Raw genomic sequence first — 56837 nt, 5'->3', positions numbered from 1 at the left:
CGTCGCGCATGATCAGCATGCTCCACGCATCGCCCACGAGCGCCAGGCTGCGGGCAATCAGGCACGGTTGGTCCGAAAGATTCTTCATGTCGATATCTTTTTAGTAGTGACTCGCTATCGATTTGATAGTAACAGAATGCGAAACCATGTTCCACGACAAAAATGAAGGCAGACGTCGATGAGAAAGACAGAACGCGGCATTGCCCTGGTCACAGGTGCGTCCTCCGGCATCGGGCTGGTAACGGCACAAGCGCTGCAGCGCGATGGCTATCGTGTCTTCGGCACCAGCCGAAAGCCGATGCCCGACACTGCGGATGGGATCACGATGCTCATCTGCGACGTGACCAACGATGCAGCCGTAGAGAGCGTTGTCGACGAGGTTCTAAGCCGCGCTGGGAGGATCGATCTTCTCATCAACAATGCCGGGATCGGATTGCTGGGCGGTGCTGAGGAATCCACGACGGAACAGGCCAAGGCCGTATTCGATGTGAACGTATTCGGCACCATACGCATGACAAATGGGGTGCTGCCAGTGATGAGACGACAGCGTCAAGGTCGTATCGTCAACCTCAGTTCAATACTCGGGCTGATCCCCGCCCCCTACAACGCTCTTTACGCATCGACCAAGCACGCCATCGAAGGCTATTCGGAGTCTCTCGACCATGAAGTGCGAACGCAGGGCATCCGCATCGTGCTTGTCGAGCCGGGCGTCACACGCACCTCCTTCGAAGAGAACATCACGCGACCGGATCGGCCACTTGGCGTCTACGATACGGTTCGCGCCGGCGCAGAGAGGTTGATGCGCGAGATTGTCGCGAAGGGCGATGCACCCGAGGTGGTGGCCGAAGCCGTCGTAAGGGCCGCCAATGCGGCATCGCCCAAACGCCGCTACACGGCTGGAAAGGCTGCGCGACAGGTCCGCTTCATACGGCGCTTCCTGCCCGAGGCCTTCGTCGACAAGAACCTTCGGAAATTCAACAGACTTCCCGATTGAGTGTTGTCGCTGCACTCCGGGCGCTGCCGGCTCACCACAGAAACGAAAGGTAATCTGATGAAATCATTCCTGATCGATCGCTATAAGAAGGGCGGCGTTTTGCGGCTCGGCGAAAGTCCGGTGCCTGAGTTACGTGAGAACGACGTCATGGTCGAGATTCATGCCGCCGGCGTGAACGTCCTGGACAGCAAGATCCGGGACGGGGAGTTCAAGCTCATCCTGCCCTACCGGCTTCCACTGGTGCTGGGCAACGATGTCGCCGGCGTCGTTGTCCGGGTCGGGACCAAGGTGCGGCATTTCAAGCCCGGTGACGAGGTCTATGCACGTCCGGCCCAAGATCGCATCGGGACATTCGCAGAGTATATCGCCATCGATGAGGCCGATGTGGCAATGAAGCCGAGCAATCTGACGATGGAAGAGGCCGCATCCGTTCCGCTTGTCGCCCTCACAGCATGGCAGGTGCTGGTCGAGCGGGCAAACTTGCGGAAGGGGCAGAAGGTGATGATCCATGCCGGTTCGGGCGGTGTGGGCACGATCGCAATCCAGCTTGCCAAGCATCTCGGAGCGTATGTGGCCACAACCACGAGCACGGCCAATATCGCTCTTGTGAAAAGCCTCGGGGCAGACGTGGTGATCGACTACAAGAAGGATGACTTCGAGGAAGTGCTGCAGGGCTATGACGTCGTGCTGAACAGCCTTGGGAAGGATACGCTGGAGAAATCCCTTTCTGTGCTGAAACCCGGCGGAAAGCTGATCTCGATTTCCGGTCCGCCTGATCCGGACTTCGCGAGGCAAAACGGCTCCGGCTGGCTGCTTCAACAGGTCATGCGCGTCCTCAGCTTCGGAATCAGGAGAAAATCGAAACGCCAGGCGATCAACTATTCGTTTCTGTTCATGACAGCGAATGGTGGGCAGCTTGGTCGGATTACCTCCCTGATCGAGGCCGGTGTCATCCGACCGGTCGTGGATCGGGTCTTCCCGTTCGAGCGGACCGACGAGGCGCTCGGCTATGTCGAGACGGGTCGTGCGAAGGGGAAGGTCGTCGTCGCTGTGAAGTGACGTCTGGGGCCTATAGAAGCCCGCGGCATTTGCCACTTGCAGCCATCTCGAGGGAAATCGAATTGCAGTGCAAGGAGGCACTGCAATGCGTGATTTAATGCTGTGATCCCAAGCGCACATGCGCCGACTAAAAGACTTTCCATTGTCCCGCGGCATTCCGCGTGTGGATGACCGTAAGATCATAAGCGGCACTGTCTTCGTCATTCGCAACGGATTGCGCTGGCGTGACCCGCCAATGGAATACGGTCCTCACAAGAACTCATGCACTGGCGTCGCATTCACGCCCCGATATGACCGCTGCGCGCGCACCTTCTGCTCAAGCGTAAGCATCGCGGCAACCGTGATCTTCTGGCTCTGATGAGTAATCCTGAGTCTTGTCGCCGCCTTCCGGCTCTCCATTGTCCTTTCGGAACCATTACTTCCAAAATGCGTTCCATTTTCCACCGCAGATACGATTGTTCTAACTGGAGGACTCGAAAATGGGTCGTGGCATTCTTCTCTGGCTCTTAGGCGTTCCGATTCCGATCATCATCCTTCTCGCTCTGTTCGTACGATAGGAGCCGACATGTCCCCGTCCGAAGTCCAGGTCGGCGAGTTAACTCCTGTCGAATCTTCAAGGTCCGCCATCTCGTGGGGGCCGATCATAGGAGGCGCCATCGCCGCCACGGGCGTGACTCTCATTCTCCTTCTGCTCGGTTCCGCCGTGGGCCTGACAATGGTCTCTCCTTGGTCGGCGCAGAGTAGCTCCGCCGCCACGGTCGGTGTGACCGCGGCGATCTGGCTTGTCCTCGTACAGTGGCTGTCCTCTGCGCTTGGCGGATATCTGACGGGTCGCCTTCGAACCAAATGGGCTGCGGTCCATACCGACGAAGTATTCTTCCGCGATACCGCTCATGGCTTCCTGAGTTGGGCCTTGGCGACCGTCTTCGTCGCTGGATTTTTAGCATCATCACTAACGTCGCTGGCTGGGGCCGGTGCCAGTGCAGCCGGAACGGTTGCCACGGCAGCGGGCGCTGCGGGCACTGCGGCCGCCTCGTCGTCAACGACTGGTCCCGATCTTTCCACGTCCTACTTCGCTGATGCGCTTCTCCGTCCGGAGCAAGTGAGCGAGCGCGCGCCAGACGATGCTGGCGCGGCAACGGCCGAGGTGTCGCGCATCCTTCTGCAAGGCGCTGTGAACGGTCAGGTGCCAGATGGAGACAAAGCTTACATTGCACGCATAGTGTCAGCCCGGACGGGTCTCTCCGATACCGACGCCCGCAAAAGGGTCGACACCGTTCTGAAGCAGGTCGACGACCAAAGTGGCTGCCCAACAGGTCGCAGACAAGGCTCGCAAAGCTGCCGCGACGACGGCCCTGATCGGATCGCTCTCTTTGCTGATCGGCGCCTTCATCGCCTCAGCCGCAGCCGCGCTCGGTGGCAGGCAGCGTGACGATGAAGAGGATCTTCTGGTCACGGGCCGTGCGCCACTTGTCTAACCGATCTTGGGGCGCTCGGCACAGGGCCCCATTTCAGCATCATGGCGGTCACTTTCCGACGCCCTGGTCTGCCGATCGACGAAATCAAACGATGCGACCAAGGCCAACAGCGTTGGACATTCCCTGGAGAGCAAAGCAGATTGAAGACGCGACGGCGCAACCGGAGTTTGAGCGCCGGGGCCGAAACAGAGGTGCCATACCACAGCACAAGGGACCTCATAGTCAGCGGGACCCATGAGGCCCCCTTTGCTGCCCGAACCCTGGCTATCCCCTTCCAACCAAGGCTCATTGCCACCACAAGGGTGGATGGCAATTGAGTGAACTATAGCTTTCCCCGATACCGCCCGCATCGGACTTTGGTCCCGCGACGTGTGGTTATCGGACATCTGCCGTCAGCGGCTGTCACGGCGGCTGCATGAGGCGCATAAATTCGCCCCGTCCACTCACGCATTTGCATGATCTTGACAACGAATGGGCATCTGAGGTCCAGGCTGCAACGTGCCCGACCTTTGCTGCGGCATACAACGCTCCGCTTGGCCACAAGAGCGCCCTCAATCCCAGAGTTGGAGTGGAGGACGAAAGGCCCATTCGCTGGAGTTCGGTCCGTCGAAGAAGATAGTCGACACCGCCCACCCGGAACCATTTGCACGCGAAGCCCTCCAAACAAAGACAAGTGGTTTCCCTCCTTGTCCGCCTTGCAATTGACGTCCGGTTTGCGCTAACGCCCGGACCCCTCCTAACTCGCAAGGCGCTTCATGAAGGGTCACTGACACACTATGGTGAGATCTCCGTTTCTCTCCTGGAACTGTGTCACCACATCTTCGTTTTTCGAATGGCCCTGCAAGCTTTCTTGCCATTCAGGCTTGCGCGAGCAGGCAGAGTTTAGAACGGCTCATCGGGCGAATACGATGAATGACGGTGAGATGGATCGGTTCAAGCATGGCCTGGCGTCATTTTTGATGAGGCGACCCGACCTCCGTCCATATTTATGCAAGGCCAACCAAATGCATGACCTGTTTGTGTCCTACAGTCAGGCTCTCCAACAGCGGGATCGGCTTCGGCAGCGAACGTTCGCGAGCCTCGATTCGATCGTCGACAGTGAGGAGTTTTGTCGTGGCCTGGAAGACGAGATAGCTTGCCTTCTTCCGCATTATTCTGGCCCCCGTATGATCCACTAACGGTCAGCAACGCATGGCGGTATCAACGGCCAGGCGTGCAAGATCAATTTGCGTCATCGTCACCTCCGGTGCCTCGGGTCGAAGGACGGAGACCTGCCGTCGGCACGCTTTCAGCCGTCTCCGACGAAACCCGCACCTGACTTACACTTCGTGTTGCCAATGGACCGTTCGGTCAAATTCTGACGAAATCAGTAGCTTACGTCCGATGGGCACCGTGAGGTTACTTCGCGTATAGCGCTCTCGACCGCTCGAGATGTTTAAGGAGTGCCATCTCCGACCCATCCACATCATTCGCAGCCAAGCGGTCCACAATCTCCTCGTGTTCGGCCAACGTGAACTTTTCCTTACCGGTCCAGATGAGCATCTCGGTATGGTATTCCTTCAGCCATGCGAGCATCGCTTCACTGACGGCGACGTAGATCGGATTGCCAGAAATCTGCGCGATGCGGGTGTGAAACTCCATATCCGCATCGATGAACTCTTCGGCTCGCCCAAGTGACATGCGCTGGCGCTCGATGATCTCCCGCAGATCATCGATGTCATTTGCGGATGCGCGCTGGGCGGCCTCGCGCGCCATGCCGCGCTCGAAGAAGATGCGCGCACTTTTGAGATGCTCCAGCGAGTCGGCCGATTGTGACAACATGATCTTCGCGGTCAGATCGACCTGGCGAAAGATTGACTTCGCCGTCAACCTGAGAACCTTCGCCCGCTCACCGTGCGAAATACTGACAAGCCCTTTGTTCGCGAGAGACTGCATAGCCTCTCTGATGGCCGGCCGCCCAACGCCGAAGCGTTCCATGAGCACGCGCTCAGATGGCATTTCATCGCCTGGCTGAAGCTCGCCTGACGTGATCATTCGCTCGAGTCGATCAAACACTTCGTCGGACAGTTTCCGACGCACGATTTGTTCGAGGGGTTGGGTCATGACATCTCGCTGGCTCAAAATGTCTCCTCCTAGCATTTTCCATGTTGAGAACAAAGCTCGCGATGAAAATTCGCGCATCCAAACATTTTGCTTTTCATCAGTTGGAATACTCATTATACCAGATCATGAGTTGACGCCATGACAATCTTTCGTGGCGAGAGGAGCAACCTGCAATTCATGATGATTACCCTGACCTACCGCATCGAGACGCCTGGGAGCGTCGAGGCGATGGCGGACAAAATCGCAAGCGACCAGTCGACCGGAACCTTCGTGCCCGTTCCTGGTGAGACTGAAGAATTGAAATCACGTGTCGCTGCACGCGTGCTGGCGATCCGCCCGCTCGAAGGTACGAGCTATCCGACTTGGCCGGAGGTCGCTGCCGGCACACCGCTCCATCGCGCCGATGTCGACATCGCCTTTCCGCTGGACGCGATCGGTACCGATCTTTCCGCATTGATGACCATCGCGATCGGCGGCGTCTATTCCATCAAGGGCATGACCGGCATCCGCATCGTCGACATGAAGCTGCCCGACGCCTTCAAGGGCGCGCATCCGGGACCACAGTTCGGCATTCCCGGCAGCCGCCGTTTGACCGGCGTTGCGGGGCGCCCGATCATCGGAACGATCGTCAAGCCGGCCCTCGGGCTGCGGCCACACGAAACAGCAGAGCTCGTCGGAGAGCTGATTGAGTCCGGCGTGGACTTCATCAAGGACGACGAGAAGCTGATGAGCCCGGCTTATTCGCCGCTCAAGGAGCGCGTCGCAGCGATCATGCCGCGCATTCTCGATCACGAGCAGAAGACCGGCAGGAAGGTGATGTATGCCTTCGGCATCTCGCATGCCGATCCCGACGAAATGATGCGCAACCACGACATTGTTGCCAATGCTGGCGGTAACTGCGCTGTCGTCAACATCAACTCCATTGGCTTCGGCGGCATGAGCTTTGTTCGCAAGCGCTCCAATCTGGTGTTGCACGCGCATCGAAACGGTTGGGACGTGCTGACGCGCGATCCAGGCGCCGGCATGGACTTCAAGGTCTATCAGCAATTCTGGCGGCTGCTCGGGGTTGACCAGTTTCAGATCAACGGCATCAGGATCAAGTATTGGGAGCCGGACGAAAGCTTTGTCTCGTCCTTCAAGGCGGTCAGCGCGCCGCTATTTGATGCCTCCGATTGTCCGCTTCCGGTTGCCGGTTCCGGCCAGTGGGGAGGACAGGCCCCGGAGACCTATCGACGGACCGGCCGTACCATCGATCTTCTCTATCTGTGTGGCGGGGGCATTGTCAGCCACCCTGGTGGCCCGGCGGCCGGCGTTCGGGCCGTGCAGCAGGCCTGGCAGGCCGCAGTCGCAGACATCCCGTTGGAAATCTACGCGAAGGATCATCCGGAGCTCGCCGCCTCCATTGCAAAATTCGGCGACGGCAAAGGCGCGTGACGGTTATGGATCGACTTCTCGTCAGCTATTACGGGGACGACTTTACCGGATCCACCGATGTCATGGAGGCCTTGGCATCGAACGGTGTTGCGACGGTGCTCTACCTCGACGTTCCCACGCCCGAAATGCTGGCGCGCTTCAAGGATTGTCGCGCAATCGGCATTGCGGGGACAAGCCGCAGCGAGACGCCCGCCTGGATGCAACAGCACCTGTCGCCTGCTTTCGAATGGCTGAAGTCGCTTGATGCAACCATCTGTCACTACAAGGTCTGCTCGACCTTCGATTCCGGTCCGGAGATTGGCAGTATCGGCAAGGCGATCGAGATAGGCCGCGCGACCTTCGGGCAATCAATCGTGCCCGTCATCGTCGGGGCGCCGCAATTGAAGCGCTACACGGCATTCGGCACGCTCTTTGCCGCCTACCAGGGCCGTATCTTTCGCATCGATCGCCATCCGGTGATGAGCCGCCATCCGGTGACACCGATGGACGAGGCCGATCTTGCAATCCACCTGGCGAAGCAGACTCGCGTTCCTATCATGGTCGCGGATCTTGTCGCGATCACCTCGACCGACGCCGATGCCAGGATCGACGAACTGGTATTGAATGCGTCCGGAATTCTGCTCATCGATGTCGATTCTGCGGCGACACAAGAGGCTGCAGGCCAACAATTACTCCGCCTCACGAGCAGATCCGGGAGCTTTGTTGCTGGTTCATCGGGGGTCGAATATGCCCTTCTCCGTGCATGGCGCCATAACGGCGTCATCAGCCAAAGCAGCGTCGAGTTTCCGGACGTCGGCGGCGTCGACCGCCTTGCCGTCGTGTCAGGCAGCGTATCGCCGACGACCGAGCGGCAAATCCGAAGTGCAGTCGATGACGGCTTCGAGAGCATCGCTCTCGATCCGCTAGCACTGATCTCGCAGGATGGCGGCCGCGGCGTGGATCGAGCGGTACAGGCTGCCATCCACAAGCTCAAGGAAGGCAAGAGCGTCATCATCCACACCGCTCTCGGGCCATCTGCGGACATCGGCGCCGACATCGACAAGCTTCCGGGCGCCCGTCACGAGCTCGGACGTGCACTTGGCACGGTCTTGCGCCGCCTGATCGAGAGCGAAGGGCTTTCTCGAGCGGTCATTGCCGGTGGCGACACGTCCAGTCACGCACTCAGGCAGTTGAAGATCGACGCATTGACGACCCTTCTTCCGCTTCCCCAGACGCCGGGGTCGCCGCTTTGCCTCGCGCACGGCGACTATCAGCCGACCAACGGCCTGCAGATCGCTCTTAAAGGCGGCCAGGTCGGAACAGACGGTTATTTCGCGCAGATACGCGATGGAAGGAAGAGTTGAGATGGTTTTCTGGGTCGGCACCAGCTTCAAGATGAACAAGACCGTTGAGGAAGCGCTCGCCTTCGCGCGCCGCCTCGCCGAGACAGACGACGAACGAGACGTTCGCGTACAGCGGTTTGTCATTCCTTCGTTTACCGCTGTCGGCGAGGTCAAACGCGCGCTTGCCGATACTTCGGTGAAGGTCGGCGCTCAAAACATGCACTGGGAGGATGCTGGTGCCTGGACGGGGGAGATTTCTCCCTTGATGCTGAAGGACTGTGAGCTCGACATCGTCGAGTTGGGTCATTCCGAACGACGCGAGCATTTCGGGGAGACCGACGAAACCGTCGGCCTCAAGGTTTCGGCCGCTATCCGTCACGGTCTCATTCCCTTGATCTGCATCGGCGAGACATTGCAGGAACGCCAGCAAGGCCAAGCCGATGCTGTCCTGCGGCGGCAGGTCGAGAAAGCTTTGGCGGGCGTGGGCAGCGCAGCCGACCACGCTCCGATCCTGCTCGCCTACGAACCCGTCTGGGCGATCGGCGTCAATGGTATTCCGGCAAAAGCCGACTACGCCTCGGAGCGGCACGGAAAGATCGCCGAATTGGCCAGATCCATTCTCGGACGCTTGGTGCCGGTCCTCTACGGCGGAAGCGTCAATCCGCAAAACTGCGAGGAACTGATCAGCCAGGCGCACATCGACGGGCTGTTCATCGGCCGCTCGGCTTGGTCCGTCGACGGTTACCTCGACATTCTTGGCCGCGTTACTGCGGCGATCGAACGCTGATTTCCATGCCTGAAGGCGAGTGAAGGAACCTGTTATGAAGATCGCAATTGGCGCAGATAGCGCTGGGAAACCACTCTTGGATGTCATTGCTGCCCATCTTGGGAGCAAGGCCGACCTGGAAGTCCATGATCTTAGCCAATCCGGCTTCTACGCCGACCTTTCCCAGCGTCTCGCCCAGACGATTGTCAACGGCGAACATCAACGCGGCATCCTGATTTGCGGCACCGGCATCGGCGTCTGTATTTCTGCAAACAAGGTGCCAGGCATTCGCGCTGCTCTCACGCACGATACCTATTCCGCAGAGCGTGCGGCAAAATCGAATAACGCACAAATCATTACGATGGGCGCACGTGTCATCGGGCCAGAACTGGCGAAATCGATCGTCGATGTCTGGCTTGCTTCCGAATTCGACCCGCAGGGTCCGTCGGCTGGAAATGTGCAGGCGATCGACCGGCTCGACGCTGAAAAGCCCGCAATATAACAATTAAGTGGTGATATGGTGATTGACTCATCATACCAGTATATGATCCTATCCAAAACTCAAAAGGTGAGGAAACATGACTAAGATTGCCCTCTTCGGCGCTGGCGGGAAAATGGGATACCGGCTTGCAAAAAATCTCAAGGGTTCGCGTTTCGACGTGCGCCACGTTGAGGTTAGCGACGCAGGTAAGGCCCGTTTGAAGAATGATCTTGGCCTCGATTGCTTACCGGTCGATGCTGCCCTCGATGGCGCGGAAGTGGTTATCCTTGCCGTACCGGACACCGCGATCGGGAAAGTCGCCGTAAGCGTCGTCGACAAGCTGAAGCCCGGCACCATTGTTGTCGCGCTGGATGCTGCGGCCCCCTTTGCCGGTCACCTGCCAAAGCGCGACGATCTCACCTATTTCGTCACCCATCCCTGTCATCCGCCAATCTTCAACGACGAGACGGACATGCAGGCGAAGAAGGACCACTTCGGCGGCCTGTTCGCCAAGCAGCACATTGTCTCGGCGCTGATGCAGGGACCAGAAAGCGCCTACGCGCTTGGTGAGGAAATCGCCAAGGTCATCTGGGCCCCGGTGATGCGCTCGCACCGGGTGACGGTCGACCAGCTTGCCATGCTCGAACCTGGGCTGTCGGAAACGGTGTGCGCATCGCTGCTCGTCGTCATGCGACAGGCCATGGATGAATGCGTTGCACGCGGCGTGCCTGAAGAAGCTGCCCGCGACTTCCTGCTCGGCCATATGAACGTGCTCGGCGCGGTCATCTTTAAGGAAGTCGACGGCGTGTTCTCAGATGCCTGCAACAAGGCGATCGAGTTCGGCATTCCAGCCCTGATGCGCGACGACTGGAAAAAGGTATTCGAACCACAGGAGATCGCCGAAAGCATCCGGCGCATCACCTGAACCGGCTTGGGGAAGGCCAAGCCTTCCCCTCAACCGCCCCAAGGGAGACGGGGTTTTGTTCACACTCGGGAGGAAAAAATGAAACTAACGCGTAGACTGACACTTGCAGCCTTTGCCGGCGCACTGGCGCTCGGGACGGCCATTCCGGCCTATTCGGCCGATCTCATCGCCATCATCACGCCGGCGCATGACAATCCCTTCTTTAAGGCAGAAGCCGTCGGCGCCGAAGCAAAGGCGAAGGAACTTGGCTACGAAGCCCTCGTCATGACGCATGGCGACGACGCCAACAAGCAGTCCGAAATGATCGACACCGCGATCGGACGCGGCGCCAAGGCGATCATTCTCGACAACGCTGGAGCAGACGCGTCTGTCGCGGCCGTCAAGAAGGCAAAGGATGCGGGCATCCCCTCCTTCCTGATCGATCGCGAGATCAACGCAACCGGCGTGGCTGTCGCCCAGATCGTCTCCAACAACTACCAGGGCGCCCAGCTCGGCGCGCAGGAATTCGTCAAGCTGATGGGCGAGAAAGGCAACTACGTCGAGCTGGTCGGCAAGGAGTCTGACACCAATGCCGGCATCCGCTCGCAAGGCTATCACGACGTCATTGACGACTATCCGGACTTGAAGTCTGTCGCCAAACAGTCGGCGAACTGGAGCCAGACGGAAGCCTACTCGAAGATGGAAACCATCCTGCAGGCAAATCCAAACATCAAGGGTGTCATCTCCGGCAACGACACCATGGCCATGGGCGCGATCGCAGCACTGCAGGCCGCCGGGCGCAAGGATGTGATCGTCGTCGGCTTCGACGGCTCCAACGACGTGCGCGACTCCATCAAGTCTGGCGGCGTCAAGGCGACCGTTCTGCAGCCCGCCTATGCACAGGCTCAGTTGGCTGTCGAGCAGGCAGACGCCTACATCAAGAACAAGACCTCGCCCAAGGAAGAGAAGCAGTTGATGGATTGCGTTCTCATCAACGCAGACAATGTTGAAAAGCTCGAGACCTTCGCTCTGACGAACTAATCAGCCGCGGATTGCAGAGGGGCAGCGCTGCGCCCTCTGCAATTCTTTTCGTATGACGTCGAGGTTCACTGCATGTTGAGAATGAAGGGCGCCCTACTCGCTGCTGTCGTGGCGGCGATCTTGCCCGGTTGCAAGATCATCAAGACGCCAACCGCAGAAGAAAAGGCGGCGGCAGCCGCCAAGACTGCCTTCGACCCGAACGCAAAGGTCGAGGCGATCTGGCAGTCCGAGGTCATACCCTATTTCGAGAAGCGCTCCGGCGAGCTCAAAGACGTCGTGCAACTGGCCACCTCCAGCCCCGATCAGGCGGGCGAGAAATACGGCAATCCGCGCAAGCAGAGCAGCTCGCCGTGGACGTATGCGGTAAAGATCACCGGCAAGGTCATTGCTGCCGATACGGCCTCGCGCGCGGCAACGCTCGATGTCGACGCCGATGGCGATGGTAAGGCCGATGCGAAGGTACAGATCGGGCCGGCGCTGCGAGGCACGGCGCTGCGTGACACGCTGGACTTTGTCAATTTCAACGAATTCAAGAACCAGATCGAGTGGGCGCAATTTGGCAAGGCATTCAACGAAAAGGCCAATACTGCCTTCCTGTCCGCCGTCCCGCGCGAAGGCCTGGTCGGCAAGGCAGTAACGGCGATTGGCGCCTTTCCGCTCCCCAACGGCGGCCAGCTTCCACTCGTCACCCCCTCCGAACTGACGGTGGGATCATGACCGCAAACGAGACATCGACGGACGGCATCATCCTGCGACTCGACGATGTGTCGAAGGTCTATTCGGGTATCGTCGCAGTAAAACGCGCCCATCTCGAACTGCGCCAGGGCGCGGTAAACGTCCTGGTTGGCGAAAATGGCGCAGGCAAGTCGACACTGATGAAGATCATCGCCGGCGTCGAGCGCCCGACGCACGGCCGCATCATTCTTGACGGCGAGCCGGTATCCTTCAACAGCCCGGCTGATGCGCAGGCGCACGGCATCGGCATGATCTTTCAGGAGCTCAACCTCTTCGCCAACATGTCGGTCGCAGAAAACATCTTCGTCACGCGCGAGATGACGCGCGGCCTCTTCGGTATCGATCACAAGGCGCAGGTCCAAAAAGCCAATGCATTTTTGAAGCGTCTGGATGCCGGAATTGACGGGGAGACGATGGTTGAGGATTTGCCTATCGGCCAGCAGCAGCTCGTCGAGATCGCCAAGGCGATGTCGTTGAATGCGCGTATCCTGATCATGGACGAGCCAACCTCGGCGCTTTCGGCCGCCGAAGTCGAAATCCTGTTTAAGGTGATTGCCGAACTCAAAGCCCAGGGCGTCGCGATCGTCTACATCTCGCACCGACTGGAAGAGCTGATGCGGATCGGTGACTACATCACGGTGCTACGCGACGGCCAAATCACCGGTCAGGCAATGGTCCGCGATATCGACACGCGCTGGATCGTGCGTTCCATGATCGGCTCGGACGCCAAGGATTTTGCAAAGTCCGTGGACCACGCCGTCGGCAGCGAGGTCTTTCGCGCCGAAAACATCAGCCTGCCGCGAGCCACGGGTGGGCTTGCGGTCAACAACGTCTCCTTATCGGTCAAGGCCGGTGAAATACTCGGCATTTATGGCCTCATGGGCGCGGGGCGCAGCGAGTTCTTCGAATGCGTGATCGGACGTCACATGCACTCGACCGGCAAGATCTTCATCGACGGCAAGGAAGTTCGCGCCCGCGACACCACGAGGCGTATCCGACGCGGGCTTGCCCTGATTCCGGAAGACCGGCAGCGGGAAGGCCTGGTGCAGGTCCTTTCCATCGCCTCCAACCTGACCCTTGCGAGCCTTGGTCGCTTCACTCGCCTCTTCCATATCAACAGCGGCGCAGAGAAGAACGCCATTCGCGATGCGATCCGCGATCTTTCAATCAAGGCGCCCAACCCGGACTTCGAAGTGACCTCGATGTCGGGCGGCAATCAGCAGAAGGTGGTCATCGGCAAGGCGCTGATGACCAATCCAAAGGTGCTTTTGATGGACGAGCCAAGCCGCGGCATCGATGTGGGCGCCAAGGCCGACGTCTTTCGCACCATGCGCCGGCTTGCGGCAAACGGGCTCGCCATTTTGTTTTCGACCTCTGACCTCGAAGAGGTCATGGCGCTTTCCGATCGAATCGCGGTCCTGAGCAACGGCCAACTGGTTGCCGTCTTCGACCGGAGCGAGGCCACGGAAGAAGCCATTATCGCGGCTTCGGCCAAGGGACACGGACATCAAGGGAAACTCGCGTCATGACGGCGGCTACCTCATCCAATACTTCGCCGATGAGCGCGAACGGTTCTGTACTCCTGACGCTGATGAAGCTCAGGACTTTCATCGCGCTGTTCGCCGTTATCATCTTCTTTGCGATCTTCGCGCCGAACTTCACCTCGACTGCAAACATGATCCTGATGTCGAAGCACGTCGCGCTCAACGCCTTCCTGGCGATGGGCATGACCTTCGTCATCATCACCGGCGGCATCGACCTGTCAGTCGGATCGATCGTCGGGCTTTGCGGCATGGTCGCCGGCGGTCTGATCCTTTACGGCATCGAACTACCAATCGGCTACACCATCTATTTCAACCTCTTCGAGATCGTACTCATCACGCTTTCGATCGGCCTCTTCATCGGCCTCATCAATGGTCTGCTGATTACCAAGCTCAACGTCGCACCCTTTATTGCGACGCTCGGCACCCTCTACATCGCACGCGGCCTGGCGCTGCTCTCGTCGGACGGCCAGACCTTTCCGAACCTTGTTGGCCGGCCCGAATATGCCACGACCGGCTTCGACTTCTTCGGCGCGGGGCGCATTCTCGGCCTGCCGGTATCGATCTGGATTCTGATCGTACTTGCGCTGCTCGCCGCCTATGTCGCGCGCTCGACGCCAATTGGCCGTCATATCTTTGCTGTCGGCGGCAACGAGCGCGCCGCACGGATGTCGGGTATCCGCGTCGACCTCGTGAAGATCTTCGTCTACATGTTCTCCGGCCTTTGCGCCGCGATCGTCGGCGTCATCATCTCGTCGGAGCTGATGGCCTCGCACCCGGCGACCGGTGAAAGCTTCGAGCTCAACGCGATCGCCGCAGCCGTTCTTGGCGGCACGTCGATGTCGGGCGGACGCGGGACGATCGGCGGCACGATCATCGGAGCATTCGTGATCGGCATTCTCTCGGATGGACTGGTGATGATGGGGGTCTCGTCCTTCTGGCAGATGGTCATCAAGGGATTGGTGATCATCATCGCCGTGGTTGTCGACCAGGCGCAGCGCCGCCTGCAACAACGCGTTACTCTGATGCAGATGGCAAAGGCAGGTTGAAATGACTGAATTGAAAGGTGCGTTGATCGGTTGCGGCTTCTTTGCGATCAACCAGATGCACGCCTGGAGCGATGTTGAAGGCGCCAGGATCACCGCGATCTGCGATCGCGATCCCGAGCGGCTGAAGGTTGTCGGCGATCAGTTCGGTATCGATCGTCGCTATCGCGATGCCGAGGCGTTATTTGCCGACGGAGGGTTCGATTTCGTCGACATTGCCACGACAGCAGAGAGCCACCGCGCCCTCGTGGAAATGGCTGCCAGGAGCAACATACCGGCAATCTGCCAGAAGCCGTTCGCCAAGACGCTATCGGACGCAAAGGCGATGGTCGAGGCGTGCCGCCATGCCGGCGTAGCGCTGATGATCCACGAGAATTTCCGCTGGCAGACACCGATACAGGCCGTCAGGAAGGCGCTGGATGCAGGCGCCATCGGTACGCCCTTCTGGGGGCGTTTTTCCTTCCGTTCGGGTTACGACGTGTTCTCCGGTCAGCCGTATCTGGCAGAGGGCGAGCGGTTCATCATCGAAGACCTCGGCATCCATACAATCGATATCGCCCGCTATATCCTTGGCGATGTTCGATCGATCACGGCCCGCACCAAACGGGTCAACCCGAAGATCAAGGGCGAGGACGTGGCGACCATTCTCCTCGACCACGAAAACGGTGCCACGTCGGTCGTGGACGTCAGCTACGCGACGAAGCTCTCCAAGGAACCGTTCCCGGAGACATTGATCGAGCTTGATGGCTCCGAGGGCACCATCCGTCTGACGCAAGGCTACGGCCTCCAGGTAACAAGCGCAGAGGGGACGACGATCACGGACGTATCGCCGAAGCTGCTGGCATGGGCCTCGCGGCCATGGCACAACATCCAAGAGAGCGTCCACGCCATCCAGCAGCATTGGGTCGATCAGTTGAAGCGCGGCGTCGAGCACTCGACATCCGGGGCCGACAATCTGAAGACGTTCGCCCTTGTCGAAGCCGCCTATGACAGTGCAGCCAGGGAGCAGACAATCGACGTCGGAGCGATGCTGCGATGACGATCGATCTGTTCCAGCTCTACGGCACCCATATCGGCGAAATGCCACCGGTTCCACTAAGTGCCGGAAAACTGGTGGCCGATCTTGCCAATGGCAACCTGCGCACCATCCGCTACGATGGAACCGAGGTGCTCAGAGCGATTTCCTATCTTGTTCGCGACCGGGATTGGGGCACCTATAGCCCGGAGATCGCCGATCTTACCATCGAGCAGAATGAGGATCGTTTCGAGGTCACCTATCGGGCCTCTTGCTCTGGACCGAATGACACGACGCTCGTCATCGACGTTCGCATCGTTGGAAGCCCGGACCGACTTGACTTCGAGGCCGAAGCCGTCGCTAAGACCGGCTTCGAGACCAACCGGTGCGGCTTCTGCGTTCTGCATCCGATCGCCGGAGTGGCCGGCTCACCGGCTACGGTCGAGCACATCGAGGGCGCCGTCGTGGCAACACGGTTTCCGGATTTGATAGAACCCTGGCAGCCGTTCAAGGACATGCGCGCCATCACCCACGACGTGATGCCTGACGTGAAGGCAGAATGCCGGATGGAGGGCGACGTCTTTGAAATGGAGGATCAGAGGAACTGGTCGGACGCATCCTACAAGACCTATGTCAGACCGCTCGCCCTTCCGTGGCCGTACCAGATTCCCGCCAACCAGCCCGTTCGGCAAAAAACGTCACTGATCATCACTGACACCCGCCGCCCCGTGCGACAACACCCTTCTGCTGGGGGCTCGGGCGGCGCTATAAAGCTCGAGCCCGGGGCACGAACCGGCACCATGCCGGCGATCGGCCTGATTATTGCACCCGAAGACGCTGACGCGACCCTGTCGGCAAAGTCCGTCCTGTCGGAGATCGCTCCCCAGGAACTTCTCTTCCACCTCGATCCTGGTGCCGGGCATGGCGTCGAAGTGCTCAAGCGCTTCGCTGCAATCGCCGCCGCCCATCGCGGTCGCTCGACGCTGGAGATAGCACTTGCCTGCAAGCAGTCTGCGTCAAGCGAGGTGGGTGAGATTGCCCGCCAGATGCAGTTGGCAAAATTCAAGCCGGATGCGATCATGATCTCGCCTACCGTCGACCGGCAGTCGACGCCGCCCGGCAGCAAATGGCCCGATTGCCCGCCTCTCGAAGAGATCTACGCCGCAGCCCACCTGGCCTTTCCGGGCATTCGCATCGGTGGCGGCATGCTGAGCTATTTCACCGAGCTCAACAGAAAGCGCGTTCCCGATGGGCAGCTTGACTTCATCAGCCACTGCACCAATCCGATCGTTCACGCAGCAGACGATCTCAGCGTCATGCAGACATTGGAAGCGTTGCCATTCATAACCCGATCCGTTCGCGCGATCTACGGCGGGAAGCCCTACCGGATCGGCCCGTCGACTATTCCGATGCGGCAGAACCCTTATGGCAGCCGCACGATGGACAATCCTTCGGGCGGGCGCGTACCGATGGCCAACCGCGACCCGCGCCATAACGGACGCTTTGCAGAGGCCTTCGCGCTGGCTTATGCGATACGGGTGCTGGATGCCGATCTCGAATGTCTGACACTCTCGGCATTGACCGGCCCGTTTGGTTTGATCGCCGGTCCGGCTGAACCGATCGAGGAAGGCGGGCGGCGCCCATTGTTTAACACCGTACAGGCACTGTCTGCTTTGGCCGGTGCATCCTGGCAGGAATGCGTCTCCTCCTCCCCCGCCGAGGTGCTGGCTTTTATTGCAAGGGATGCCACAGGAGCAAAGCTTTACATCGTTAATTTGACGAGCGAGGCACGAGCGGTCGACTGCGGTGCATGCAAGCCAGCGTCAAAGGACGCAGGCACAAACCTGTTGCTCGCTCCACTGGCTTGCCTCGTCTTGCCACTGGCGGATTGACCTGCTCGCTACCAATTGCATCTATGCGAACGAAGCTTGTTCTGGGGAGGATGGCGTGAAGACCAAGAAGCTTATCAATTCCGGCGCAGACGCCGTCGATGAGATGCTGCAGGGGGTGCTTTCGGCTCATCCGAACCATCTTTACGCGGTAGACGATATGCCACGCGCGATCATTGCCAAAAACGGGCCGCGCAAGGGCAAGGTCGGGCTGGTGATCGGCGGCGGGTCGGGCCACGAACCAACGTTTCTGGGCTTCGTTGGCAAGGGGCTCGCAGACGCTGCCGCGATAGGCAATGTATTCGCCTCCCCGCCCCCCGATCCCATCATCGCATGCGCCAAGGCTGTCGATGGCGGCGCCGGCGTTCTGTTCATGTATGGCAATTATGCCGGCGACGTCATGAACTTCGACATGGCCGCTGAAATGCTCGCCTTGGACGATATTGAAGCGCGAACTGTCCTGACAACGGACGACGTCGCCTCCGCGCCTCCCGATCAGAGACACAGGCGACGCGGCGTGGCGGGCAACGTTTTCATCTTCAAGGCCGCTGGAGCGGCATGTGATCTGCTGTATTCTTTTAACGACGTGGAGCGTGCTGCCCGCCATGCCAATTTTCGAACCTACACGATGGGTGTCGCGCTCTCGCCATGTTCGCTGCCCCAGACCCTCAAACCGAACTTCCTGATTGGCGAAGACGAGATGGAGATCGGAATGGGAATCCACGGAGAACCCGGGATGGCCCGCGAGCCGCTGAAAACGGCAAACGAGGTGACCGACGAACTGATGGACAGCATTCTTCGGGAGATGAAGGCAGGTCGCGGCGATCGTGTCGCAGTGCTCGTCAACTCGCTGGGTTCAACGCCGACGATGGAACTCTACATCATGATGCGACGCGTGAAGTCCCGGCTTGATGATGCCGGCCTCGTCATCCATACGTCGCTCGTGGGACATTACTGCACGTCGCTTGAAATGGCCGGTGCGTCGGTGACCGTCATGCATCTCGATGACGAGCTACAGCGATTGATCGACCACCCCTGCGATTGCGCCATGTTTACGAGATGATCGATGACGATCACGACGAAAGACCTGCAGCACCTGTTTGCCCTGATTGCCGAGGATATCGCAAAGACACGCGACCACCTTTGTGAGTTGGACGGTGTCATCGGCGACGGCGATCACGGGCTCGCCATGGACGCAGGCTGCCAAGCGGCCGCAAAGGCCGTCGGCGAACTCGACCCTGCCCAGACTGCGCCAACGCCGGCATTCAACGTCGCAGCAAAGGCATTTTTGAATGCAGTTGGCGCTTCATCTGGCCCATTGTACGCCACAGCCTTCATGCGCGCGGGAGCCGCAGCCAAGGACAAGCACGCATTGACCGATGATGATTTCCTGCGCGCTTTCGCGGCGATGGCGCAGGGAATCGAGGAGCGCGGCAAGGCAGAGCTCGGGGAAAAAACAATGGTTGACGCCTGGAGGCCGGCGGCTGACGCCGCGCTGGATTCCTGGCGGTCGGGAGCACCCATGGCGGGGTGTTTCGACGCTGCCCTACAGGCTGCACGCGAGGGCTGTGAAGCAACAAGCGGCATGACAGCAGGCAAGGGACGCGCTTCGCGGTTGGGGCATCGCGCGATCGGTCACATCGATCCGGGCGCCGCGTCGGCCGTCATCATAATTGCCGCGATGGCAAAATTTGCACAGCAACATGATGATTAGCTCATCATACCAGTTGACATGTCAATAACTATCTGCGAAAACGGGCCGGCTTTACAAGAGGAGGACGTAATGCTGACCCTATCTACGAAGTTGAAGTCTGCGAGCGTCGTTGCACTGGCCATCGCGTCCCTGTCTGCAACGCCGGTTCTTGCCGAAGATATCACGCTCTGGACTCTCAACTTCGACAACAATGCTGCCAATACCGCCCTGAAGAAGGTGGCAACGGACTTCGAAGCCGCAAACCCTGGGACGCATGTCGAGATTGTCCAGCGCGCCGTCGATGAGCACAAGACTGCCTTGCGCGTCGCTGCAGGCTCCGACAAAGGACCCGACATTTATTTCAGCTGGGCGGGCCTTGGCCTTGGCGGCGAGTACGTGAAAGCCGGTCTGTCGCTGCCGCTCGACAAGTACTACACCGAGTACAAATGGAACGACGAACTGCTCCCCTCTGCAGCGGCGTTCGCGGACCTGTATCCCGGCGGCAAGCACGGCGCTCCCTTCACGTTCAAGGGCGAAGCCGTCTACTATAACAAGAAGCTTTTCGAACAGGCTGGCATCAAGGAAGAACCCAAGACCTACGACGAACTGCTTGCAGCGGCGGAGAAGCTGAAGGCCGCAGGAATTCCTGCCTTCACGTTCGGCGGAACGGTCAACTGGCACGTCATGCGTCTCATGGACGTTATCCTTGAAACGAAGTGCGGCGCTGAAAAGCACGACGCGCTGAAAGCAATGACGCTGGACTGGACGAAGGAACCCTGCGCGACGGAAGCGTTCGGCGAGTTTGCGAAGTGGACGAAGGACTACACGCTGCAGCCGTTCATGGGCATCGACAACAAACAGTCCTACAGCCTCTTCACCGCAGGTCGTGCAGCGATGATGCTCGAAGGCGATTGGCTGGTCAGCCAGCTTAACGGCTCCGGCGCCAATCTCGACGACTACGGCATTTTCCCGTTCCCGACCAATACCGATCGTCTCTACGGTTTCGCCGAGTACAACTACATCAGTACGAAGAGCAAGAATCCGGATATGGCGGCGAAGTTTCTTGACTATTTCCTGTCCACGAAGGTGCAGCAGGATCTGCTCGGTCAGCTGAGCTCGACCTCCGTCAACAAGAACGTAGAGTATACCAACCAGAAGCCGCTCGAGGCAGAATGGCTGGATATCTTCAAGAAGTACGGCAAGGTCTACATGAACGGCGATCAGGCGTTCCCGCTTGATGTTACGACGGAGTACTTCCGCGTCATCAATGACGTCGCCTCCGGCAACGCTGAACCTGCTGACGCGGCCAAGCAGTTGCAGAGCTTCATCGCAAGCCGAACCTAATTCCTCCCAGGCGCCAGTCGATCAACCCACGTGTTGATCGGCTGGCCCATTTCATAGGCTGGCAGCGGCTCTCACTGCCAGGAGGAAAGCATGTCACTTCGACAATCGACACACGATCCGCGCGTGCAAGCGCTCATCCTGCTTGCGCCGGCATTGGCAATCTATGCCGTGTTCGCCCTTTATCCGATGCTCAATGTCGTCATCCTGAGCTTCCAAAAATGGAACGGACTGGATCCGCATCGGCAATTCGTCGGGCTTGCAAACTATACGGCGATTTTCACGAGAGATCCGGTTTTCTGGGTCGCCTTCCGCAACACTGTGGTCTGGACGGTGATGAGCCTGATCTTCCCGCCAATGGTCGGACTACTGTTGGCCCTCAGTCTCAATCAGAAGATTTTTGGCCGCAATAGTCTCAGGGCCATCTTCTATCTGCCGGTCATCATCGCGCCGATCGCTGTCGCCACCATGTGGAAATGGATGTACGATCCGTTCTTCGGCCTTTTCAGTCAGTTGCTCACGTCGTGGGGCATGCAGGGCTGGATCAAGGACTGGTTGGGCAACAAGGATATCGCCCTTTACTCCGTCTTCCTGGCGTATCTCTGGCAGACGGTCGGCTTTTCGATGGTCCTGTTCCTGGCAGGCCTGCAGAATGTCTCACAAACACTTGTAGAGGCCGCGCGCATCGATGGCGCTGGTCGTTGGGCGGTGTTCAAGCATGTGACGCTGCCAGCATTGCGCCCGACGGTCACGATCGTTCTCGTTCTTTCCATCATCTCATCGTTGAAGGCATTCGACATCGTCTACGGTCTGACGGGTGGCGGCCCGGCGCAGTCCACCCAGATGCTGGCACTCTGGGCGTTCACACAGGCCATGCAGATCTTCGATTTTGGACGAGGCGCGGCAATTTCCGTCGTCCTGCTCCTGATCACCATGACCGTGGTCATCCCCTATCTCAGATGGACCCAAAAGCACGAGGAGGTTGAATCGTGACAGCAGTCCCAACTGACTCGACCCTCTTGCGGCTCCAGGTCGAACCATCTTCAATGAAGCGGGATCCGATTTTGATCGGTCTCTGGATAACGCTGATCATCGTGGCGCTCGTCTGGGTGGCGCCATTTGTCTTCATCGTGTTCACATCCTTGAAGACGCCGGCGGCGGTGACGAGCACGGGTGCTTTCGTGCCACCGACCGACCTCGCGTTCGAAAACTACAGTGCCGCATGGAGCCGCGGCAACTTCGCAAGCTCCTTCTTCAACAGCGCCATCATTACAGTTATCAAAGTGCCGCTTGGGCTCCTGCTTTCCGCCATGGCCGCCTATGCCCTTGCCAAGATCAAGCTGAAGGTCAGCAAGGCCCTGTTGCTTCTCGTCGTGTTCGGCACGATGATCCCCTTTCAGGTGATGCTTGCGCCCCTGTTTACCCTGGTAAACTCGTTCGGCCTCATCGACACCTACCCAGGGGTCATTCTCCCCTACATCGCCTTCGGCGTTCCCTATCAGGTTTTCATCCTGCACGGCTTCTTCAAGGGCATTCCGAAGGAATTGTCGGAGGCGGCACTCATTGACGGTGCGAACCACTTCACCATCTTCAGACGGATATTTCTGCCCGTGTGCCTACCCGTCCTTGCGGCACTGCTTATTCTCGACTTCGTCTCCACCTGGAACGAATTCGCCATGGCGCTGGTGCTGCTCCAGGATCAGCACATGTGGACGTTGCCGCTGGGGCTAATGTCGTTCCAGGGGCAGTTCTCAAGCAACTACGGCCAGCTCAATGCGGCCATCGTGATGACCGTTCTGCCGGCGACCATCGTCTATCTCATATTCCAACGCTACTTCGTGTCTGGCCTCACCTCAGGTGCTGTCAAAGGCTAGCGACCATAAATGTATTCCACGAGGAGAGAATTCTATGTCTGATGCAACAGTCGAAAAATGGGGCGTGTTCGAGGCCTCCTTTGATGGACCCTCCGACGGGAATCCCTATCTCGACGTGGCATTCGATGCCGTGTTCACCCACAAGAGCCGGGACATGCGGGTCCCCGGTTTTTATGACGGCAACGGGACGTACCGTATGCGCTTCATGCCCGACGTCGAGGGCGAATGGTCGTTTGTAACGCGTTCCAGGACTGCTGCACTCGACGGAAAGACTGGCTCCCTGGTCGCAACGGCGCCATCGACAGGCAATCACGGCCCGGTCCGCGTGCGCAACAAATTCCACTTCGCCTATGCGGACGGGACCCCATTCCTGTCATTCGGTACGACCTGCTATGCCTGGACGCATCAGCCGCTTGAGATGCAAAAGCAAACTCTCGAGACGCTTGGGAAGACTCGTTTCAACAAGATCCGGATGGGCGTATTTCCCAAAGACTACCCCTACAACGTCAACGAGCCGCTACACCCCTGCTTCGAACGAGGAGCGGATGGCAAGGAAGACTTCGACCGACCGAATCCCGCCATGTTCCAGCATTTTGACAAACAGGTCGCAGCGCTCTGCGGACTAGGGATCGAAGCGGATATCATCGTCTTCCACCCTTACGACCGGTGGGGTTATGCGGATATGTCGGCCGAACAGGATTTCCGCTATGTCGAATATCTGGCCGCGCGTCTGTCCGCATACCGCAACGTCTGGTGGTCGCTTGCCAATGAGTATGATTTCCTCATCGATACGAAGCCGATGGAGCAGTGGGATCGCTATTTTCACATCCTGGAAGAAAACGACCCTTACCAGCACCTGCGTTCCATCCACAATGGCGATGTGACGGCGAATTTCGATCATCGCAAGCCATGGGTGACGCACACCTGCATTCAAAACCCGGACGTCAAGCGGACCCAGGAGTGGCGCAACGCCTACGGCAAGCCTGTTGTCAACGACGAGCCGGAATATGAGGGCGACATCCTGCAGTCATGGGGAAATCTCAGTGCGCAGGAGCTCGTGCACCGCTTCTGGATCACGATGGCACGCGGCGGCTATGCCGGTCATGGCGAAACCTATTCCCATCCAGACGACCTGATCTGGTGGGCTAAGGGTGGGGAATTGCATGGCGAAGCATGGAAGCGCATCGGCTTCCTCAGGGACCTTCTGGAAGCGGATGTGAAGCATGGCCTCGAGCCACTCGGTTCCGTCGGCGAGTGGCCCTGGTCGCGCGTGTCCGGCGTGCGCGACGGCGACGGCGATTTCCGCCTGATCTATTTCGGTGAGCATCAGCCGGTCATCTGGTCTTCGGGTCTCCCGACCGAGAGCGACGACTATGATGTCGATCTCATCGACACATGGGAGATGACGATCACACCGCTTCAGAAAGTGGAGGCCCCTGTTCCGCATCCCACACGCCATGGTGCGATTGTCCGGGGTGGTAAGCCGGACGCGGCCTTCGGCGTCAAGGTTCCGCGCAAGCCATATCAGGCCCTGCGGGTACGCAGGAAGCGCTAGGGATATCAAGAGGTCCAAAATGTCTGGCTTAAGCATCAAGAACGTCAAGAAGTCCTTCGGCGCCGTGGACATAATTCATGGTGTCGACGTCGAGATCGCCGACGGCGAATTTACCATTCTCGTCGGCCCCTCTGGCTGCGGCAAGTCGACATTGCTGCGCATGATCGCGGGGCTCGAGGAGATCACGGCTGGCCAAATTAGCATCGACGGTCGCGTGGTGAACAATCTGCAACCGAAGGATCGCGATATCGCGATGGTCTTCCAGAACTATGCATTGTATCCGCAAATGACCGTCGCCCAGAATATGGGATTTGCGCTTGAGCTCGCTGGCGCCAAACGGCCGGAAATCGAGCAAAAGGTAAGTGAGGCCGCAGCAATTCTGGGATTGCAGCCCCTTCTCGATCGAAAGCCGGCCCAGTTGTCAGGCGGACAGCGACAGCGCGTTGCAATGGGTCGCGCTATCGTGCGAGACCCGAAAGTGTTTCTCTTTGACGAACCTCTCTCAAATCTGGACGCAAAACTGCGCGTGAAGATGAGAGCGGAGATCAAAGCTCTGCATCAACGCCTGAAGACCACGATCGTCTACGTCACCCACGACCAGATCGAAGCCATGACGATGGCTGACAAAATCGTCGTGCTCCACGGTGGTCGCGTCGAACAGATCGGCAGTCCGCTCGAACTCTACGACAGACCGCGCAACATCTTTGTTGCAGGTTTCTTGGGCTCTCCCGCAATGAACTTTCTTGAGGGAACACTGCAAGACGCCGGAGGTCCGGCATTGTCGCTTAAGGGCGGTTCACGCCTGACGCTGTCGCGAGCTCCTGCCAACTCTGCAAAAAGTCCAATGACGTTGGGTATTCGTCCGGAAGACATCGCCTTGGGCGGCGAGAACGGTGTGGACGCGGTGGTCAAGGTGGTCGAACCGACGGGGTCGGAAACCCATGTCGCCGTGGAGCTTGAAGGCAAGGAGCTGACATGGGTCGTGCGCGAACGTGTCGAACTGGTGCCGGAGCAACGGGTGAAGCTATCTTTCGAAACCGCCAACGTTCATTTCTTCGACCAACGAACACAGCAACGCCTCAACACCTAACCTTGTTTGGAGCGATCGTCGTTGGCACCGCCACGAGCATGTCACGCACGAGCTGATCGAGGAATTCGCGCCTCCGGATTGCCCGGTCGGCCCCTGAGGAACGCAACCGAAATCCTCTTCGACAGAACCATTGGTTATGCCATGCGTTTACCGGATATCGTCTCAGGAATGCCCCTTCTCTGAAGCGACCTTTCAGTCTGCGACCTGCGCCGCCGATAGTGCGAGGCGTTTTTTCTGTACACACTATCGACGTGCCGTGGTGCCGGGACCACTATCCGCATAAAAGGAGAGGTGAAGGGAACCGCTAACCGGACGCAGAGCCTTCGTCTATCGTTCTCGCTGACGCTGTGCTTTACGTCCAAGCTATCTTGAGGCGAGCACCATGGCTGATCCTGATCGCTATTCTGGGAAGCCGCCAAAGCGCGGTCTGGGTGTATGGATACTCATTGTGATGGCAGTGGCTTTAGCGCTGGTTGCGGGATGGTTTTCCGGTTATTTGGGTTGAGGACGATCTGCTGTCGCCTCTCCGGTCAGTATTGCGGTCGGATTGCTCAAGGCTGTGTTCAGAGGGGATCGGTTTCCTTTGGGATGTCGGTGGTGATCTCGTTGTCGGCGTTATCGCAAAGAGATGTGGACCTATGGGGGCAAGCCGCTCTACACCTATGTTGAGGATAAGAACACCGGCGAAACAACGGCGATGGTGTTTGGGGGCTAGCACGCGGCCAAATAGCTCAACCGGCGACGGTTTGAATGAGCGGATCGCCTTGAACCAAGACCGATCTCTGAAATGACATCCGCTCTCTAAGCTTGTCGCCGACAAACGCGGCCTTCGCCGAAGGCCGCACCACTCCGAGGGATATCATCTACTAGATCCCAAATGCTGGTCAGTAGCAGGTATAGGGGATGCAGATTGTATGCGGTCGCTCATTTGCGATGCAGCCCACTCGAGAAAAAGGTTATAGGCAACCGCCAACAAGGTCGGCCCGAGAAAAAGCCCGATCAGGCCGAAAGCCAAGACGCCGCCTATAAGCCCAAACAAGCCCAGCAGCACAGGTAGGTTGCTGTTTTGGTTAAGAAGATAGGGTCGAAGGAAATTGTCAATGCTGCTGACAAGAAGCAAGCCCCAGATCGCAATGAAGATGCCCCATCCTATAGATCCTTGCAGCATCAACCAAAGGGCAACCGGTCCCCACAGGAACGGTGGTCCGGCGGGCACGAACGAAAGCGCAAAGGTCAGGCAACCCAACAACAGCGATTGAGGTACACCGGCGATCCAGAAACCGATGCCGGCTAGTAGGCCTTGCGCAAGGGCCGTTCCGATCATTCCGTAGACGACACCCTTCACTGTCATGCCGATGATCGTGACGAGCGTCTTGGCGCGAGGACCTGCAACGCGCTCACTGATCTGACGCATGAAACTGATCATGCGCCGACCGTGCAGGAACAAAAAGAAGGTGATGAATATGCTGAGCCCCAGTTCGAGGAGGCCGGCTCCGAAAGCTGCCCCGCCAGCGAGGGCAATATCGGTGATAGGACCGGTCAGCCTTTTGAGCTCGACGATAAATGCAGGGGCGTCGTCAGTGAGGTTTTCCCAGTAAGCAGCGACGCTCTCGCCAACAACCGGCAGGCCTTTCACCCAGCTTGGTGGCGCTGAAGGACCCTGCTCCAGGACGCGCGTTATTCCCTCGGCTAGTTTTGCTATGTCGTCGGCGAGCGCCGTTACGAGGATAGCAAGCGGCGCGACCACAACAAAGACCACCAATATCGTCATAGCTGCGGCAGCCGGCGCTCGGTAACCCCCGACAGCACGTTCGCATTGGCGGTAGATTGGCCAGGTCGAGAAGCAAATCACTGCGGCCCATAGGATTGCCGACACGAATGGCCAAAGCACAAGTGTGCAACCAACAGTCAGTAACAGAAGGGCACCGATGCCTAGAGCTGGTTCGATCAGTCGGCCAGGTGGCACCATGGTCAATCCGCCTGTTCCTTTACGAAGCCGTTCCATCGGCAAACACGAGGCGTGATCTTGAGCGCGGTTAGCATAGCGATGGCCACCGTGTGGCCGGCACGCCGGACGGAGATCATCTTGCTCCCTCGTTCAAGGTTGTCAATGTGGAGGTCACGAGTTCGAAGCCGCCCGCTGATTGGGCTGTTCGTCGGGGTGTCCTGCTGGTGAGACATTCGACCTTTCGGTTGCCTGAGAGGAAGGAACGCAATACCAGCGGAGAGATTAAAGATGCGGCGTTTCCGCGAGATTCTGAGATACGGATTGAGGAAGGCCTTGGCCACAAGTCGATTGCGGTGCGCGTTGGTGCGGCCCCCTCGAGCGTGCGCGAGACGTTGCGCCGTTTGGAGCGTGCCGGATTTCCTGTCCGTTGGGCGACGATGTCGGCGATGCGGTGTTGGAAGCGGCTCTCTATAAAGCTGTCGGCAGGAATACTGGTCATCGTCGCAGCGTTGAACCGGTTGTTCTCATATTCATCGCGGGCTGAAACGCAAGCATGTCACCCTGCAGATCTCTGGGGGAGATTAGCCAGCCGAATCTATCGCAGGTCCGATATTGTCGGCGCTCCATCCTTCAAGTTAAATCGTTGCAGACCGTAATGCACTCGTCAGACATGACGACACACCTTGTCCCCTGCGCAAGGTGTTGCCACTTTCGACGCCGTTAGCGCGCCTTGAACAATTCGACCCTCCAAGCGTTATCAAAGCAGATGAACTTTTGGAGTAAAGCCCATGAAAAAACTGCTATTAGCGGTTGTCGCATGCGCGAGCCTAGTCCCCTTCTCGCCCGCGGGTGCCCAAGGTATATACTTTGAATTCGGCGATAGGCCGCGCTACTACGACGACGATTCACCAAGGCTCTACCGTGCGCCTCCTCGCTATTACCGCGATCGGTACTATCCGTCCCGGTATGAACGGCAGAGGTGCTGGAGGCAGCCATACCAGGTCCGCAGTCACAACCATGAGATAACGAGGTACAGGACCGTCTGTGCCGACTAAAATCCAGCGATGCAGGCTAGCCGTCGGAGCGCCCTCGGTTCGAGCGGTCCTGAGAATTTAAGCCGACAGCCTGGTCCCCACGACCCGAACGGCGATGGTTTCTGCAAAACCCAGCGAAACCGGGTCGGCGCGCTCGCTTTAGTTAGATCGCGAGCATCTTAGGCTATCGCAGCAGCCACCAAAACAGCGTTCCGAAACCGCCGATAAATATGACTATGAAACCGATGATCCGGAGAAGGCCTTCGTTGACGTTGCCTTTGCCGACGATCATTGTGAACCAATCTTCCGGCATTTGTCTCTCGCCTGATCCGAGGGCACTTTGAAACCGACGATAGCTCGCATTAGCGCGACGCACAACATGCTGCTGAACCGTAACAACTGCCTCAGCTCTCTTCACGTCATGGTAGGTGCGCGTACCGCTAAAGGCGTACGTGCGAGCCGTGCTTGGTTGTGCTCTTATGGCGGCGGCCGAGAGTCGGCCAGTTTCCCTGTGAAAGTGCTGAGGGTCCGCTATCACCCCTGCGGACCTCTCACTTTTCACGCCTTCCTCAGCAAATTTGGTAGCGCCGCCTATGCGAACGGATGCGTCCTTTTTCCGGCTGCAAAACGTTACTCTAAAGGTGCCTCAGAACCCTCTGTGAGCAGGGCTAACACATAAGCCGTCGAACCCCTGTCTGGCTTTGTGTGCCTCTGTCTGCAGCCAGGTCGCCGCTCCGGCGGCGGCCTCGGATGATTCATCACTGTGCGGATCGCGGCCTTTGTATCGAGGTGGCACTCTCGATCGCGCCGTAGAGCAAAATCATCATGTTCGAAGATCGTGAGACGGAGCCGCGCCAGATCACGATTTTTTCGTTTCGCGTGCCTATCGCGGCCAGAAAAAGCCCAGAAGAAGAATCCGGGCTGATCGAGGGTTACTACCAGGTCTGATTGCCATACCAATCGTCGATGTCACGGCGAGCGCGATCGCGCTCAATACCGTAGTGTTCCTGGATCTTGCCTTCCAACTGGTCGCGTTTGCCGGCGATCTGATCGAGATCATCGTCAGTGAGCTCGAGCGCCTCAAGCCCAAGTGACATGAAGACGTTCGGACATGGCCTTGGCGCGAGCATTGGCCATTCGTGCAGCGCACCGAAGCTTCGAGGAACCGATGACGCCTGCCCCGCATATCCCGCGCGATCCATCGCCCGTGATCATTGAGCGTCTCTCGTCGCACCGGAAGCCTCGGCTATATCCCTTTGTTCCCTGACGATATTTTGTTCTCGGTGGACGAAACTCTCGAGGGCGCATTATTGCCCGCGAAGAATTGACCCGCTGCGCAGCCACGTTGCGAAAGAGCGTAACGTGCAAGCTGTCTTTGCGTGCTGGTGGAACTTTCCTCGTCCTGCAGAGCTTTACCTCGCAGCCACTTGGAGTAAAAAAGATGACAGAATTTCAGGATATCAGAATCGTCGAATTAAATGATGCAGCGTCTGGTCTGTCCAACGAAGGACCGTTGACGAGTATGGTCCTACGCCTCTCGGCAGATGCACCAGATCCCTGGTCTGCCACGTTCAACGAGGCGTGGCAGTCGCACCGCGGGATGATGAAGCGAAAGGCTACGGCAACTCGAGCTTCCATCACTTCGCTGTGCATGCCCTACGAGTTGCAGGGGCAGATCCTCGAACTGAGCAAGGTCGTTGCCGAGACAAACACGTCTTATCGCTCCATGCTGTCTCAAGCGGCGTCGCAGAGCTACGGTGGTGGATGCGAGACGCGAACTAAGCGACCTGAAAAACTCGCTGACCTACGAGTGATCCTCGTCCTCTCCCGTGGACGGCTCTGCCCGTAGCTCGCCCCCCCCGAACGGCGTCGTGGCGAAACAGTTTCTCCGCGGGGTTACTTCCCGGCCTCTTCCTTTACGCTTCAATGTTCGCCGTAGACTGGGTAATTACCGCATGAGACCAGCCGAACGCAGAGCATCTTCGATAACCTTCTGAACTCCACTCACTGGCTGAGTTTCATTCGGAATTGGCCGAAAGTCGCCCGCGCGGGCTTCGAGAGGTTCGGCCTGCCTTTCAAAGGAAGTGATCAGACCCCACGCGCCGGCGATTATCTCGGTGGACGAGACCCCGCGGTCGAGCATGAAGGGCGCCGGATGCCCATAGCCGCTGGCCGCGTCGATCGGCGTGCCGTGTGCCATGCCATGTATCGTGTAGGATTTAATCGCCGGTCGTCCCTCACCATCCGTCCAGGTCTGGAGCGAGTAGCCCTTTCCATCCTCGAGTATTGAATGCCGGCTGTCTAGCTTGTGGACAGCCATCCATTGCTGCGCGATCGCTCGCGCATTTGAGTGGACGACCGTTGCATCGGAGGTTCCATGCCAGATGGAGATGGACGGCCATCGTCCCTGATGAGACGATGCGGAACGCAGGAGCGATTGCAAATGCACCGCCTTGGGAATTCCATGTCCTCGCATGCGGTCGAACGCTTGTGGCACGGAAGCGGCCGTCCCGTACGGAAGTCCGGCGATGATGGCGCCACCGGCGAAAACTTCGGGATAGGTGGCCAGCATGACGTTCGCCATCGCGCCGCCCGCCGACAGCCCGGTGACGAAGATCCTCTGCTCGTCGACTCGGTATCGCTCGACGACGTGATGGATCATCTGACGGATGGAGTGTGCTTCGCCATGGCCACGGGTGATGTCACCGGGCTGAAACCAGTTAAAACACAGATTAGGGTTATTCGCGTGACGCTGTTGCGGGAAGAGGGCCACAAAGCCGTGTTCGTCGGCAAGTCGCGTCCAGCCTGAGCCGGCGTCGTAGCCCACGGCTGTCTGCGTGCAACCATGCAGGACCACGACCAGAGCCGGCTTCGACTTTAAAAGGAGCGGAACATGTACCTTCCCGTCGAGCGCACCGGGGTTGGATCCGAAGTCGGCGATAGAGGCGAAACGGCCGCCGTCCGGCTCCGGGTTCGCCACGCCTGCGCGCAGCTTGGACAGTCTTCTGATGGTGTCGGAAATAGTCCTCAAGGCAGCCTCCTGGTGTCGGCAGCCGGGATGGCTGAGTAGCTGAAACGTGCCTAAGGGGGATTGGTTGCTGCACTGCACAAATATTTCTGCACCGCGCTCGACGGGGAAGGAGGCGCCCGCGTCCAAAAACAATGTCGTGAACCATGGACGCCCTGCCTTCGGACACCCTCGCCTCCCTCTGTTCACCCACTACCCCGAACAGTTGAGCGCAACACAACTTTAGGAGTTGAAAATCGGACCTCGGTCTGACGCCCGAGAGGTTTTTGTGAGTTGCCCGGTGGATCGCCTGGTTACGCGCGCGCCTCCAAGTCCGCGATCATTGTCGCAGCACCGAGGAAAATCAGCCAGGTGCCTCGTTGTGCCCTCACGATGCAATATATCTAAAAAAAATCAATTCCATACTTCCCGTTGCGGCGGGAACAAAGGTCTTCTCTGTAAGTTTGCAGCCCATGGATCCGAAACGTGATCCCAAAAATGGAGGAAATGCATAATGAGGAAGATCATCTTCGTGGCGGCAATTCTGGGGACGTCTGCCGTTGGCGCCCTTGCCCAGACAACGCCGGCTCCATCGGCCGACGGAAATACACCTGCGGTTGCAACCCCAGACACAAAAAATCCGACTGCGCCCGTGGAAGGTGCCAACAGCTTTACGCAAGCCCAGGCAAAAGATCGGATCTCGGAAGCGGGATACACCGAGGTCAAAGATCTCAAGCTCGATGACAAGGGAATCTGGATTGCGTCCGGGATGAAGGACGGAAAAGCCGTCTCCATCGCCCTCGACTATCAAGGCAACATTGTTGCCAAGTAACCCAAGGAGAAACATGATGAGAACCGTAACAGGACTTTTCGACGACTACTCGGACGCTCGTTCCGCTGTTAGCAAATTGGAAGCCGCGGGCATTCCCTCAGACGACATCAGTATCGTCTCCAACAAGGGTGGCCACGTTGATAACGGCTCTGATGCTGGTGAGGGTGCCGCGACCGGCGCTGGTATCGGCGCTGCCGTCGGAGGCGCTGGGGGCTTACTCACCGGACTTGGTCTGGTGGCCATCCCTGGTGTCGGACCGGTGGTTGCTGCAGGCTGGCTTGCCGCCATGGCGGCTGGAGCTGTCGCGGGTGCCGTTGCCGGTGGAGCTGCTGGTGGCCTTATCGGGGCACTCACCGACTCCGGGGTCTCGGAAGATGATGCTCATCTCTATGCCGAAGGCGTCCGCCGCGGGGGCACCCTTGTCACCGCCAAGGTCGATGACGCCCGCGCCTCGGAGGCACAGGCCATTCTCCAGGGTTCCAACTGGGTGGATACTGTCGAACGTCGCCGGGCTTACAACGAGCAAGGTTGGACGCGCTTTGACGCGACGCTCGACCCCTACGCGCCTGAGCAAATCGAAGAAGAGCGCAACAGATATCGTCGAACGGTGATCTAATGAGGTCGTGCTGCAGGCAAACCTCCTCGCTTGTTGCGAGGAGGCTGCGCTCGTCCCGTGCGAACCTGATCCTAGCTCAGCTAGAGATTCGTCGTACTAGTCGCGAGAAGCCTTCGGAAACTTTGGATGCGCTCGGTGCACAACCAGTGCTGAATAACCTTTTCGAGGCTTCTGAGCGTCTGCGAGCAATTCGTGGCACCTTCCACTGTGTGGATTGAACGGTCTTGACGCAGGCCGCGACCCGTTCTCGTCCTGCGCGCAATTGCTGAAGGCTGTCCCTGAAAATCCCGGTAACAAGGATGGGGAACCTTCTCGCTGATACGATGTTTAAGCGTCACGCCAGCCGGGAAGCCATGCTATCGTAATTAGATGCCGGTTTTATTTGGTGGAGGCGCTGTTTCATAAGCTGTGGAAGGCGCGCGTCGTGTGGGAATCAATCGTGACGATCCGACTGGGGCGGCGTTCCCATACCGTCAAATCGTCGCGACAGGCGTTCGAACTGCTGACGAAGCACTGGCCCACCTCTGACGGCAGGGCCTACATCTCCGCCTTGGAAGCTTGCCAAGGTGTTGAGGTCGGAACCGTAATGGAAAACGACGCGCTCGGTGTATTTTTGCTCGCTCTCAGAGAGGCCAACATCCGGTTCACCCTATCTGACGGATAAGCGCCGCGCTCTCCGGAACCAAACCCGATGCACGGCGTTTGCCTTCTATCTCTCCTGGAAATTGCCCCCGCAAAAATTGCGGGGTTTTTTTGAGGCGAACCACTGCGAAACGACCGCGTTCCCATAGTGGATGTCGCCCTCGACTTCCGTCCAAAAAAGCCGAGGCTCTGCGCGCCCACCGCAGAGCCTCATTTTTTCATGCAGAGACTACTCATGCCGCCGGCCGCGTGAATCTTAGGTTTCCCGCTAGACGCGGAAGGAGGCGAATCGTTGGGCCGCAACCGACATCTTCCACCGGCCTTCCGTTCGTCGTGGACCGAATCGTCCTGGACGACCTCGCACGTCGCGAGGCAGAAAATCTTCCCTTATGCTCAACCAGCATAACGGATAGCAACGCAATCTCGGATGTCATAAGTCGCACTAGATACCGGCACCGGTAGGAAATTTTGGCGAAGCGGAACAAATACGCGCGCAGCGTATTATTCGAATGTCTTGGGAACTATCCCATTTTCCAAGGCAGGACACACGACCCCACTTCGCCCCGTCATTCCAACGGGGCGACTTTTATTGTGGCGATCGGGTGCGATAGAACTGCCGCTCGATCCGATCTGGTCGCCCCCGCACAACCAGGGGAGAGCCGGCGCTACATATGTTCGACTGCGCCCGCTCGGCGTCGCACCGATACAAGGTGCAATCTGCCCGTTTTGACATTGCACGTCTGAGTGTTGCGATCCACACCCTGAAGCGTTCTTAAGCAGGTTTAAGCGTTAGATTTGCGGTATCGGCAGCTGCCACGATGGTCTCCAGCACGGCAATTTCCTCGTCCGTCAGGTCTGTGAGTGGAGCCCGGACCGAGCCCGGATCGCGGCCTATCACCTTTAGCCCCGCCTTGATGATCGAGACGGCATAGCCTCTTCGTCGATTTCGCAAGGCCACGAATGGGAAGAAGAAATCCTTGAGGATCCGGTCGACGGTCTTCTGGTCGCCGTTTCGCAGCGCTTGATAGAAACGTTGTGCCAGTTCCGGGACAAAGTTGAAGACGGCTGAAGAGTAGGTCGTGACACCAGCGGCGAAGTAGGCCTGAGCATAGACTTCGTGGGTCGGCATGCCGCCAACATAGACCAGGCGGTCACCGATCTTGGTGGTAATCTCGATGACGCGGTCGACATCTCCGACACCATCCTTGAAGCCGATCAGGTTGGGGCATTCGTCACAGAGCTGCGCAAGGCTATCTGCCGACAGGACGGCGTTATCACGGTTATAGACGATCACCCCGATCCCGACTGCGTTACAGACTGCCTTTACATGCGCAACCAGGCCGGCCTGTTCCGAAAACATCAGATATGGTGGCAGGAGGAGCAAGCCATCGGCGCCGGCCCTTTCGGCTGATCGTGCAATCTCGACCGCAAGAGAGGTCCCGTATCCTGTTCCCGAAATGATCGGCGTCTTGCCGGCTGCGTTCTTTGCGGCGCGTACGACCAGCGGCACTTCCGCAGGATTGAGCGAGAAGAACTCGCCGGTGCCGCCGGCTGCAAAAAGAGCGCTTGCCTTAAAGCCGGCCAGCCAGTCGACGTGTTTGCGGTATGCGGCCTCGTCAAACTTGTTGTCCCTGTCGAAATGCGTGACGGGAAAGGAAAGCAAGCCGTCGCCGACGGCTTTCTTGATGGCGTTGGGTTCCATGTCAATGTCCTTAAGTTATTGCTCTATCGAAGGATTTTTGGCGCGATTAGAGATGCCCGGCTTCCATGGCCTCAAGCAGGGCGGCGATATAACCATAGCAAAAGCTGAAGGCGACACCGCTGGCATCGCGGCCGCTAATGGTCGGCACATGGTCCGGCATGACCATGTATTTGTAGCCGACCTCCTTATACACTTTGAGCGATCGAACCATGTCCATGTCACCCTCGTCGGGGAAGGTTTCCATGAAGGAGAGCGCGCCACCGCGAATGTTGCGGAAGTGCACGTTGAAGATCTTGCCGCGTGTGCCGAACCAGCGAATGATGTCGTCGATCTCCTCGCGCGGATTGTCGAGCATCTCGCCGATCGACCCTTGGCAGAAGTTCAAACCGTGATAGGGGCCTTCCCGCATCTGGACGAACTTCTTGAGCCCGTCGACCGTCCCAAGCACGCGCGTGACGCCGCGATAGCCGGGCGGCGTGTAGGGATCGTGGGGATGGCAGGCAAGGCGGACGCGGTTGCTTTCGGCAACGGGGACGACCCGTTCGAGAAAATAATCGATGCGTTCCCAGTTCTCGTCCTCACGCAGCACGCCCGCAAGGCCAGGTGCCGCCTCGTGGTCTGCCTTCTCCCAGCGGAATGCCTCGTTGAGCGATCCGCCGCGGCCTTTTTCGAGCTCGGTGCGCGGAATGCCAATCAAATTGAGATTGTATTTGGTCGCAGGTATGCCTGCCTTGGCGCAGTTTTCGATCATCCGGCAGACAGCATCGATCTGTCGGTCGCGCTCCGGCCCAGCCAAGAGGATATCGGGATAGGATGCTCTCTCGATCGGCTTCGACGGCAGGGGGAGCTGGATCATGTCGAGCACGAGCCCGAAGCTTTCCACATGATCACGATGACGCTCGAGATCATCCAGCGTCCAGCTTGACGGGGCGCCTGGCGGATCGGCCGAAATGTGCTTCACCCCAAGCTGAGCAAAAACACGAAAATCATCATCGTCGCGCACTGCGACCTGCGTTCCCAAATACACGCTCATCCTCCCGAACGACTAACCATGTCATATGACATAATATGAATTTTGGAGGCTGTCGAGCACTATTGCTGCTCTGCGAGCATTCGGTAGCGTCGCTGGCTTGCCATCATGTGGGCGCGCATGGCCTGCCGAGCCCGATCCGGATCCTGATCTGCGATGGCCGAAAGAATCTCCCCATGCTCGGCATGGACCTTCTCAAGGTAGGCGCGGTCATTTGCTTCAGGCAAGGTTGGAAACTGTCCGCGCGGTATGGCACGAGGACCGAAGTGACGAAGAACGTCGACGTAAAACCGGTTGTTCGTAGCAGCAGCGATGGCCATGTGAAACTCGTAGTCGGCCTCCACGGTCGGTTGTCCGGCCTCGATCAGATTCGCCATTTTCCTGTTGGCCGCGCGAATGGCAGCCTCTTGCTCGGCCGTCCTGCGATAGGCTGCGATGGCCGCGGCCTCGCCTTCGGCAGCCATTCGAAACTCCAGCAATTCAAGGGTCTCGGGGATGCTTTTTACTTCGATTGGCGTGAGCGACAGACCCGTCTTGGTCTTCGGATCGGCGACGAAGACACCCTTGCCTTGAACCGGTTGGACAAAGCCTGCCGCGCGCAGGTCGGCAATTGCCTCCCGGACGACAGTCCTGCTAACGCCAAAGGCAGCCTCAAGCTGCGGCTCGGTTGGCAGTTGATCCCCCTCGCGCAGCTTGCCCGTCTCGATCTGCAGGCGCAGTTGATCGATGACCTGCTGTGCCAGCCGCTGTCTGCCGCGATTGATCGTTACCATCGTGCCCGTCCCCAACTTATCCATCCGGTCTCGTCCGCATGACGCTTGCAAAGCGCTCTGATCTTCGATAAATCATAATACGACATACGGACGACATATTATGTCTCGTATAGTAACTCAGGGAGGAGTTGCAATGAAGTATTTTTCCAGAAGTCTGTTTGTAAGCGTCGCCTTAAGCGCACTGACCATGGCCGCCCAGGACCTCAAGGCGGCCACGCCCGCTGACCAGCTTGTGATCGGGACATCGCTGGCCCAGGTTCTGTCGCTCGACCCGCAGCAGGCGACGGAAGGCAAGGCCGTCGAGATCATGTCAAACCTCTACGACCGGCTGGTGGCGACGACGCCGGACGGAAAGATCGTGCCGCAGCTGGCAGAAAGCTGGCAGATCGATGACAAGGGGATCACCTTCAAGCTGCGTGAAGCAGCCTTTGCCTCAGCCAATCCGGTCACGTCGAAGGACGTTGTCTATTCGCTCGGGCGGCTTTTAAAGCTCGACCAGGCTGCGGCAGCAAACCTGAAGCGTGTCGGCTACACGAAGGACAATGTCGACCAGCTGGTCAAAGCGATCGACGACAAGACGGTGCGCATCGACCTTTCCGATGCGGTGACGTCGGAACTTCTGCTTTACCGGCTCGCCATGTCGACTGCGAGTGTTGTCGACAGCGTCGAGGTGCAGAAGCACGTCGTCAACGACGACTATGGAAACGCCTGGCTTAGAACCCATTCTGCGGGCTCCGGTCCGTTCACGCTCAATCGCTGGTCGCCGAACGAGCTCGTCATTCTTGACGCCAACAAGGGCTATGTCGCGGGTGCGCCGAAGATGCGCCGTGTCATTGTCCGGCATGTGCCTGAGAGCCAGGTCGAACGCCTGATGCTGGAGCGCGGCGACATCGATCTCGCCAGCGCCCTGACGGCGTCTGATCTGGCAACTTTCAAAGGCAAAAAGGGTTTTGAGGTTCAGCGCGTCCCCACGGGCGGTTTCTATGTTCTGGCGATGAACGCCGGCAACAAGTATCTCGCCAATCCGAAGGTGCGCGAAGCGATCGCGTACGGGATCGACTATCAGGGCATCGAAAAGACGATCATGGGGCCGTACGGCCGCGTCAGGACGGTCCCGGTACCAGAGAATTATGAGTATGCGGTACCAAGCCCGGACTGGCACCTCGATGTGGCCAAAGCAAAACAGCTGTTGGCCGACGCAGGTTTCAAGGATGGCTTTTCGCTGACGCTGAAGACCATAGCTCAAACCCCCCGTGTCGATCTGGCAACGGCGATTCAGGCCTCACTCGGCCAGATCGGCATCAAGGTCGATGTCCAGCAGGGAAATGGCTCCGACATCATTTCGGCGCACCGGGCGAGAAACTTTGATCTCCTGATCCCGCAGACTGGTGCCTACATGCCGAACGTCCTCGGTTCGATGGAGCAGTTTGCATCCAATCCCGATAATTCGCTTGAAGCCAACAATGCCGGCAACTTCGTGTGGCGCTCGGCCTGGGACATTCCGGAATTGACCGCAGTGACGGCAAAGGCGTCGATGGAGCCTGACCCCAAAAAACGCGGCGAGCTTTACGTCGAGATGCAGAAGATGTTCGTCGACCAAAAGCCCGCCGTGCTGCCGATGTTCGAGCGTTTCGAGCCGATCGTGCTGAACAGCAAGGTTCAGGGCTATGTCGGCCATCCCAATCTGATTACGCGCCTTGAAGGCGTGACCAAGGCCGAGACCGAATAAACAAGGTCGCCGATCATGAAAGAACTGTCCGTAACCGAACTGGGACGGCGGCTTTGGCATCTCGCTCTCAGCCTGTTCATCCTGCTGTGCGTCACTTTCGTGATCGGCCGCGTCTTGCCCGCCGACCCTGTCGGGGCAATCGTTGGCGAGCTTGCAGATCCGGCTGCCTACGCCGCCATGCGCCAGAAGCTTGGCCTCGACCTGCCGATCTACCAGCAGTTTCTGATCTATCTGAAGGGGCTGGCTCAAGGCGATTTCGGGACGGCGGTTCTGACCGGCAATCCGGTATCGGCCGATCTCGCCCAGGCATTTCCTGCGACATTCGAACTTGCCACCCTGGCAATTCTGATCTCGACATTCGTTGGTGTACCGCTTGGCCTGACTGCAGCGCTTTTTCGCGACAGTTTCATCGACAAGATTGCTCGCGTGATCGCGCTTGTCGGTCATTCGATCCCGATCTTCTGGTTCGGAATTGTCGGCCTGGTCATCTTCTATGCGGGCTTGAACTGGGTTGGTGGCCCGGGACGCATTGATGTGTTTTACGAGGGCCTCGTCACGCCGCAGACGGGCCTCTTGCTGGTCGACAGCCTCTTGCAGGGCGAGACCGAGATCTTCTGGAATGCGCTCGGCCACATCATTCTTCCAGCTGTCATCCTTGCCTATGCGGCCATGGCCTACATTACCCGGATGACACGCAGCTTCACGCTGGAACAGTTAAGCCAGGACTATGTGATTGCCGCGCGCGCAAAAGGCGTCGGCCCGGCAAGGACCGTCATCAGCCACGTTCTTCCCAACATTGCCGTACAGCTCATCACCATTCTGGCGATCTCCTACGGTGGGCTTCTTGAAGGCGCAGTCGTGACCGAGATCGTCTTTTCATGGCCCGGCATCGGTCAATACATGACGAACGCACTGATGATCGGCGACATGAATGCCATCGTTGCAGGCACGATCATCATCGGTTTCATCTTCATGTTTTTGAATTTCCTCGCGGATATCGCCTATGCGATCTTCGATCCGCGTACGAGAGAGGCAGCGCGATGAGCGAGGCAGTTGACACCAATCTTCCTGTACGTCCACCGAGCCTTCCAGCACGCATCACAGCATCTTCGGCGCGTATCGTCGCAAAGCTTGTGCAGGAGCCGCTCGGTCTTGCAGGCTTCGTCATTCTTGGGCTGCTCTGCATCGTGGCGATTATTGCCCCTTGGCTTGCGCCCTACGAGCCGAATATCCAGGTTCTTTCCGACGCATTGAAGCCGCCGAGTGCTGCGCATTGGGCCGGCACCGACGAGTTCGGGCGAGACATTCTTAGCCGGCTGATTTACGGAACGCGGATCACCGTCCAGACGGTACTCTCGATTTCTCTGATCGTAGGTCCCATCGGTCTCCTGATCGGCGTGGTTGCTGGCTTCTTCGGTGGCCGCACGGATGCGCTGCTGATGCGAGCGACTGACATCGTTCTTTCCTTTCCTTCGCTGATTTTGGCGCTTGCATTTGCCGCTGCCCTTGGCGCCGGACTGACCACTGCGATCATCGCCATTTCCCTGACTGCCTGGCCCCCGATTGCCCGGCTGGCGCGCGCCGAGGCTCTGGTGGTCAGGAACGCCGACTACGTCGCCGCTGCGCGTCTTTACGGAGCCTCGCCGCTGCGCATCCTGTTCGTCTACATCGCGCCCATGTGCATACCCTCGGTGATCGTTCGCCTGACGTTAAACATGGCCGGGATCATCTTGACGGCAGCCTCGCTCGGCTTTCTTGGACTGGGTGCGCAACCTCCGGCGCCGGAGTGGGGAGCAATGATCTCGAACGGACGCAAGTTCATGCTGGACTACTGGTGGGTTGCCGTCATGCCCGGCTTGGCGATCCTGATTTCCAGTCTTGCCTTCAATATCGCGGGCGATGCGCTTCGCGACATTCTGGATCCTCGCCATGCAAGATCATGAGATGACACCCGTACTTTCCATCAAGGAATTGAACGTGAGTTTCGGCAGGAACGCGGTTCCCGCCGTATCCGGTGTAAGCTTCGACGTCGGGCGCGAGCGCGTCGGGATCGTCGGCGAGTCCGGCTCGGGAAAATCGACGACCGGACGCGCGATCATGCGCCTTTTGCCGCCGAGTGCGAACGTCACGGCGGCCCGTCTCGAACTTGACGGGCGGCCCCTTCTGTCGCTGCCTGAGCGGCAGATGGGCAAGATACGGGGCAAGGACATTGCGTTGATCATGCAGGATCCTCGCTACTCGCTTAATCCGGTGCTAACGGTCGGCAAGCAGATCGCCGAGGCGGCTCGCCTGCATCTTGATCTGCGCGGCCGCGTTGCACTTGCGGCTGCAAGAGCAGCGCTCGAGCGCGTGCGGATCAACGACCCGGAGCGCGTGATGACGCTTTATCCGCATCAGATTTCCGGCGGCATGGGGCAACGCGTGATGATTGCCATGATGCTTCTTGCTAAGCCGAAACTGGTCATTGCCGACGAGCCGACCTCGGCCCTCGATGTCAGCGTCAGGAAGGATGTGCTGACGCTGCTCGATGAGCTTGTCCGGGAGAATAATTCCGGTCTGCTGCTGATCAGCCACGACATCCGCATGGTCGCAGCGTTTTGCGAGCGGATTATCGTCATGTATTCCGGGCGCGTGGTCGAAACGCTGACCCGACTTGAAGACGCGCGTCATCCCTACACGCGAGGACTTATGGCGGCGCTGCCGGACCCGAAAAACCCGGTGCGGCGCCTTGCGGTTCTCGACCGGACAAAGCTCGATCGGGAGAATGCATGATGATTGAAGTCCGCGATCTTGATGTCGTGTTTGCTGCGGGCAAGCAGGAAAATCATGTGGTCAAGAAGGTGAGCTTCAAGGTGGCACGCGGTGAGACCCTAGGCATCGTCGGCGAGTCTGGTTGCGGCAAGTCCACGTTGCTGCGCTGCCTTGCCGGCATGGAACGGGGGTGGTCAGGAGAGATTGCCCTGGCTGGCAGGGTCGTCGGCAAAACGCGCAGCCGCGGGGATCTCAAATGTGCGCAGATGGTTTTCCAGGATCCCTACGGTTCACTTCACCCGCGCCACCGGATCGGAACGGCGCTCGCCGAGCCTTTGAAGGCGATGAACCATGTCGATATCTGGCAGAAGGTGGACAAGGCCCTGCGCCAGGTCGGCCTGCCGGCAGGCTTTGCAAACCGCTTCCCGCACGAACTCTCCGGTGGGCAACGCCAGCGCGTTGCGATCGCCAGGGCCCTGATACTGTCGCCGCCGATCCTCCTGCTCGATGAACCAACCTCGGCGCTGGATGTTTCGATACAAGCGGAAGTTCTGAACCTGCTGGCCGATCAGCGTGACGAGCGAGGCCTGACCTATGTGCTTGTCAGTCACGATCTCGCCGTCATCGCGCATATGTGCGATCGCGTTTTGATCATGAAGGACGGCCGCTTCGTCGACGAGCTCACCAAGGCGGATTTGCAGACAGGGGTGACCCACCACGCCTATGCCCGCGAATTGTTCGGCGCAAGCTTCATCTGACCTGAGATCGGCTGAGCGATCGAACCGCAAGCATTGGCAAAGCGCTCTTCGACGCCGCCCATCGAATGTGATGTCCTCGTGCCAAGAGACATGGGAACGTCATGGCCGACGTGCCGGATAGGATGACCCTTGCAGTTCGTCGTTTCGACTTGAACTTGACGAAAATCCGACGATGCGGGCAAGCGGCGGTTAAGCCCTCACCGCTTCAAATCCCACCGACGCGTCCTTCACTGAAAGCCGCTGACGTTGTGCGATTGGAGACAATCGGTCTCAATAGCCGCCAGGTGTTTTACCCTCATCTGCCCGGCAAGCACCGCACAGGTTCCAAAGAAATAGGGTCATGATCTCAGACCGTTGGGAGGTTGGGCGATGCATATTGGAACAAAGGGCTTTCTCATTTGTATGTTACTCTATAAAATTAGTCGTGTAATGATGGCGCTGACAGCCTTGGACAAAAGGCCTGAGAGGAGACAGACATGACAAATGCTTTGCCCCCGCTTCATGCAGGACATGCTCCAATTACGCTTCAAGAGCTCTTTCGCGAGGCAGTGTATGCCTTCGAGGAGTGGGACGACGAATTGGCCGAGCCGGTCGTCACCTTCGAAGGAAGGGTGATCCCGATCAGCCATGTGTTTGATGCGATGCGGCACTGCAACGATATCGTTCCGATGCACATGGCCGGCACAATCGCCGACCATCTGACAAAGCCATGGGAGGGCGACGGACCATTGGACCAGATGAGCTTCTCGACCGCCGCACGGGTCATGGCCGTACTCGTTCGCAAACGCCTGCTTTTCGGCGACATGCACGGGTTCGCATCGTTTGCGATGATCGGAAACCAGCGAAATTCACGCCGCTGATGGAGGCAGGCAAGCGTCGGACATCTCCTGCCCGGCGCGGCCTATCTCAACCAGATGCAGGCAGTGGCTCCGTGAGCGTCACAGCGTCGCATCCTGTCTGGCGGTTGATGCAAAAGCATGGCCCGTAAGGACCGCGGCGATGATCGCGCTGACCGCGACAAAACGAGCCATGACCAAACTAATGGCCACACCCAACACGCACGAGACGTGCTGGCCTCCTCTCCGACTTTGGCTGTCGTTCCGCTGCCTTTGAACCGACGATAGTCCTGACGCGTGTAAGCTGTTGGGTGGGTCGACATTCGCGCACTTGTCAGCCACTCATCGCGCCGGCAGGCCCATTTGTCGTCTGGGCCAGCCCGTCCGCCAGCGCGCGATTTGCTTCACGCAGCCCGAGCAGCTTCAAGCCCCCGTTCGAGATCAGCCTTGAGGTCGGCAACATCTTCGAGGCCTACCTGCAGCCGCAGCACGGGTCCCTCCTCCGGAGGAGACAGAATATGCCGGTCGTTCAAGTCCACCTCAAGCGCGAGACTTGGGAACCCTCCCCAGGAATAGCCGAGACCAAACAGGGAAAGGCCATCGAGGAAAGCATGCGCCTTGCGCTTGAAATCCTCCTTCCCCGCGACCTTCAGCACGAAAGAGAAGACGCCACTCGCGCCCCTGAAATCGCGTTTCCAGACATCGTGGCCCGGAAAGCTCGGCAGAGCCGGGTACAAAACACGGGCGACATCATCGCGCAGTTCGAGCCATTTCGCGATCTCCAGCGCACTCGCCTGGTGCCGGTCGAGCCGAAGTCCCATTGTGCGGAGCCCTCGCAGAACCTGGTAGGCATCTTCCGGCGCACCGCATATGCCAAGCGCGCCATTAACCTGTTTCAGGCGCCTCCAGTGCTTTTCGTTGGCCGAAACCGTGCCCATGAGGATATCTGAGTGACCGGCCGGATACTTGGTGGACGCCTGGATCGACACATCGACACCGAAATCGAGCGGCCTGAAATACAGGGGTGTCGCCCAGGTATTATCCATCGTCACGATCGCTTCGCGTCGATGGGCAACCGCAACGATCGCCGGAATGTCCTGCATTTCGAATGTGTTCGAACCTGGCGCCTCGGTATGGACGAGTTTGGTATTCGGCCTGAACCGGGCTTCGATCGCCGCACCCGCCGATGGATCGTAATATTCGACGTCGACGCCGAAGCGGGCAAGCATTGTATCGCAGAAGTGGCGAACATTGCCGTAGACGCTATCGACGATCAGCGCATGATCTCCGCGCGAAAGATAGGCCAGGAAGGTGAGCGTCACGGCGGCGAGCCCCGATGGTACGAGGATAGTTCCGGCCGCACCTTCAAGTTCGTTGATGGCGTTGCAGAGAGCATCGGTCGTGGGCGTTCCCCGCGTCGCATACGTATATTTTTGATCATGCTTCTCCATCGTCTCGGCAGTCTCAAAAAGCACTGTCGAGGCGCGGACTGTGGGCGGGTTGATGAAACCGTGGTAGTCGAAGGGGTCGTAACCCGCCCTGACGAGTTGCGTGTTCGGCCCGAGCTTTTTGAAGGCGTCTTCGTTGTTGGTCATGCGGTCCTGCATTCGTTGCGGCTACTGTCTGATCCGGAGCCTAAGGTCTATCGCCGCCGAGATGACGTTCGAGGAAAGGCAAATTGTCCTGCCCCCAATAGATCTCGTCATCATAGCGGTAGGTGGGAAAGCCAAATACGCCGCTGTCACGTGCATGCACGCGGTCGGCCGTCCACTTGTTCTGCACATCGTCATCGGCCTGCCGTCTGAGAAGTGACGCACCATCGAAACCTGCAGCAGTGACGATCGCTTCGCGCACGTCAGGCTTGCCGATATCCCTTGCCTCGCTCCAGAAGGCGTGCTGCAAAACGCGGCTGACACCGATCCAATCCTTCTTATCAAGGTATGCAGCAATCACGAAAAGAGAAGCCGGCGTTGGATCGCCAAGCTCCGGTCGATTTTCGAGAAGGAGTTTCTTGTGGCGGACGCGTGCCCAGCGCTGGAGATCTCGTGTCCAGTAAGCACGGCGAATTTCCGGTCGGTTCCTGGAGAAAATACCGCCATTTTCTTCCACAACGGTCGTCAGATAGGGCTTGATGACGACATCATACTTCGTCGCGATGTCGACGAAAGCGTCGAGACCGACGTATGACCACGGCGAGCCGATCGAAAAGAAATATTCTACCAATTTTGTCACTGATGAAGGATCCTCTGCGGTGATTGTTATGGTGCGGTGGCTGCGAACGGTCTTGTCAATACGGTCGGTCTGTTGCCCCAGGCGGTGCGGTCTTTGCGCTGCCGGCCAGGGTCAAGATGTTCGATCCTTGCGAGGATGAGGGCGCAAAGGTTCCTGTTTTGGCGATCATTGCGACGGCCAAGACGCGGTGTGTTTCCCAATCAGATCGGCTGGGCTATCGCATGGTTTTGCCACTTTGGCGCTCCTGTGGTGGACAAAGGGCGAAGGCCTGTTCACGAGGCCGCCCGGATGGCATGCGACGGGCTCCATCCAAGTTCCGGCGCAATCCGCGTCACGAAATCATGGATGATCTGTCGGTATTCCTCGTCCTCGAACTCGTAGGGAAGTTCCAGCCGCAACTCGCTGACATCAGGCAGGATAGTGTCGGCAAACAGCTGCTCTAGGATCTGCTCCGAGGTGCCGACGATATCCCGGGCGAAGAGGGTGCGGCGCTCGCCCTGCGGGGACAGCGTGCGTTCATGGCGGCCGGCAGCGTATGTCGAATAACGTCTACGCGTGATAGCGTCGGCACTGTCGAACGGGACAATGACGCGACCAAGTGCGACCCGACACCGCGCGCCGCCGGCAGCACGATAGGTTTCCAGCTGGCGAGACTGGGCAACGAAGAACTCGTCAGTCTCCTCCCCGGTCGTGACATTTCCGATCAACAGATTGAAGCCGTTGCGCCCTGCCCATCCTGCGGAACGCAGCGAGCCTGCGCCATACCAGATGCGATCAACCAGGCCCTTTGCGTGCGGATGCAACCGCGGCCGCTGCGGACCAAATGGCGTCTTGATGAAAGTATTCTCGTCACCGAGATGGGAGCCGCGAAGATTGTCCCTGAAGCGAAGCACGCGGTCGTGTGAGAAGTCGAACTTCTCCCAATCACCATCGAACGTGAGCGGACCGATGAGATCGGCGTGCAGCGGGCGGCCGGTACTTAAACCCACATTCAACCGGCCGCGCGACAGCACGTCGACTGTCGAAAGATCTTCGGCCAGCCGATAGGGACTTTCGTAGCCGATCGGAATGACGGCAGTGCCAAGTTGGATGTGGCTCGTGCGCTGGGTTGCCGCAGCGAGAATGGCGGTTGCCGACGAGATTCCCGCCTCCAGATGCCGCTGGCGGACCCAGGCGCTGTTAAACCCGAGTTCCTCGCCGTAGTTCAGCAACTGCAGCGTCTTTTCCAGGCCAAGAAGCGGATCGCTGGCCGGATAGTTGCCTGGGGTAAGAAAGCCGATATGGCCGATTAAAACGGATCTAGTGCTCATTGTCCTACAACCGTCAATATTTTGGCAGGCCGGCTGGATTGGTCTTAGACTTCGGCAAGGCTTCTTCGGCCAACTGCCAGCGGTCGAGGATTTTCGCGTAGGTTCCGTTGGCAATCAGGCCGTTGGTGGCGATCGTCAGGGCATCGGCAAGTCCGCTCCCCTTGCGCGTGGCGATCGCGACATCCGAGCGCTCCGGCCAACCGGCGCTCAGCGTGCCGACGCGCTTGATGTTCTTGTCACGCGCGGCGATGAAGACCAGCTGCGCATGCGGTTGCACGATGACATCGGCCCGGCCGGAACGCAGCGCGAGAAGGCTTGCCGCCTCGTCGTCATAATATTGCAGTTCGATCGGCTTCAGGCCCGCGGCAACATCTTCGTCACTCCACTTCACCAGGATGCGCTCCTGATTGGTGCCGGCACCGACGATGATCCTAAGGCCGGCGGCGTCCTTGGGCTCCTTGATTGCGGCGACAGGACTGTCGGATTTCACGAAGAGACCGTGCAGACCCTGGCGGTAAGTGGAGAAATCGAACTTCTCCTTGCGCTGCTCGGTGACGCCGACATTGGAGATAACGGCATCATATTTGCCCGAGGTAAGGCCAAGCGGCCAGTCGATCCAGGCGACGGGCACGATCTCGAGCCTCAGGCCGAGACTGTCGGCAATGGCGTAGGCATAGTCGGGATCTGCCCCGACCACGGTCTTGGCATCCGTGGCATACGTGGCAAGCGGAGGGCCGCCGGGGCTGACGGCGATGGTGAACTTGCCTGGTGTGACGAACTTGAAATCTTTCGGGATCGCAGCGATGGCCGCATCGTTCCTGGGGGCGTGGAGCCGGCCCGGCTGTTGCGGGCTGAGGTCGAAATCATCGGCTGCATGGGCTGCGCCGAAGGAAAGCGCAGACGCCATGGCGGCGATCAGCAGGGTCCGGAATGCCGGAAGGGCAATCATCGTCTTCAATCTCCAACTGTCAGGCAGGAATGGCCGGCAGCAATGCTGCCGGCCCAAAAGGAACCGATCAGGAGCCACTCTTCGGCAGGCCGGGCGGGTTGGTCTGAGCCTTGTCGATCGCTTCCGGACCAAGATTCCATGTATCGAGGATCTTCCGGTAGGCGCCGCTGGCGATCAGGTCGTTGACGACATCGGTCAAGGGCGCCGCCAGGCCGCTGCCCTTGCGTGTGGTGACCGCAATCTCGGCGGTGATCGGCCAACCGCCGCTGACGGTGCCGACGAGCTTGGTCTTGGCATTTATCCCCGCGGCGTAGGCCTGTGTCGCGTTCACGCTGAAGACGGCATCCGCCCTTCCCGATTGGACGGCCAGGTCCTTGACCGCATCATCGTCGTAATATTGCACCTCGATCGGCTTCAGGCCGGCCACGACGTTCTCGCGGTCCCATTCCAGCAGGATCTTCTCCTGGTTGGTGCCGGCATCGGTGATGACCTTCAGGCCGGCAATTTCCTTCGGCTCCTTGATCGCCGTGATCGGGCTGTCGGCCTTGACGTAGAAGCCAAGCTCATCCTTGCGATAGGTCGAGAAGTCGAATTTCTCCTTGCGCTCTTCCGTGACCGTCACGTTCGAAATCACCGCGTCGAACTTTCCGGAGGTCAGCCCCAGCGGCCAATCGGCCCAGGCGACGGAAACGAGTTCGAGCTTCAGACCCAGGCTGTCGGCAATGGCCTGCGCGAGATCGACGTCATAGCCGATGACCGTCTTGGAATCAGAGGCATAATCATGCAGCGGAAGATTGCCGCTCGAGCTGATGCCGACGGTGAAGACGCCGTTTTCGACGAACTTGAAGTCCTTGACTTCGGCGATGCGCTTCTCGTTCTTTTCCACCCGCAGCCGGTTCGGCTGCTCGGGGCTGAGATCGAACTTCTGCTGCGCCTGAGCGGAACCGAAACCGATTGCGGCGATGGTGATGGCTCCCGCTATCACAAGCCTTGCCCTAACTACAAATGTCATAGCCCTTCTCCATTTCATCTTTAGGTTGTTGCTTTTGTCAGTCGGCCGGAGCAGCCCGTCGCGGCCCGGCATTTCGCCAGCGCTGTTTTGCGCTAGAGAACTTTGGCGAGGAATTCGCGTGTTCGGGGATGCTCCGCATCGTTGAAGATGCGCGCCGGCGGGCCAGCCTCCAGAATGCGGCCGCTTTCCATGAAGACGACGGTGTCGGCGACCTCGCGGGCAAAACCGACTTCATGGGTGACGATGACGAGTGTCGTACCGGTGCGGGCAAGTTCCTTGATGACATCGAGCACTTCGCCGACGAGCTCGGGATCGAGCGCCGATGTCGGCTCGTCGAAAAGCAGTACCTTCGGACGGAGCGCCAGCGCGCGGGCGATCGCCACGCGCTGCTGCTGGCCGCCGGAGAGCTGGCGCGGATAGGCGTTGATCTTGTCACTGAGCCCGATGCGTGCCAAAAGCTCCTGCGCCAGTTGCACCGCTTCCTCGCGGCTGATGCCGCGAACCTGGATCGGCGCCTCGATGAGGTTTTCGAGCACGGTCAGATGTGGGAAGAGATTGAAGCTCTGGAAGACCATGCCGATATCGGCGCGGCGCCTGAGGATATCCTTCTCCTTGAGCTCGTAGAGCATATCGCCCTTCCTGCTGTAGCCGACGAAATCGCCATCGACGGAAATGAAGCCCCCATCGACACGCTCCAGATGGTTGATGGCACGCAACAGCGTCGACTTGCCGGAGCCCGACGGGCCAAGGATGGCGGTCACGCTGCCGGCCGGCAGGCTGAGCTCGACAGCATCGAGCACCTTCAGCGAACCGAAGCTTTTGGAAATACCATGAATGCGCACCGCGCCGCCCGCAGCCCGCAGGGCCACCGCATCCCGGAAGCCGATCTTGCGCGCGGTGTCGGTCGCCGTGTCGAGAGCGGGCAACGGACGGCGGAACCGCTCGAAGAAGACCTGGAAGGGCAACGGCGTCGGATTGCGCACGGCCCCCTTGGAGAAATAGCGCTCGATGTAGTGCTGGGCGACCGACAGCACCGTCATGATGATCAGATACCAGACGGTCGCGACCATCAGCAGCGGAATGACTTCGAGATTGCGGCGATAGATCACCTGGACCGTATAGAAGAGCTCCGGCAACGCCAGCACGTAAACCATCGACGTGCTTTTCGCCAATCCGATGAGTTCGTTGAAGCCGGTCGGCAGGATCGAGCGCATGGCCTGCGGCAGCACGATGCGGAAGGCCTGGCGGCGGCGCGGCAGGCCGAGAGCCGCGGCGGCCTCCAGCTGACCGTTATCTACAGAGAGAATGCCGCCGCGCACGATCTCGGCGAAGAAGGCCGACTGGTTGAGCGTGAGCCCGAGGAAGGCGGCGGCAAAAGGCGTCAGCAGTTGCACTGTGGGATAGTCGAGGAAGATCGTATTGGTGAAGGGGATGCCGATCTTGATCGTCTCATAGAGGTAGCCAAGATTGTTCAAGATCAGCAGTAGCACGATGACCGGGATCGAGCGCAGTAGCCAGATGTAGCCCCAGGAGAGACCGGCGAGCAGCGGCGACTTGGAAACGCGCGCCAGAGCCAAAGCCGTTCCCAGGATGGAACCTGATATGGCGGCAAGCGCGGTCAAGAGCAGCGTCCTGCCGAGGCCGACGAGCACGGGCTCGGCGAAGAACCATTCGGCAAAGACGCCCCAACCCCAGCGCGGATTGGTGAAGGTGGAATAGAGCACGGCGACGATGACGAGGGCGGCGAAGATCGTGCCTGCCAACCGTTCGGGATGGCGCGCCGGCACGATGCGATACCGGGAATAGTCCTGCTTTGGTTCTGCCGTCCTGCTGCCGGGGTCGATGCCCGCGAAATCCGTCGTCAGTGCCATTGTGCTTCCCTTTTATAATTTATTGGTCTTCGCCGCTTTCAGTGATTTGCGCCTGCCAGGCGCAGGCGTGGTTCGGCCACCTCATCTTCGAGAGCCGCCTGAGACAGATGCTTGATGTCCTTCTCGAAGGGCAGGCTCTTGTAGATCTCGGGATCGGCGGAGGTGTCGAAGAGAGCTGTGTAGCCGTAGTTCAGATAGAGGCCGACGGCTTCGGGCTGGCGAAAGCCGGTCGTCAGGTAAATGCGGGAATAGCCTTGGCGGGCGGCCTGGGCCTCCAGTTCCACCAGCACCTTGCGGGCAAGGCCCTGGCGGCGCAGATCGGAGCGGGTCCAGATGCGCTTGAACTCGGCCGTGCGCTCGTCATAGTTCTTGAAGGCGCCACCACCGATGGTTTCGCCATCGCGAACCAGCAACAGAAAATTGCCGTGAGGCGGCGCAAAGGCTTCAGGAGGATAGCGGTTGAGCTCGGCCGCAGCACCTTCGGCATTGAAATAGGTGCCGTAGCGGCTGTCATATTCGTAGATCAATTCATCGATCAGCGGCTTGGCGCGTGGGTCGAGAGGGCTGGTATAGAGAAACGTATCGCTCATATCGTTCATCACCCATTGTCATCAGTGAGGAAGGTTTCGGCGAGCCGCACCCAATAGCGGGCGGCGGGCGCGATGATCGCGTCGTTGAAATTGTAGTGGGCGCTGTGGAGAGGAGCGCTGTCACCATTCCCGACGAAAAGGTAGCTGCCGGGATTTGCCTGCAGCATGAAGGCGAAATCCTCGCTCGCTGTTCTTGGCCGGAAATCCTTTTCGATCGCCGCAGGGCCGAGTGCGTCATATGCGACGCGGCTGGCGAACTCGGTTTCCCTCGCGTGATTGACCAGTGCCGGAAAGCCGAGGCGGTAATTCACATCCGCCTCGGCACCGAAGCTTTCGGCCTGGGCGCGGGCAAGTGCGGGAATGCGCTGCTGCAACAGCTGGCGGACCGTCTCGCTGAAGGCCCGCATGGTCAGCTTCATCTCCACGCTTTCCGGGATGACGTTCGAGGCGGAGCCCGCATGGATCGAGCCGACGGTCGCGACCGCCATGTCCTGCGGGTCGACATTGCGGGAAACGACGCTCTGCAGGGCGGTGATGAAGGAGGCCGACGCAAGCACCGGATCGACAGCCCGGTGCGGCTCGGCGCCATGGCCGCCCTTGCCGATGATCTTGATGATCGCCTGGTCGACCGAAGCCATGGCCGGGCCGGTGACGAAGCCGAATTGGCCCGTCGGCACACCCGGCCAGTTGTGCAGCCCGAAGACCGCATCGACAGGGAAACGTTCGAACAGGCCTTCCGAGATCATCTTGCGGGCGCCGGCGCCGATTTCCTCGGCGGGCTGGAAGATCAGCCGCAGCGTGCCGCTGAAATTGCCGCTCTCGGCAAGATAGCGGGCGGCGGCAAGCAGGATCGACGTATGCCCGTCATGGCCGCAGGCATGCATGACGCCGGGATTGCTGCTGGCATAGGCAAGACCGGTCGCCTCTTCGATCGGCAGCGCGTCCATGTCGGCGCGGATACCGATCCGCTTCTTGCCGTTGCCGCGCCTGAGGGTGGCGACGATGCCGGTGCCGGCAATGCCCGTCGCCACCTCGTAGCCCCAGGAGGAAAGGCGGGATGCCACGAGCTTGCTGGTGCGCAACTCCTGGAACGCAAGCTCCGGATATTGGTGCAGATCGTGGCGAAGCGCGATGATCTCTTCGAGATAAGCGGCGATGCCCTTCTCGACCGGATCGTTGCTGCGCGGGTTCTGAGCGATGACGTCCATGACGGTTCGTCAGCGCCTCAGGCGCCGACGGCCTTTCCGCGCTCAAGCTGATCGGCGCCGGCCGCATACCGGCTTTCGCGGAAGGGCAGGCCGAGATGATCGCGCAGCGTCTCGCCCTTCAGGACCGGATCGAAATAGCCTCGCTCTGTGAGGATCGGCAGAACGTCCCTGGAGAAATCATCGAAGCCCTCGGCAATGACCGGGAAGCCAAGGATGAACCCGTCGGCGGCATCGCCATCCACCCAGCGGATGATCTCATCGGCAATGTGCGCAGCCGTACCGATGAAGGCCGTCCTGGGGGTCGCGACATCGAGCGCGATTTCACGAAGCGTCAGGCCCTTCTCGCGCGCGGTCTTCTTGATGCGGTCGGTGGTGGCGCGGAAGTTGTTGCGGCCGATATCGCCGATATCTGGGAAGGCTTCGTCGAGCGGATAGACGCTGAAATCATGATGATCGAAGAAGCGGCCGAGATAGAGCAGCGCCTCCTCTGTCGTGACGAGGCTCCGGATCGCCTGGTACTTGGCTTCCGCTTCTTCTGGCGTTGCACCGACGATCGGTCCGATACCCGGATAGATACCGACTTCCGCAGCACTGCGGCCATGCGCGATCACGCTGTCCTTGAGCTGGCGATAGAAGGCCTGCGCCTCCGTAAACGGCCCGCCATTGGTGAAGACGGCATCGGCATGCTTGCCGGCGAGCCTGATGCCGGAATCCGAGGCACCTGCCTGGAAGACCACCGGTTGGCCCTGTTTCGAGCGGCCGATATTCAGCGGCCCCTCGATGCGGAAGAAACGGCCCTTGTGGTTCAGGCGATGCATCTTCGTCGTGTCGGCATAGACGCCCTTATCGCGGTCGCGGACAAAGGCGTCGTCGTCCCAGGAATCCCAAAGGCCCTTGATGGCATCGATATATTCCTCGGCGATCTCGTAGCGCAGCTCGTGTTCGGGATGTTCGCGGCTGTAATTCCGGCCCGATCCCTCAAGCGGCGAGGTCACCGCGTTCCAGCCGGCGCGACCACCGCTGATGAGGTCGATCGAGGCGAACTGGCGGGCGATCGTGAAGGGGTCGCTATAGGAGGTCGAGACCGTAGCGACGAGGCCGAGCTTGGAAGTCGATGCAGCAAGCGCCGACAGGATGGTCAGCGGCTCGAAGCGGTTGAGAAAATGGGGGATCGACTGCTCGTTGATGTAAAGGCCGTCGGCAACGAAGGCAAAGGCGATCCCGGCTTCCTCGGCCTTCCGGGCAGTCCTGACGAAGAAATCGAAATTGACGCTCGCATCGGCAGGGCTGCTTGGATGCTTCCAGGCGTTCATGTGGCCGCCGGGGCCTTGCAGCATGATGCCGAAGGTGACGCGTTTCTGAGCCATGGGGATCAAATCCTCTTTGAAAACAATCAGGCGACGAGGGAAAGCCGCTCCTTGGCGAGCAGCTCGATCGAAGAGAGACGTTCGGCAGCTGGAAGGGCCGGTGTGTCGAGGACGAATTCCTTTACGCCATAGAGGCGATGCAACTCGTCGAGTTCCTTGCGGATCTGCGCCGCCGTGCCATGCAGCACGCTCGGCACCTTCTCCTCCGTCCGGTAGTCGGTAGCACCCGCCTGGCGGGCGAATTCGGCCGCCTGTTCCTCGCTGCCGACATTGACGCTCTGGCCGTTGGGCAGGAACACCTTGACGATGCGAAGGTTACCCACCCGCTCGCGGGCGTACTCCTCGCTATCGGCTGCAAAGGCAGCAAGCGCCAGGATGGGGCTCTTACCGCCGGAGGCGCGCCGGTAGGCCTCGAAGGTCTTGCGCAGATTTTCTGGATCCCCATTGAGATGACCGGCGAAAACAAGCTCCCAGCCCTTGCTCGCGGCAAGCTCGGCACTCTCGACGCTGGCACCGAGCAGAAAGCGCTCCGGCGCGGATGGCGGAAAGGGAGTTGCCTTGGCGCCTTCGTAGTTCGGATCGGCCGCAAGGTAGGTATTGATGTCTGATAGCTGGTCGGCGAAATCCGCTTTCCTGGCCGGATCAATGGCCGTCTGCAGGGCTCGTGTCGAAAGCGGAAAGCCTCCGGGTGCTTTGCCGACACCGAGATCGACACGACCCGGCGCCAGGGAGGCGAGAAGGTTGAACGTTTCGGCGACCTTGTAGGCACTGTAGTGCTGCAACATGACGCCGCCGGAGCCGATGCGGATCTTCGAGGTCTTGGCGAGCAGATAGGCGATCAGGACCTCGGGCGCAGAACTTGCGAGATTTGTCATGTCATGATGTTCGGCGACCCAGAAACGGTGATAGCCGAGTTCTTCGGCCTTTGCCGCGAGCCGCGCCGTTGCTTGGAGCGCGAAAGCGCCATCCCTGCCCTGGTCTAGAGGGCTCTTGTCGAGAAGGCTGAGAAGGTAGGTCATAGCGCCGATCTTCCTTTAAGTCGCATAATTATCTATCAAATCAGTAGACAACATGGATTATAAGGAATGACGTTCTTATTGATCGGCGCTGCGGGAAAAAAGCTGCCCCTGGGGGACGGGCAATTCATTTCACTTAAGGCGACGTCACGTCTGCCAGGCGCACGAAGGCGTGTCACCCCCGGGCCCCTGCATGTTCAGGCGGATGATCGGATCTTGACCATGTCGAGGCCATGAATGGCCCTCAGTTCGGAGGCTACCAACTTCTGAAGCTGCCAGAGATTCCGATCGCGAATACCCCATTCCTCCAGATGCTTCACGGTCAGATACAAATACTCTGCGCAAGATCCCATATGCCCGCACGCTCGAGCAAGAACGCTCGCGACTGCGTCCAATGGCAGCTTTCGCAACACGCGATCACCTTTTGGGCCGGCCCAGAAGACCAGCGCTCGCACTCTCCCCTGCTTTGTCTGAATCGGGAGCCAGCGAACGCTAGAAGCATCGTCCAATGTGCCGACCTCACGCCGGATCATGCGACGGATCTGGCCGAGGCGATCGTCGTCGCTCAGTCTGAACGCGACGCCATTGCAGCGACCTCCGTGATCAAGCGCCATCATGAGCCCAGGCTGCGTGCGCGAACCGCGCCAACGGGTCATCTCGAGACAAAATGATCGGTGCCAGCCGGTTGCGGTGCCATGACGAGCTTCGACGGCAGCAAAATCCGGCTTCCAGATCAGCGATCCATAGGCGAAAACCCAAAGCGGTTCCTGCCCGCATTCGGCCAAGAGCCGAAGCGTCAGGGCCTCAATCTCGCTATCGGCGAGCGGCGCTCGATGCGGTTCCGGGCCGGGATCGACTTCTAGCCGGAAGCTGCGAGAAACCAGATCCTCCGTCAAAGACATCCTTGATATGTGCATTGAATGTTGCATCACGGCATACTTCTTTTCCACTGCGGCGGCTGATCAGCCGCTCAGAGCAGTCCGATAACGATGAAACCAAACGATGCGACCACCGCGAGACAGTGGATGGCTTTCGACTGCATGCTTCCCACGCGCGACTGGCACCGCGGGCAGACAGGGAAATATTAGATTTAATCCATAAAGATTATAGATTGTATTTTGTACGTCTTGGTAAGGGTGTGAGAGAATTTTTGTGCAGCAAACCGCGGCTGAGAAAAATGTGACCGCGGTTCCGCGCTGGCTTTGCGCACCGGTCCATTCTTGAGCGTCCCGCAAGGCTTTGAACTGCAGATCTTGTTGCGCTTCAGCGGCGCGCTAAATTTCGCTCCCATCGTTGCGACCGGATCAGGGCGGTTCGATCGCACCGAGGGCCGCCATGAAGAGACAGCCGCGCTTTTTATCGACGGTTTGAAATCTTGTGGCAAATAGCAGCTGCCGCCAAGCAACCGCAGCAGGCCCCTTCTCTGTATGAAAAAGGGCTGGACCAAAGCGCCACCCTCATGCACTTAGGAAACAGAGGTTTCTTTGAAGGCTACGGGCTCCGTTTCCTTGCAGAGTCACGATCAGAACGGGCTAAGGTTATCTGCGGCTGAGCGTCGAACGGCAAATTACGTGCCTTGAGCGATGAACTCTGCAAGGGAGACTTAGCTGTTGCCTGCGCGTTGCTTTGGACAACGGCCCCTAGAAGAGGCGGGCGTTTCGGAGCCGTGATCTGCCCATCGGTGACCGATTAAACCACGAAGCATTTGCGTCTTTAGGGCTGAGCGATTGGAAAGGACAGGAGTTCGATGACATTTCGGCAAAAGCTTCTGGTGCTTGCAGTTGTGCCCCTGATCGTCGTCACCGTGTGCGTCACGTTGTTTCTGACATGGCAATCCACTCGGCTCGCCCAAAGCAATATCGATGCTTTCCAGGAAAACATGCTGAAATCCAAGGAAGCGGAGATCGCAAATCTGACAAGTGTTGCGCTGTCATCCATACAGTCGATCTACGACCAGGCTTCCTCCGACGACGAACTCGCAAAAAACCGCGTCGCGCAGATACTGACCTCGCTCGACTACGGCAAGGACGGGTACTTTTTTGTTTACGACTATGATGGCAACAATATCGTTCACCCACGACAATTGTTCCGGCACGGAAAAAACTCGCTCGAACTGGTCGACTCCGATGGCGACCCGGTCATCAGCGAGCTGATAAGGACGGCTCGCGATGGCGGCGGGCTCCATCAATATAAATGGCAGAAGCCCTCAACGGGCGCGACTGCAGACAAGATTTCTTATGTTCTGGCTCTTCCCAAATGGAAT

General features: G+C 58.9%; 53 protein-coding genes and 4 pseudogenes (2 of these 57 only partly in view). 36 read left to right on the top strand and 21 right to left on the bottom strand.

All coding sequences use genetic code 11. The features are described from left to right. Positions 1-88, bottom strand: the start of a protein-coding gene (locus tag ACSQ9D_RS31470; RefSeq protein ID WP_436285688.1) for a winged helix-turn-helix transcriptional regulator. 344 nt of this gene lie to the left of the window's left edge; only the first 88 of its 432 coding nucleotides appear in the window; it begins with the start codon at positions 86-88; the stop codon falls past the left edge of the window. Positions 89-178: 90 nt separating this feature from the next. Between ACSQ9D_RS31470 and ACSQ9D_RS31465 the strand changes: the two genes are divergently transcribed. The 4 genes and pseudogenes from ACSQ9D_RS31465 to ACSQ9D_RS31450 all read left to right on the top strand — a co-directional run bounded on the left by ACSQ9D_RS31465 (position 179) and on the right by ACSQ9D_RS31450 (position 3531). Next, the gene (locus ACSQ9D_RS31465) at positions 179-994 is read left to right on the top strand and encodes an oxidoreductase (RefSeq protein WP_436285687.1); all 816 of its coding nucleotides are present in this window, start codon (positions 179-181) and stop codon (positions 992-994) included. 57 nt (positions 995-1051) lie between these two features. Continuing rightward, a complete protein-coding gene (locus ACSQ9D_RS31460) occupies positions 1052-2053 on the top strand; it encodes an NADP-dependent oxidoreductase (protein ID WP_436285686.1) in 1002 nt (333 codons plus the stop codon). 118 nt (positions 2054-2171) lie between these two features. Next, positions 2172-2309, top strand: a pseudogene (locus ACSQ9D_RS31455) (IS5/IS1182 family transposase); the annotation flags it as partial. 309 nt (positions 2310-2618) lie between these two features. Further along, positions 2619-3531: pseudogene (locus ACSQ9D_RS31450) on the top strand (hypothetical protein). A gap of 986 nt (positions 3532-4517) precedes the next feature. On the opposite strand, the gene ACSQ9D_RS31445 reads toward ACSQ9D_RS31450, so the two are convergent. Both ACSQ9D_RS31445 and ACSQ9D_RS31440 read right to left on the bottom strand, forming a co-directional pair. Next, positions 4518-4682, bottom strand: coding sequence for a hypothetical protein (locus ACSQ9D_RS31445; protein WP_436285685.1), 165 nt, complete (start codon positions 4680-4682; stop codon positions 4518-4520). 247 nt (positions 4683-4929) lie between these two features. Then, complete coding sequence (locus ACSQ9D_RS31440) at positions 4930-5634, bottom strand: transcriptional regulator NanR (RefSeq protein WP_436285968.1); 705 nt, start codon at positions 5632-5634, stop codon at positions 4930-4932. Positions 5635-5811: 177 nt separating this feature from the next. Between ACSQ9D_RS31440 and oiaX the strand changes: the two genes are divergently transcribed. From oiaX to ACSQ9D_RS31345, 19 genes are all read left to right on the top strand, one after another. Beyond that, a complete protein-coding gene (gene oiaX, locus ACSQ9D_RS31435; protein ID WP_436285967.1) occupies positions 5812-7068 on the top strand; it encodes a 3-oxo-isoapionate-4-phosphate decarboxylase OiaX in 1257 nt (418 codons plus the stop codon). A gap of 5 nt (positions 7069-7073) precedes the next feature. Continuing rightward, complete coding sequence (locus tag ACSQ9D_RS31430) at positions 7074-8411, top strand: four-carbon acid sugar kinase family protein (protein WP_436285684.1); 1338 nt, start codon at positions 7074-7076, stop codon at positions 8409-8411. A 1-nt stretch (position 8412) separates the two neighbouring features. Further along, complete coding sequence (locus tag ACSQ9D_RS31425) at positions 8413-9177, top strand: triose-phosphate isomerase (RefSeq protein ID WP_436285683.1); 765 nt, start codon at positions 8413-8415, stop codon at positions 9175-9177. 34 nt (positions 9178-9211) lie between these two features. After that, complete coding sequence (gene derI / locus ACSQ9D_RS31420; RefSeq protein WP_436285682.1) at positions 9212-9658, top strand: D-erythrulose-4-phosphate isomerase; 447 nt, start codon at positions 9212-9214, stop codon at positions 9656-9658. Between the two features lie 76 nt (positions 9659-9734). After that, positions 9735-10562, top strand: a complete 828-nt coding sequence (locus ACSQ9D_RS31415; protein WP_436285681.1) for a phosphogluconate dehydrogenase C-terminal domain-containing protein — start codon at positions 9735-9737, stop codon at positions 10560-10562. Positions 10563-10640: 78 nt separating this feature from the next. Then, the gene (locus ACSQ9D_RS31410) at positions 10641-11582 is read left to right on the top strand and encodes a D-ribose ABC transporter substrate-binding protein (protein WP_436285680.1); all 942 of its coding nucleotides are present in this window, start codon (positions 10641-10643) and stop codon (positions 11580-11582) included. 72 nt (positions 11583-11654) lie between these two features. Further along, positions 11655-12299: a DUF2291 family protein gene (locus ACSQ9D_RS31405; protein WP_436285679.1), complete on the top strand. Its 645-nt coding sequence runs from the start codon at positions 11655-11657 to the stop codon at positions 12297-12299. Next, positions 12296-13846 (top strand): sugar ABC transporter ATP-binding protein, encoded by a 1551-nt coding sequence (locus tag ACSQ9D_RS31400; RefSeq protein ID WP_436285678.1) that lies wholly within the window; start codon positions 12296-12298, stop codon positions 13844-13846. The genes ACSQ9D_RS31405 and ACSQ9D_RS31400 overlap by 4 nt, the downstream gene beginning before the upstream one ends. Beyond that, positions 13843-14907 carry an ABC transporter permease gene (locus ACSQ9D_RS31395; protein ID WP_436285677.1) on the top strand — a complete coding sequence of 355 codons (1065 nt, stop codon included), beginning with the start codon at positions 13843-13845 and terminating at the stop codon, positions 14905-14907. The genes ACSQ9D_RS31400 and ACSQ9D_RS31395 overlap by 4 nt, the downstream gene beginning before the upstream one ends. Before the next feature lies 1 nt (position 14908). Beyond that, a complete protein-coding gene (locus tag ACSQ9D_RS31390) occupies positions 14909-15943 on the top strand; it encodes a Gfo/Idh/MocA family protein (RefSeq protein WP_436285676.1) in 1035 nt (344 codons plus the stop codon). Next, positions 15940-17811: a D-apionate lactonase gene (gene apnL / locus ACSQ9D_RS31385; protein ID WP_436285675.1), complete on the top strand. Its 1872-nt coding sequence runs from the start codon at positions 15940-15942 to the stop codon at positions 17809-17811. The genes ACSQ9D_RS31390 and apnL overlap by 4 nt, the downstream gene beginning before the upstream one ends. Positions 17812-17866: 55 nt before the next feature. Continuing rightward, complete coding sequence (locus tag ACSQ9D_RS31380) at positions 17867-18871, top strand: dihydroxyacetone kinase subunit DhaK (RefSeq protein WP_436285674.1); 1005 nt, start codon at positions 17867-17869, stop codon at positions 18869-18871. Between the two features lie 3 nt (positions 18872-18874). Then, positions 18875-19522: a dihydroxyacetone kinase subunit DhaL gene (gene dhaL / locus ACSQ9D_RS31375; RefSeq protein WP_436285673.1), complete on the top strand. Its 648-nt coding sequence runs from the start codon at positions 18875-18877 to the stop codon at positions 19520-19522. Between the two features lie 69 nt (positions 19523-19591). After that, positions 19592-20845 (top strand): ABC transporter substrate-binding protein, encoded by a 1254-nt coding sequence (locus ACSQ9D_RS31370; protein ID WP_436285672.1) that lies wholly within the window; start codon positions 19592-19594, stop codon positions 20843-20845. Positions 20846-20935: 90 nt separating this feature from the next. Continuing rightward, positions 20936-21835 (top strand): carbohydrate ABC transporter permease, encoded by a 900-nt coding sequence (locus ACSQ9D_RS31365; protein WP_436285671.1) that lies wholly within the window; start codon positions 20936-20938, stop codon positions 21833-21835. Beyond that, a complete protein-coding gene (locus ACSQ9D_RS31360) occupies positions 21832-22716 on the top strand; it encodes a carbohydrate ABC transporter permease (RefSeq protein WP_436285670.1) in 885 nt (294 codons plus the stop codon). The genes ACSQ9D_RS31365 and ACSQ9D_RS31360 overlap by 4 nt, the downstream gene beginning before the upstream one ends. Positions 22717-22750: 34 nt before the next feature. Then, on the top strand, positions 22751-24271 hold the full coding sequence (locus ACSQ9D_RS31355; protein ID WP_436285669.1) for a DUF5060 domain-containing protein: 1521 nt from the start codon (positions 22751-22753) through the stop codon (positions 24269-24271). Next, a complete protein-coding gene (locus ACSQ9D_RS31350) occupies positions 24174-25361 on the top strand; it encodes an ABC transporter ATP-binding protein (RefSeq protein ID WP_436285668.1) in 1188 nt (395 codons plus the stop codon). Before ACSQ9D_RS31355 ends, ACSQ9D_RS31350 begins: the two co-directional genes overlap by 98 nt. Before the next feature lie 628 nt (positions 25362-25989). Continuing rightward, positions 25990-26076, top strand: a complete 87-nt coding sequence (locus ACSQ9D_RS31345; RefSeq protein WP_436285966.1) for a hypothetical protein — start codon at positions 25990-25992, stop codon at positions 26074-26076. Between the two features lie 144 nt (positions 26077-26220). Here the strand turns inward: ACSQ9D_RS31345 and ACSQ9D_RS31340 are convergent, their stop codons facing one another. Beyond that, positions 26221-27330: an AI-2E family transporter gene (locus ACSQ9D_RS31340; RefSeq protein WP_436285965.1), complete on the bottom strand. Its 1110-nt coding sequence runs from the start codon at positions 27328-27330 to the stop codon at positions 26221-26223. A 267-nt stretch (positions 27331-27597) separates the two neighbouring features. On the opposite strand from ACSQ9D_RS31340, the pseudogene ACSQ9D_RS31335 reads away from it, so the two are divergent. Continuing rightward, positions 27598-27879 (top strand): annotated as a pseudogene (locus ACSQ9D_RS31335) (IS21 family transposase); the annotation flags it as partial. A gap of 648 nt (positions 27880-28527) precedes the next feature. Here ACSQ9D_RS31335 and ACSQ9D_RS31330 read toward each other — a convergent pair. Beyond that, positions 28528-28656 (bottom strand): hypothetical protein, encoded by a 129-nt coding sequence (locus ACSQ9D_RS31330; RefSeq protein ID WP_436285667.1) that lies wholly within the window; start codon positions 28654-28656, stop codon positions 28528-28530. A 512-nt stretch (positions 28657-29168) separates the two neighbouring features. Here ACSQ9D_RS31330 and ACSQ9D_RS31325 point away from each other — a divergent pair. Beyond that, entirely contained in the window at positions 29169-29291 is a 123-nt protein-coding gene (locus ACSQ9D_RS31325) for a hypothetical protein (protein ID WP_436285666.1), read from the top strand. Here ACSQ9D_RS31325 and ACSQ9D_RS31320 read toward each other — a convergent pair. Continuing rightward, on the bottom strand, positions 29279-29440 hold the full coding sequence (locus ACSQ9D_RS31320) for a CsbD family protein (RefSeq protein ID WP_436285665.1): 162 nt from the start codon (positions 29438-29440) through the stop codon (positions 29279-29281). The genes ACSQ9D_RS31325 and ACSQ9D_RS31320 overlap by 13 nt on opposite strands. Positions 29441-29784: 344 nt before the next feature. Between ACSQ9D_RS31320 and ACSQ9D_RS31315 the strand changes: the two genes are divergently transcribed. Continuing rightward, a complete protein-coding gene (locus tag ACSQ9D_RS31315; RefSeq protein WP_436285664.1) occupies positions 29785-30192 on the top strand; it encodes a hypothetical protein in 408 nt (135 codons plus the stop codon). Between the two features lie 99 nt (positions 30193-30291). Here the strand turns inward: ACSQ9D_RS31315 and ACSQ9D_RS31310 are convergent, their stop codons facing one another. Beyond that, on the bottom strand, positions 30292-31374 hold the full coding sequence (locus ACSQ9D_RS31310) for an extracellular catalytic domain type 1 short-chain-length polyhydroxyalkanoate depolymerase (RefSeq protein WP_436285663.1): 1083 nt from the start codon (positions 31372-31374) through the stop codon (positions 30292-30294). Positions 31375-31864: 490 nt separating this feature from the next. Here ACSQ9D_RS31310 and ACSQ9D_RS31305 point away from each other — a divergent pair, with 490 nt between their 5' ends. The 3 genes from ACSQ9D_RS31305 to ACSQ9D_RS31295 all read left to right on the top strand — a co-directional run bounded on the left by ACSQ9D_RS31305 (position 31865) and on the right by ACSQ9D_RS31295 (position 33462). After that, positions 31865-32182, top strand: a complete 318-nt coding sequence (locus ACSQ9D_RS31305; RefSeq protein ID WP_436285662.1) for a PepSY domain-containing protein — start codon at positions 31865-31867, stop codon at positions 32180-32182. A 16-nt stretch (positions 32183-32198) separates the two neighbouring features. Next, positions 32199-32798 (top strand): general stress protein, encoded by a 600-nt coding sequence (locus ACSQ9D_RS31300; protein ID WP_436285661.1) that lies wholly within the window; start codon positions 32199-32201, stop codon positions 32796-32798. A gap of 385 nt (positions 32799-33183) precedes the next feature. Then, positions 33184-33462 carry a DUF982 domain-containing protein gene (locus ACSQ9D_RS31295; protein ID WP_436285660.1) on the top strand — a complete coding sequence of 93 codons (279 nt, stop codon included), beginning with the start codon at positions 33184-33186 and terminating at the stop codon, positions 33460-33462. A gap of 750 nt (positions 33463-34212) precedes the next feature. On the opposite strand, the gene kdgD is transcribed toward ACSQ9D_RS31295, so the two are convergent. The 3 genes from kdgD to ACSQ9D_RS31280 form a co-directional block, all read right to left on the bottom strand. After that, positions 34213-35142 (bottom strand): 5-dehydro-4-deoxyglucarate dehydratase, encoded by a 930-nt coding sequence (gene kdgD, locus ACSQ9D_RS31290; protein ID WP_436285659.1) that lies wholly within the window; start codon positions 35140-35142, stop codon positions 34213-34215. Between the two features lie 46 nt (positions 35143-35188). Further along, positions 35189-36169, bottom strand: a complete 981-nt coding sequence (locus ACSQ9D_RS31285; protein WP_436285658.1) for a mannonate dehydratase — start codon at positions 36167-36169, stop codon at positions 35189-35191. A gap of 65 nt (positions 36170-36234) precedes the next feature. After that, on the bottom strand, positions 36235-36945 hold the full coding sequence (locus ACSQ9D_RS31280) for a FadR/GntR family transcriptional regulator (protein ID WP_072380755.1): 711 nt from the start codon (positions 36943-36945) through the stop codon (positions 36235-36237). Between the two features lie 133 nt (positions 36946-37078). Between ACSQ9D_RS31280 and ACSQ9D_RS31275 the strand changes: the two genes are divergently transcribed. The 6 genes from ACSQ9D_RS31275 to ACSQ9D_RS31250 all read left to right on the top strand — a co-directional run bounded on the left by ACSQ9D_RS31275 (position 37079) and on the right by ACSQ9D_RS31250 (position 43043). Next, positions 37079-38674, top strand: coding sequence for an ABC transporter substrate-binding protein (locus tag ACSQ9D_RS31275; protein ID WP_436285657.1), 1596 nt, complete (start codon positions 37079-37081; stop codon positions 38672-38674). A 15-nt stretch (positions 38675-38689) separates the two neighbouring features. Further along, the gene (locus ACSQ9D_RS31270) at positions 38690-39718 is read left to right on the top strand and encodes an ABC transporter permease (protein WP_436285656.1); all 1029 of its coding nucleotides are present in this window, start codon (positions 38690-38692) and stop codon (positions 39716-39718) included. Continuing rightward, on the top strand, positions 39715-40617 hold the full coding sequence (locus ACSQ9D_RS31265) for an ABC transporter permease (RefSeq protein ID WP_368516258.1): 903 nt from the start codon (positions 39715-39717) through the stop codon (positions 40615-40617). The genes ACSQ9D_RS31270 and ACSQ9D_RS31265 overlap by 4 nt, the downstream gene beginning before the upstream one ends. Then, positions 40604-41446, top strand: a complete 843-nt coding sequence (locus ACSQ9D_RS31260) for an ABC transporter ATP-binding protein (RefSeq protein ID WP_436285655.1) — start codon at positions 40604-40606, stop codon at positions 41444-41446. Before ACSQ9D_RS31265 ends, ACSQ9D_RS31260 begins: the two co-directional genes overlap by 14 nt. Then, positions 41446-42183: an ABC transporter ATP-binding protein gene (locus ACSQ9D_RS31255; protein ID WP_436285964.1), complete on the top strand. Its 738-nt coding sequence runs from the start codon at positions 41446-41448 to the stop codon at positions 42181-42183. Before ACSQ9D_RS31260 ends, ACSQ9D_RS31255 begins: the two co-directional genes overlap by 1 nt. 476 nt (positions 42184-42659) lie before the next feature. Next, positions 42660-43043 carry a hypothetical protein gene (locus ACSQ9D_RS31250; protein ID WP_436285654.1) on the top strand — a complete coding sequence of 128 codons (384 nt, stop codon included), beginning with the start codon at positions 42660-42662 and terminating at the stop codon, positions 43041-43043. Positions 43044-43423: 380 nt separating this feature from the next. Here ACSQ9D_RS31250 and ACSQ9D_RS31245 read toward each other — a convergent pair whose 3' ends face one another. The 11 genes from ACSQ9D_RS31245 to ACSQ9D_RS31195 all read right to left on the bottom strand — a co-directional run bounded on the left by ACSQ9D_RS31245 (position 43424) and on the right by ACSQ9D_RS31195 (position 55503). Further along, positions 43424-44614, bottom strand: coding sequence for a cystathionine beta-lyase (locus tag ACSQ9D_RS31245; protein ID WP_436285653.1), 1191 nt, complete (start codon positions 44612-44614; stop codon positions 43424-43426). Positions 44615-44654: 40 nt separating this feature from the next. Next, positions 44655-45251: a 2-hydroxychromene-2-carboxylate isomerase gene (locus ACSQ9D_RS31240; RefSeq protein ID WP_436285652.1), complete on the bottom strand. Its 597-nt coding sequence runs from the start codon at positions 45249-45251 to the stop codon at positions 44655-44657. A 272-nt stretch (positions 45252-45523) separates the two neighbouring features. After that, entirely contained in the window at positions 45524-46561 is a 1038-nt protein-coding gene (locus ACSQ9D_RS31235) for an LLM class flavin-dependent oxidoreductase (RefSeq protein WP_436285651.1), read from the bottom strand. A 13-nt stretch (positions 46562-46574) separates the two neighbouring features. Then, positions 46575-47510 (bottom strand): ABC transporter substrate-binding protein, encoded by a 936-nt coding sequence (locus ACSQ9D_RS31230; RefSeq protein ID WP_436285650.1) that lies wholly within the window; start codon positions 47508-47510, stop codon positions 46575-46577. 67 nt (positions 47511-47577) lie between these two features. Further along, a complete protein-coding gene (locus ACSQ9D_RS31225; protein WP_436285649.1) occupies positions 47578-48522 on the bottom strand; it encodes an ABC transporter substrate-binding protein in 945 nt (314 codons plus the stop codon). Positions 48523-48614: 92 nt separating this feature from the next. Then, positions 48615-50393 carry an amino acid ABC transporter permease/ATP-binding protein gene (locus ACSQ9D_RS31220; RefSeq protein ID WP_436285648.1) on the bottom strand — a complete coding sequence of 593 codons (1779 nt, stop codon included), beginning with the start codon at positions 50391-50393 and terminating at the stop codon, positions 48615-48617. A 38-nt stretch (positions 50394-50431) separates the two neighbouring features. Beyond that, on the bottom strand, positions 50432-50995 hold the full coding sequence (locus tag ACSQ9D_RS31215; RefSeq protein WP_436285647.1) for a GNAT family N-acetyltransferase: 564 nt from the start codon (positions 50993-50995) through the stop codon (positions 50432-50434). Then, a complete protein-coding gene (locus ACSQ9D_RS31210) occupies positions 50992-52191 on the bottom strand; it encodes a M20 aminoacylase family protein (protein ID WP_436285646.1) in 1200 nt (399 codons plus the stop codon). The genes ACSQ9D_RS31215 and ACSQ9D_RS31210 overlap by 4 nt, the downstream gene beginning before the upstream one ends. A gap of 17 nt (positions 52192-52208) precedes the next feature. Beyond that, on the bottom strand, positions 52209-53558 hold the full coding sequence (locus ACSQ9D_RS31205) for an LLM class flavin-dependent oxidoreductase (protein ID WP_436285645.1): 1350 nt from the start codon (positions 53556-53558) through the stop codon (positions 52209-52211). Between the two features lie 26 nt (positions 53559-53584). After that, positions 53585-54577, bottom strand: coding sequence for an MsnO8 family LLM class oxidoreductase (locus ACSQ9D_RS31200; protein WP_436285644.1), 993 nt, complete (start codon positions 54575-54577; stop codon positions 53585-53587). Positions 54578-54771: 194 nt separating this feature from the next. After that, entirely contained in the window at positions 54772-55503 is a 732-nt protein-coding gene (locus ACSQ9D_RS31195) for a gamma-glutamylcyclotransferase (protein WP_436285963.1), read from the bottom strand. An 818-nt stretch (positions 55504-56321) separates the two neighbouring features. Between ACSQ9D_RS31195 and ACSQ9D_RS31190 the strand changes: the two are divergent. Further along, positions 56322-56837, top strand: a pseudogene (locus ACSQ9D_RS31190) (cache domain-containing protein) (it continues 862 nt past the right edge of the window).

The organism is Rhizobium sp. LjRoot258 (assembly GCF_964254185.1).
Lineage (GTDB): Bacteria > Pseudomonadota > Alphaproteobacteria > Rhizobiales > Rhizobiaceae > Rhizobium.
Note: the sequence above shows the minus strand (reverse complement) of the source record. Positions and strands in the feature narration are given on the sequence as shown.

Coding starts and splice junctions, on each gene's coding strand:
- ACSQ9D_RS31250 (WP_436285654.1), top strand. CDS start 42,660: ATGACAAATGCTTTGCCCCCGCTTCATGCAGGACATGCTCCAATTACG.
- ACSQ9D_RS31200 (WP_436285644.1), bottom strand. CDS start 54,577: ATGACCTACCTTCTCAGCCTTCTCGACAAGAGCCCTCTAGACCAGGGC.
- apnL (WP_436285675.1), top strand. CDS start 15,940: ATGACGATCGATCTGTTCCAGCTCTACGGCACCCATATCGGCGAAATG.
- ACSQ9D_RS31225 (WP_436285649.1), bottom strand. CDS start 48,522: ATGACATTTGTAGTTAGGGCAAGGCTTGTGATAGCGGGAGCCATCACC.
- ACSQ9D_RS31340 (WP_436285965.1), bottom strand. CDS start 27,330: ATGGTGCCACCTGGCCGACTGATCGAACCAGCTCTAGGCATCGGTGCC.
- ACSQ9D_RS31280 (WP_072380755.1), bottom strand. CDS start 36,945: ATGGTAACGATCAATCGCGGCAGACAGCGGCTGGCACAGCAGGTCATC.
- ACSQ9D_RS31345 (WP_436285966.1), top strand. CDS start 25,990: ATGTGGACCTATGGGGGCAAGCCGCTCTACACCTATGTTGAGGATAAG.
- ACSQ9D_RS31415 (WP_436285681.1), top strand. CDS start 9,735: ATGACTAAGATTGCCCTCTTCGGCGCTGGCGGGAAAATGGGATACCGG.
- ACSQ9D_RS31445 (WP_436285685.1), bottom strand. CDS start 4,682: ATGCGGAAGAAGGCAAGCTATCTCGTCTTCCAGGCCACGACAAAACTC.
- ACSQ9D_RS31395 (WP_436285677.1), top strand. CDS start 13,843: ATGACGGCGGCTACCTCATCCAATACTTCGCCGATGAGCGCGAACGGT.
- ACSQ9D_RS31460 (WP_436285686.1), top strand. CDS start 1,052: ATGAAATCATTCCTGATCGATCGCTATAAGAAGGGCGGCGTTTTGCGG.
- ACSQ9D_RS31430 (WP_436285684.1), top strand. CDS start 7,074: ATGGATCGACTTCTCGTCAGCTATTACGGGGACGACTTTACCGGATCC.
- ACSQ9D_RS31270 (WP_436285656.1), top strand. CDS start 38,690: ATGAAAGAACTGTCCGTAACCGAACTGGGACGGCGGCTTTGGCATCTC.
- ACSQ9D_RS31325 (WP_436285666.1), top strand. CDS start 29,169: ATGTTCGAAGATCGTGAGACGGAGCCGCGCCAGATCACGATTTTTTCG.
- ACSQ9D_RS31245 (WP_436285653.1), bottom strand. CDS start 44,614: ATGACCAACAACGAAGACGCCTTCAAAAAGCTCGGGCCGAACACGCAA.
- ACSQ9D_RS31300 (WP_436285661.1), top strand. CDS start 32,199: ATGAGAACCGTAACAGGACTTTTCGACGACTACTCGGACGCTCGTTCC.
- ACSQ9D_RS31410 (WP_436285680.1), top strand. CDS start 10,641: ATGAAACTAACGCGTAGACTGACACTTGCAGCCTTTGCCGGCGCACTG.
- ACSQ9D_RS31355 (WP_436285669.1), top strand. CDS start 22,751: ATGTCTGATGCAACAGTCGAAAAATGGGGCGTGTTCGAGGCCTCCTTT.
- ACSQ9D_RS31405 (WP_436285679.1), top strand. CDS start 11,655: ATGTTGAGAATGAAGGGCGCCCTACTCGCTGCTGTCGTGGCGGCGATC.
- ACSQ9D_RS31465 (WP_436285687.1), top strand. CDS start 179: ATGAGAAAGACAGAACGCGGCATTGCCCTGGTCACAGGTGCGTCCTCC.
- ACSQ9D_RS31330 (WP_436285667.1), bottom strand. CDS start 28,656: ATGCCGGAAGATTGGTTCACAATGATCGTCGGCAAAGGCAACGTCAAC.
- ACSQ9D_RS31220 (WP_436285648.1), bottom strand. CDS start 50,393: ATGGCACTGACGACGGATTTCGCGGGCATCGACCCCGGCAGCAGGACG.
- dhaL (WP_436285673.1), top strand. CDS start 18,875: ATGACGATCACGACGAAAGACCTGCAGCACCTGTTTGCCCTGATTGCC.
- ACSQ9D_RS31260 (WP_436285655.1), top strand. CDS start 40,604: ATGCAAGATCATGAGATGACACCCGTACTTTCCATCAAGGAATTGAAC.
- ACSQ9D_RS31195 (WP_436285963.1), bottom strand. CDS start 55,503: ATGCAACATTCAATGCACATATCAAGGATGTCTTTGACGGAGGATCTG.
- derI (WP_436285682.1), top strand. CDS start 9,212: ATGAAGATCGCAATTGGCGCAGATAGCGCTGGGAAACCACTCTTGGAT.
- ACSQ9D_RS31425 (WP_436285683.1), top strand. CDS start 8,413: ATGGTTTTCTGGGTCGGCACCAGCTTCAAGATGAACAAGACCGTTGAG.
- ACSQ9D_RS31265 (WP_368516258.1), top strand. CDS start 39,715: ATGAGCGAGGCAGTTGACACCAATCTTCCTGTACGTCCACCGAGCCTT.
- ACSQ9D_RS31305 (WP_436285662.1), top strand. CDS start 31,865: ATGAGGAAGATCATCTTCGTGGCGGCAATTCTGGGGACGTCTGCCGTT.
- ACSQ9D_RS31400 (WP_436285678.1), top strand. CDS start 12,296: ATGACCGCAAACGAGACATCGACGGACGGCATCATCCTGCGACTCGAC.
- ACSQ9D_RS31210 (WP_436285646.1), bottom strand. CDS start 52,191: ATGGACGTCATCGCTCAGAACCCGCGCAGCAACGATCCGGTCGAGAAG.
- ACSQ9D_RS31235 (WP_436285651.1), bottom strand. CDS start 46,561: ATGAGCACTAGATCCGTTTTAATCGGCCATATCGGCTTTCTTACCCCA.
- ACSQ9D_RS31370 (WP_436285672.1), top strand. CDS start 19,592: ATGCTGACCCTATCTACGAAGTTGAAGTCTGCGAGCGTCGTTGCACTG.
- ACSQ9D_RS31275 (WP_436285657.1), top strand. CDS start 37,079: ATGAAGTATTTTTCCAGAAGTCTGTTTGTAAGCGTCGCCTTAAGCGCA.
- kdgD (WP_436285659.1), bottom strand. CDS start 35,142: ATGGAACCCAACGCCATCAAGAAAGCCGTCGGCGACGGCTTGCTTTCC.
- ACSQ9D_RS31350 (WP_436285668.1), top strand. CDS start 24,174: ATGGTGCGATTGTCCGGGGTGGTAAGCCGGACGCGGCCTTCGGCGTCA.
- oiaX (WP_436285967.1), top strand. CDS start 5,812: ATGATGATTACCCTGACCTACCGCATCGAGACGCCTGGGAGCGTCGAG.
- ACSQ9D_RS31365 (WP_436285671.1), top strand. CDS start 20,936: ATGTCACTTCGACAATCGACACACGATCCGCGCGTGCAAGCGCTCATC.
- ACSQ9D_RS31320 (WP_436285665.1), bottom strand. CDS start 29,440: ATGTCACTTGGGCTTGAGGCGCTCGAGCTCACTGACGATGATCTCGAT.
- ACSQ9D_RS31390 (WP_436285676.1), top strand. CDS start 14,909: ATGACTGAATTGAAAGGTGCGTTGATCGGTTGCGGCTTCTTTGCGATC.
- ACSQ9D_RS31230 (WP_436285650.1), bottom strand. CDS start 47,510: ATGATTGCCCTTCCGGCATTCCGGACCCTGCTGATCGCCGCCATGGCG.
- ACSQ9D_RS31205 (WP_436285645.1), bottom strand. CDS start 53,558: ATGGCTCAGAAACGCGTCACCTTCGGCATCATGCTGCAAGGCCCCGGC.
- ACSQ9D_RS31440 (WP_436285968.1), bottom strand. CDS start 5,634: ATGACCCAACCCCTCGAACAAATCGTGCGTCGGAAACTGTCCGACGAA.
- ACSQ9D_RS31315 (WP_436285664.1), top strand. CDS start 29,785: ATGACAGAATTTCAGGATATCAGAATCGTCGAATTAAATGATGCAGCG.
- ACSQ9D_RS31255 (WP_436285964.1), top strand. CDS start 41,446: ATGATTGAAGTCCGCGATCTTGATGTCGTGTTTGCTGCGGGCAAGCAG.